The organism is Microcoleus sp. Pol1C5, assembly GCF_036701115.1.
Classification (GTDB): Bacteria; Cyanobacteriota; Cyanobacteriia; order Cyanobacteriales; family Microcoleaceae; genus Microcoleus.
The window spans coordinates 173,015-230,685 of the sequence record NZ_JAUBQE010000002.1 but is presented as its reverse complement, the minus strand read 5'-3'; the positions used below and the strand labels follow the sequence as shown (position 1 = coordinate 230,685).

The following is a 57,671-nucleotide window of genomic DNA, read 5'->3' as shown; positions in this document are numbered from 1 at the left end:
ATTGCTTGGATCACGCTAGACCAACAGGACATCATCTTGCAAAGCTCTGAAAAAGCATCGCTTCCACCCAGCAAAAACATTGCTCTCATATCCGCTCTCAACAATATACCGCTGATTATGGCAGTCTGGCAAGACAAAAACCCAGTCAGAACCTAGGGATTGAGAAAAAATTTGGCAGGAACACCCCAAAAAGCTCTATCTTAATAGTTATCACTTAGCTATTGGAGGACTCGATCGGTGTACTGCCGCTCTTATCACTTCAGCTATCTCGCAGCTATAAGTATTCTCTTATCGCCCGCACTCAGCTTGCTGGCAATTTCAGACGCCCGGGCTTATGGCCCAATTATAAATGCGAGGCGCGCCCAAGCGAGCGATCGCGCTCAGGCAACTGACCCCAAAACGCAAGCAGACGCACTCTTTGAAACAGGAGTAAAACAGCACCGCGAGGGTTTGTTTCGAGAAGCAATCGAGACTTTTGAGCAAGTTTTGGCAATCCGCAAGCAACTCGGCGACCAAGCCGGAATCGGAGAAACCCTCAATAATATGGGGGAAGTTTATGGCGAAATGGGTTTGAGGCCTAAAGCTTTGGAAGTTCTGCAGCAAGCTTTAGTCATTCACCGACAAATCAGCGGAGGGCGTCGTATCGCGCGCACTCTCAATCTCATCGGTTTCGTTAACCGGATTGGGGACAATTTTTCCGAAGCGATGAAACTGCACCAAGAAGCTTTGGAACTTGCCAAAACAACCGACGACCAAATTGAAATTGGAGAATCCCTCCACAACATCGCGGCCGTGTACGCAGAACAGGTAGATTACGCCAAGGCGATCGAATTTTACCAGCAAGCCAGAGCGATTCGCACCAAAGAGGGCGATCGGCGCGATTTAGGCCGTACCCTCAATAACATGGGCGGCGTCTACTACAACATCGGCGACTTTAATAGAGCGATGGAATTTTATCACCAAGCTTTAGCAATTCGCCGGGAAATAGGAGACCGGGCTGGCGTCGGCCGCCTCCTCAACAACATGGCACTTACCTCTCGCAAACTCGGCAAAGATACTCAAGCGCTGATCTATTTTCAGCAAGCAATACCGATGTTAGAATCTATCGGTGACAAGACAAGTATCGGACGCTTGCTCAACAATATGGGCGCAATTTATGAAAGTCTTGGTCAATATCCTCAAGCTCTAGAATCCTATGAGGGAGCTTTAAAAATTGCCCGCGAGGGCGGTGATAAAGCCGGAGAAACTAAAGCGATGGAGGGCATTAAGCGATTGTCTTCCGGTCAGCTTGTACCGCAATAATGACAGTTAAGCGGTTCCGAATCGGGCGTGAAGATTGGAAGCGATCGACTTTGGCGACGATTTGGCATTCATCTGCAAGTCTTTGTATAATTGGTTGCCAAAAATATATAACTAAAAAAGAGGAAAAAGGCTTCAGGGGCGCTATAATTTAATTAATATCGGGCGCGAAAGATAAAAAGAGTTTCTGTAGTAATTCGTCTGCCAGAGTGGCAACAAAATGATTAATCTAAGCTATGGATATCCGTACCGAAAATCCCGAAGATGTAGAAGTTGTTCGCAACATTAATATTGAGGCATTCGGGCGAGAAAATGAGGCTAACTTAGTCGAGCGATTGCGGGGAATTGCATCTACATTTTCCTTCGTTGCGGTACAATCCGATCGCATTGTCGGACACATTTTATTCAGTCCGGTTGTCGTCGAAGGAAAATGTTCTAGGAATTTGTCGATTCTGGGGTTGGCGCCAGTCGCAGTTCTTCCCGAATATCAGCGCCAAGGTATAGGAACGCTGTTGATCCAGCACGGTTTAGAAGAGTGCAGGCGATCGGGATTTCAGGCAGTGGTTGTGCTTGGTCATCCAGATTTCTATTCGCGTTTTGGGTTCATTCCTGCTAGTAGAAAGAGCTTGAAATGTGAATATGATGTGCCCGATGAAGCTTTTATGGTTTTGGAGTTAGAAAGTGGAGCTTTGGAGGATTGCAGCGGAACGGTGAAGTATCGATCGGAGTTTAGTATATGCGAGTGATCTCAAATCCGGGTGCATCGGATTGGCTGACGAAGAGCTCGCCAGTCAGAAAAATTATTAAACGAGCGCCCATATCTGAGTTACCTTGGTAGATCCGTTATCCGTATTTACTTATCTTTACATAGTTGGGTTTTTTTTACCTACCTATTGCAACTTTCTCTGCACCTTTGCTACTTTCTTTTTGACCCATAACGCGCTGTAAAATCGCCTCTACTTTCGCAGCAAATAGAGCATTTCCTCTCTGCCTCGGTCGCGGCATATCAATAGAACAGTCCATTGCAATCTGACCATTTTCTATTAAAATAACTCGGTCAGCTAGCACCACTGCTTCTTCTACGTCATGAGTGATCAGGAGCGCGGTAAATCCTTTTTCTTGCCATAAATTTTCTAACAATTGCTGCATCTCAATGCGAGTCAAAGCATCCAACGCGCCGAGGGGTTCATCAAGCAGCAGTAAATGAGGTTCGCAGGCAAGGGCTCTTGCTAAAGAAACTCTCTGCTTTTGACCGCCCGATAGTACCGCCGGCCAATCGTTGGCGCGATCGCCAAGCCCTACCGCGTGAAGGACTTGCATCGCTTTGTAGTGCGTGTTTTCTTTGGCGGTGAGTAGCCCTAATTTCACATTTGCCACCACTTTTTGCCAAGGTAGTAGCCGTGCATCCTGAAACATCATTGTCACTTTAGAGTTAAGTTTGCGGGACGGCTTTCCATCTAGAAAGACAGTTCCTTGAGTGGGAACTTCTAGTCCGGCGATTAAGCGCAGTAAGGTACTTTTGCCACATCCGCTGCGACCTACAATTGCTACAAATTCTCCGGGATTTATTTCTATGTTGATATCCCGCAAAATTTTAATATTTCCAAATGACTTCTGGAGTCCTACTAATTCTAGACCTATTCCTGAGAGTGGTGATTCCATTCTAAAAAACCTCCATATCGCGATCTATGCCACAGGCTCAAAACCTTTTTCGCTGTCAAAGGTGGCTGTTGAGCAAGTGCCAATTCGTCTCCTACTCACCGGTGCTGGTGAATAGCAGATTAGCATTTCTAAATTTAATCTACTGTAAATCAGTCAAATTATAGTAGATTGTGATTAAACAAGATTATTGCATAGGTATCTCCAAAAAGCAAGATAATTTTTCGCCCAACTTCTGCGACTTTGATAAATAATTTTTAAGAACAAGCAAACCCCCTTGCTGTAAAGGTTCTGTTTTTGAGTCCGGTGGGATTATGCTGTATTTGGGAGAAAAAATCTGACAGTTGATTCCCGCCGAGATTCGCGATCGCCCAAAATTTGTATAAGAGTTATCAAAATTTACATCTCAACTTACTTGCTTTTTAAAATTGACCGTGCTAGCTTACTAACTATAAACTACGGTAATTCTACGGAGTTACCGTAGTTATAAGCGATTCCGTAAATCGTTCATTTTTAAATGAGTCAAAAATAGGAGGACTATTAAATGCCTAATGTTGTTGCGATCGCAGGTAGCCCGTCTCATCCATCCCGGTCTTTTGCGGTGCTCGAATACGCCCGCCGCGCTGTCGAGAAAGAGGGACTAAGTACGGCATATATCAACGTCCGCGATCTCCCGCCAGAGGTATTAATTTACGGACAATTCGCGAACCCAGACTTAAAAGCAGTCAATGATTTAGTAGTAGAAGCCAAGGGCATAATCATCGCCACACCTGTTTACAAAGCAGCCTACACAGGCGTACTCAAAGCTTACTTAGATTTGCTACCGCAGAAGAGTTTAGCTGGTAAAGTTATTCTCCCCATAGCCACCGGAGGTACGCTGGGTCACTTATTAGCAATTAACTACGCCCTCAAACCAGTGTTATCCGAGCTGGGCGCTAGTCATATCTTGGCTGGTGTCTATGTTTTAGACACGCAGATCCAAAGTTATGACGAAACAAGCGTACAACTTGAAGAGGAAACAGAACAAAGATTGCGATCGCAATTGCAAGAGTTTGTTGGTGCCCTGCAAACTGGCAAACCCGAATTAGTTGGAAGTCTCTGATCGGAAAGTTACCAACAAGCAATATTATTGTTTATGCTCAAAAGACTGATTTCATTCCTTGCTCAATTATGGCGATCGCACCTTTCCCTAGCAGCGCTATTTCTATTGGGAATCAGCTTAAATTGGGCGATCGCCTCCTGCAATACTCCCACCCCTACGGGCTCTGCAAGCCCCGCCGCTTCCCCCGCAGCAGCTCAAGCTCAGGTAGTCCGCATCGGTCATCAGAAATTAGACCCCTTCACGCTAGTCAAAGCTAGAGGCGGCTTAGAGAAACGCTTGCAGCCTCTAGGTGTATCCGTTGAGTGGAAAGAATTTCAGTCAGGCCCCCCGATGCTGGAAGCACTAAACGCCGGCAGCATCGACATCGGGCGCACCGGGGACGCTCCTCCAGTCTTTGCCCAGGCTGCTAACGCACCCCTGCTTTACATTGGCGGAAGCGCCCCCAAAGACCGCAGTTCAGGTATTTTAGTTCCTGCTAATTCGGCAATTCAAACCCTTGCAGATTTGCGGGGTAAGAAAATAGCTTTTACAAAAGGTTCAAGCGCCAATTACCTGTTAGCAAAAGCACTGAAATCCGCAGGGATAAAATGGACTGAGATTGAGCCTGTCAACCTGACACCAGCCGATGCCAGAGCTGCCTTCCAACAAGGTAATGTAGATGCTTGGGTAATTTGGGACCCGTTTTATGCAGCAGCTCAAGCGCCAAGAGATGTTCGTGTTGTTAAAGATAGTAAAGGACTAGCAGCTAACCGAGATTTTTACTTAGCTAATCGCTCATTTGCTCAGTCTAATTTCAAAATTATTGAGGCAATTAGAGAAGAAACTCAAGCAGTAGCGGCTTGGGCGGATGCGAATCCCACAGAAGTAGTCAAGATTCTCGCTCCCATTCTGAAAATTGATGTTTCTATCTTAGATGTAGTGACGCGACGGCGGAGTTATGGATTTGAACCGATCCAAGCTGATATGGTTGCCGAGCAACAGGAAATTGCGGATACTTTTTTTGAACTCGGCTTAATTCCCAAGCAGCTAAAAGTTGAAGAAGTAGTTTGGAAACCAGGTAATTAAAAATTCCCGGTTGTGGGTAAGTGTTGGAGACAGAAGCAGCGATATATTTTCATATATCCGATGTCTTAAAAATAAATACATTCCTCTTCTATTTGATGCTGATAGTGTTCCTAAAATGCTGACTTCCGATCCTATAACAACGATCGCGATCGTCGGTGCTGGCTTTAGTGGTTGTCTCGTAGCGGTTCACCTGTTGAAAACAGCCAACCGACCCCTGCTGATCCAGCTGATCGATCGCAGTCACGAGATTGGCAGGGGAATTGCATACAGCACCGATGACACCAGCCATTTGCTGAATGTATCTGCAGGCAAGATGAGTGCCTTTTCCGACGATGCCGGCCATCTGCTGCGCTGGCTGGACTATAACCGCAGCGAATTGGCGGCATTCCTGCCCAATGACCTGGACGCCAGCAGTTTCATTCCCCGTCATATCTACGGGCTTTACATTCAGTCGATTCTGGAGGAAGCTGAAGCCGCGGCATCGAGTAAGGTTCGGCTCAAGCGCGTCATCGATGAAGTGGTGGCAGTGGAGCCACAAGCCTCATGTGCGATCGTCTCCCTGCGGAGCGGCCGTGCTTTCGTGGCAGACAAAATTGTGCTGGCAGTGGGAAACGCGCCAGCAGTTCCCACTGCATCGCAAACTAAAGACGATGACACCCCCTACCTCCGCCATGCCTGGTCAGCTTCGGCCTTGGCAGGGCTTGAGCTTGATGCGCCGGTGTTGCTGATTGGCACTGGACTGACAATGATGGATATGGCGGTGTCGCTCCACTCGCGCCACCATCAAGGCAAAATTTACGCCGTGTCTCGCCGGGGCTTGTTGCCGCTGACGCATCGATCGACCAAACCCTATCCCGCCTTTTTGACCCCAGACACCGCGCCCAAAACGATTCGGGGCTTGCTGCGGTGCATTCGGAGTGAGGTGCAGACGGCGGCCCAGCAGGGCTACGACTGGCGATCGGCGATCGATTCCCTGCGCCCCATCACCCAGCAACTGTGGCAACAACTCGGCCGCGTCGAGCAGCGACGGTTTTTGCGCCATGCCACCCCCTATTGGGATGTGCACCGGCATCGGATTGCCCCTGAAATGGGGGATGTTGTCCGGGCAATGCTGGAATCAGGGCAACTGACTGTTACCGCAGGCCGCATTCAGGACTATCAAGCAGCACCTGATGGGGTGGCTGTTACGGTTCGCGATCGCCAAACGCAAACGAATCGGGTCTTGCAGGTCAGCCGCGCGGTGAATTGCACAGGGGTAAAAATAGATTATCGCCAATTGCCCCAACCGCCGATCGCCAATTTGCGCGGCCGAGGGTTGATCCGCCCCAACGACATCGGTTTGGGATTGGATACTGCTGCTGATGGTGCCGTATTAGATGCTCGGGGCAAGCGCTCAAGTCTGCTCTATACTTTGGGTACCCCGCGCAGAGGTGATTTATGGGAAACGATTGCTGTCCCAGAACTGCGCGAGCAGGCACGGGCACTGGCTGCGACGCTGAACCAGGCCGTACTTGCCAACTAATAGAAGGGGTTTACCTCATGGCAAACAAGATCCTCAAATTGTAGATGCCATCTTGCAGCTAGCTGAATTAGCTACTGCCTTCGCTTGTCTGATTGTTTGCGAATCCTTAGATTTTACTGGTAAGAAAGCACAGTTAAGGAAGAAAAGTGCCAAGTATGCTCGGATGCTGTCTAGCTGGGCACCGAGTCGTTTTTATCAGCTTTTGGAGTCGATTTTATCCAATCGTGGCATTTCTTTATTTAGTCGCAATCGGTGCTTACACCAGTTTAATTGGACTGGTTAAATACGCTCGGATGTATGGACTATACTGGGATATTGCTGCTGAATTGGGCAATTGCCAGGAGAGGTATGAACTTCAGTGAGAGATTGTCGCGCCCCGTATCCGCCTACCTAGGGGTGAACCCTAGGAAGCACGTATGGGGCGCTTGGTATCAATTTAATATGTTTGTCGGTCGGTGCTCGGTAGTTAATCGCAGACACGATTACTACCCTTGTCTCTAACTGGGAGCCACTGGTTAAGGCTGATGTCGAGCAGCGATGTCGGGTATCTGCCAAGCGCAAGCTAAGCGTGGCGATCGAGCTCAAGTTACACCGCAGACTTAATACGTGGGCTCAAATTACCTGTGGGTAGGTTTGTCCAGGTTTTTAGAAGCAGTTTAAACAATAAAAGATAAGTTTAAGAATAAACAACTATGGTAAATTCTGTTAGAGCCTCAACGCAAGGACTAGAAATTGTCGATCGGCTGCGCAAGCAGAAAGGCTGGACAAAATACTCAGTGTCTTGGTACGACACTGCCCTGACTTCCGAAGCAACCTTAAGGCGGTTTTGGCGGCGAGTGCCTATTCAATCCGAGACATTTATCCAGATTTGTCAGGCTGTCGGAGCCCGCGAAGAAGATGTTGCCGAATCGGAAGAATTAATTGCTACAAAATGTCAAGATTGGGGGGAAGCACCCGATGTCCCCGTATTTTTTGGACGTGCTGAGGAACTTACCACACTAGAGCAATGGGTGCTCAAAGATCGCTGCAGGCTGGTGGCAATTTTGGGCATGGGCGGTATTGGTAAAACCCAACTATCGGTGAAGTTGGGAAGGGGTGGCATTGGCAAAACCGATCTGTCTTTGGAATTAGCAAAAGGGATTCAAGATGAATTTGACTATCTGATTTGGCGCTCTCTGCTGAATGCTCCACCAGTAACAGACATTCTGACAGACTTAATTAAACTCCTCTCTGACCAAAAAGAAACCGATTTACCGGACACTTTAAACGCTCAAATATCACTGCTGCTCCACTATTTTCGCGAGTCTCGCTGTTTGGTAATCCTGGACAATGCAGAGTCAATTCTACAAGGCGGGGAAGGGGCGGGGCAATATCGAGAAGGATATCAAGGATACGGTGAGTTGTTGAGGCGGGTTGGCGAAGTCCCCCATCAAAGCTGCTTGCTGCTCACCAGCCGGGAAAAACCCCACGAAATTGCGCTACTAGAAGGTAAAGCAAAACCAGTGCGATCGCTCAATTTAAGCGGTTTGAATGAGTCGGACGGACAGAGAATTTTTAATGAAATCGGTAATTTTTTGGGTTCGGATTCAGAATGGAAAGAAGTTGTTGAGTTTTATAATGGCAATCCCCTCGCTCTAGAACTGGCAGCCCGACATATTGAAGAAGTGTTTTTTGGCGATTTGTCGGAATTTTTAAGCCAGGGAAAACCTTTATTTAATGACTTGCGAGATTTATTAGATTGGCATTTTGAACGCTTATCGCATGACGAGAAAGAAATCGTTTATTGGCTGGCAATTAATCGCGAACAATCATCGCTGTCCGAACTGAGAGAAGATATTTTATCTCCTTTAGCTAAAGAGAAAATAACTTCGACTTTGCAATCTTTACAAAGATTGTTACCTTTGGAAAAGACCAAAGCAGCCTTCGGATTGCAGCCAGTCATCCTGGAATATGTAACAGAAGGATTAATTAACATAGCTTGTGCAGAAATTAGCGAAAAAAATATTGAAATACTTAACAGCCACTCTCTCATGAAGGCGTTAGCTAAAGACTACGTTAGAGAAAGTCAAAGCCGCCTGCTCCTGCAACCGATTCAAGATAGATTAATCAATAGTTTGGGCAATAAAATCGGTTTAGAAGCCCGATTGACTGAAATTATCTCGACTCTGCGAGAAAAGTTTCCGCAAAGAGCTGGATATGTAGCGGGAAACATACTGAATTTATCCCGCCAACTAGAGACGGATTTAAGGGGACAGGATTTTTCCCATCTCACCATTTGGCAAGCTTACCTCCAAGGATGGAATTTGCCAGAAGTGAATTTTGCTGGTACCGATTTAGCCAAATCTGTCTTTACTCAAGCTTTTGGAACTGTTTCTGCTGTGGCGTTTAGCCCCGATGGCAGGTTGCTAGCGGCGGGGATTGCCAATGGTGACATTCGCCTGTGGAGAGTCACAGATGGCGAACCGTTGTTGACCTGTCGGGGTCACAGTGATTGGCCCTGGGCGATCGCTTTCAGTCCCGACGGTCGAATTGTCGCCAGTGGCAGCCAAGACCAAACCGTTCGTCTGTGGGATGTCAGCACCGGTCAATGCGTTCTGGTGTTGCAAGGACATACCAGTTGGGTGAAGTCGGTTGCTTTCAACTGTGATGGTAGCCTCCTCGCCAGCGGTAGTAACGATCGCGCGATTCGCTTGTGGGATACCAACACAGGTCAATGCCTGAAAATTTTATCAGAACACAGCGATTGGGTGTGGTCAGTGGCCTGGAGTCCCGACGGCCGCACTCTCGCCAGCGGTAGCGGAGATGGGACGATTAAGTTGTGGGATGCAACAACAGGTTCGTGTTTGCAAACTATAAACGGACATAGCAATTCGGTCACAGCGATCGCCTTTAGCCCCGATGGCAATACCCTGGCTAGCGGTAGCTTCGACCAAACCGTGCGCTTGTGGAATGCCAACACAGGTCAATGCCTCAAGATTTTGCAAGGACACACCGAACAGGTGTGGTTAGTCGCCTTCAATCCCGACGGTCGCACCCTTGCTAGCAGTGGGGATGACGGTAACATCCGGTTGTGGGATGTTAATACCGGACAGGTTGTCAAGACAGTCAAGGAACGCACCAACCGCATTTGGTCGCTTGCCTTCAGTCCTGACGGTAATATCCTCGCCAGTAGTGGAGAAGACCAAACCATTAGGCTGCGGGATAGCAATACAGAGAGAACCATCAAGACGATATGGGGCTATTCCAGCGTGATGTGGTCGGTTGCCTTCAGCCCCAACGACAATATCGTTGGCATCGGGAACGATCGAGGCGTGCAGCTATGGGATATCGGTACAGCTAAATTCCTCAAAACTATCCAAGGATACATCGGCAAGACTAGAGCAGTTTCCTTCAGCGATCGCGACAGCATATTAGCCAGCGGTAGCGATGACGGGAACATCCGGTTGTGGGATCTCAAAACGGGTCAATGTCTCAAGACGTTGCAAGGTCATACTAACCGAGTCTGGTCGGTAGCCTTCAGCCCGGATGGCAATATCGCTGTCAGCACCAGTGAAGATAGAACTATACGCTTGTGGAGTGTTAGCACGGGTCAGTGTCAAAACACGCTCACAGGTCATAACAGTCGGGTTTGGTCGGCGGCGTTTAGTCCTCACGGTCAAATATTTGCTAGTGGCAGCGATGAGGAAGTCGTGCGCCTGTGGGACATCAAAACAGGTGAATGTATCAAGACTCTACAGGGACATACCAGCCGTGTTTGGTCAGTGGCGTTCAGTCCTAACGGTAATATCCTAGCTAGCGGAAGTGCCGATCGCACCGTTCGTTTCTGGAACGCTAGCACGGGGGAATGCCTTGCCACATTAGAAGGACATACAAACTCCGTGTGGTCGGTCGCATTCAGCCACAAGGGCAATCTGCTTGCCAGTGCGGGGACTGACCGCAGTGTTAGGCTGTGGGATGTAGAGACGGGTCAATGCCTGAAGGTTCTGGAAGGACACGCCGAAATTATCTGGTCGGTTGCCTTTAGTCCCGACGATCGAACCCTAGCCAGCAGTAGCAGCGATGAAACTATCAAGTTCTGGTCAGTGCAGACCAGTCAGTGCGTGAAGACGTTAAGCAGCGATCGGCCCTACGAACGCATGAATATCGCTGGCGTCACAGGAGTAACAGAGGCTCAGAAAGCCGTGCTTAAAGATTTAGGAGCCATTGAGGATTACACAGAAATTGTCACCTAAAATGTAGGGAAAAACTCAACTCAAATTCTACTGATTAGTAGTTTAATATTGATTAATGCCTTGGCAAAGAAACACAAAAAAAAACATGGAATTTGTAGATGTTTTGCTAGTTCATCCACCCTATCATCGCAGAGCAGGTAGCGGCATCATTCCCCCGATCGGTCTTGCTTACATTGCATCGTGTCTGGAAGCGCAAGGATTTTCCGTTGCGATCCTAGATTGTGCCTTAGACTGCGGCTCGCAAAGTCCTGTAGGCCTCGAAAAATTCCAACAGTATCTTAATAAAAAACTAGAGAATATTACCCCTTTAAAATGTGTGGGTGTTGGACCAACAACCACGCCGGCTCTTAAATCGATCTATGTTTTAGCCAAAGCACTAAAAAAACAATATCCGAAAATACCTATTGTGTATGGCGGCCCTTTTGCTTCTATGCCCAGCCAAACACCTATTTTCTTCGATCTGTTGGAGGCGACAGCGATAATCCGCGGTGACGGAGAAGAAGCTTTTCCTCTTCTAGTCAATGCTTTACACGCAGGCAATATGGGAATTTCGATACCAGGTGTGTCTTGGCATAGAGAGGAAGTTGCATCGATCGCATTGGTTGAAGATGTCGATCGAATCCCTTTTCCAGCAAGACATTTACTAGAAAATCATCGCTATCGCCCTTCTTTACGCAGAAACGTATTTGATGGCTCCATCACACCGATCTATTCCTCTCGCGGATGCCCCTATCACTGCAACTTTTGTGTTTCGCCTATGTTGCGCGGGAATCAAGTTGCGCGTCGCAGCTTAGATGGGCTCTTTGCTGAAATGAGAGAATGTGTTGAACGTTTTCAAATTACTGGATTTATTTTTTATGATGATTGTCTGTTTGTGAAATCTATAACATTAAATCAAGAAGTTCAGAAATTTTGTAATTTATTAATCGCAGAAGTAGGTGAGATTAAATGGGAGATGGATTTGAGATGTGATGCCGTTGCAGCCTTAGATTCTCAAAGCCTGCGCAGTCTGTATAACTCAGGTTGCCGTCAAATCAATATGGGAATTGAAAAAGGTTCCGATCGCCAACTCAAAAGTCTGAACAAGCATTTAACAACTGCGATCGTTATCGCAGCTTGTGAAAATGTCAAGAGTACAGTACCCGATATGCGGCTGGCAGGAACTTTTATTTTAGGAGGACCGGATGAGACAGCATCGGATATTGAAACAACTATGGCATTTGCCAAATACCTAAATTTAGATTTTGCTCATTTCTACCCTTTAGAAATCTACCCGGGAACGCCATTTTTCGATCGAGTTTGCGAGCGGGGAGAGCCACCTACTGCCTGGGCCGAGCGAATGCTTAAAGATAGTAAAAACTATTGGGGGGAAATTCTTTATGAAACCAAAGAGTTACCAAGCGAGCGCCTTTTGGAGCTGACGCATCAGGCTTACAATGAGTTCTATAACCGCACTGAATGGCTCGATCGTTTTGCTGCGACGACCAGCTTGGAAGTTCGTTATACGGCTAAAGCCGTGGTAGAAAGATGGTGTCAAGATCGATTTCATCTGTCTTTTGATGAAGCTCAAATCATTGCTGCTGCTGTTGAAAATTGAACCCCTTTAGACTGCAAGCTAATAGTTTGGGAAAGAAGATGGCTAGCGTGTTCTACCCGAAATACATTGGCGTAGAGGTTAGCAATAATCTGTTTGCCAGATTGTGTTACCTCTAAGTAGCGCAGGGCGGATTTAATATAGGGAGAGACAACGTTCCAGAAAAAAGCTGGGTAGTTCTTCCGCAAATCAGCAGGAGAGTGATAACCAAAAGCCTTGTTAGCACCAGTTTCTTCAAACTCGTAAAATAAGGCAGGAATTTTTTGTAAGTAGCGGGGATCGGCAAGTTGACCGATTAAATCGGCCGCTCTTACTAAACCAGGATAGTTGTTGGTATCTGAATGTTCTTCATCTGTTGGTACCGGGAAACGGGTTAGCTCAATATTGCGCTTCAAAGCTTCGCGATCGATCGGGTGAATATCGCTGAATCGTTCCTCAATAAAGAGTTTTCCTCGATCTACATGAAAGGGAGTTAAGGAGGCATCAGTCGAATCAAAAGGTAAATAGATAGTAGTGTCCCCTACACCTGTAGCATAGGCTCCTTCTGAAGGCCTGTCTTGCCGGCAAATTCCCCTAACGTAGCCTATATCGTGGCACAGCAAAGAGACGATCGCGTTCAACCAATCTTTACAGGAAACATTACCTTCAAGCATCTGCTTGCCTAGTAAAATTTCCTGCCCTGCCAGCGTTACTAAAACGGTATGTTCTACATTGTGATAGGGTGCGTCACTGTTGGCAATCATTTCCAAAGCCATATTGCCAGCCCAACCAAGGATCTCCATACAATCGGGGCTAAGACTGCCGTAAGTCTGGCGATAACCGTGTTGCAACCTTTCAATGCAAGTATTAACCATCGCTTCTGTAGGATTAAACATCTCGCTACCCCTTAGTAATTACTTAGATCGACTCATCAGTTGGGGAAAGCAACATTGGTTAACCATGCTTCCCACATCTCTAGAATGCAGGATGTATTTAGGCTGGATGGTTCAGTGCTTGGTTCAGTATTTGGTTCAGTGTTTAGTTCAGTGCGATCGGGGAGTGTTAAAAAACTTCCTGGCGCAATTGGGGAAAAACCTTTGCAACTTTGTTGAGGACATAATCGCCGTAAGTGCCGCGAAACTCGTGAACGCTGGCTTTGTCCCAACGTTCGTTTTTGTTATCATCGACGATCGCTCCCTTGATTTCGATCGGGTGGAGTTCAGCATTGAAATTGGGATCGAAGAAGAAGGGAAATGAGAGGCGAGATCGTGCTGACACATTCTTGACTCGATGGGGAGTAGAGCGATAAAGTCCACCTGTGAGGCGATCGAGCATATCGCCAATGTTACAAACAAAGGAGTTGGCGATCGGCGGCGCATCAATCCAGCCCGATCGTGTCTTTACTTGCAACCCACCTAAATCATCCTGCTTGAGAATCGTGAGCAAACCGTAATCGGTATGCTCTCCCACTCCCCAGGATTGCCCTTGCAGATTGCTTTGTGGTGGGTAGTTGAAGATGCGAAATAAAATCAGGGGATCTGTCGTATAGCGATCGCGGAAGTAAGATGCTTCTAAGTTCAAACTCAGGGCAATTCCAGCCATTACTGCGTGACCCAGTTGGGTCATGACTGCTAGATACTCCAGCACTGTTTCGCGAAACTGGGGAATCTGTGGAAACAGATTGGCTCCAAACATGGGAATACCTGCTTGAACAGCGGGATGGGTTTGATTCAATTCCGAGCCAAAATAAATTCCTTCTTTCAAATCTGGTTTACTATTCGTCAGTTCACCTCCAACCGGAAAGTAGCCGCGCCATGCCCGACCTCCCAGCGCCATCCGAATTTGCATTTTGGTTTCTAAATCTAGAGCAAAAAACTGACGGCTCAGTTGCTCCAAACGGTTTTGCAAGCCTTGGTCTACACCATGCTCGACAATGTAAAAAAAACCTGTGTCGCGGCAAGCTTGTCGGATTTGGTTTGCAACAGTATCTAGGCGATTACCCGATACCAACGAACTGATATCGATAACGGGAATCTGAGAAATCTCTACTGTCGATCGAGTTGTCATATAGCTAAAATCAGAAATTGCTCTAGATATACCCACTAATAACTCTGTATCGCAAGCTGTTAGTATCAGATTGGCATTGCAAATCATTCGAGTCATGGGTTCATAATTATCAATCGGTCTTCTCTCTCCTAAAGTCGAAGCTCGATAAAGTTCAATAACTGCATCAATATCCAAGTCATTTCTTAGCTGATATCCAATCATGATTTTGATGTTCAGCAGATAGTATAAAATTATACTTATCTCAGACATTCGACTTTGGATAAATTCTGGTTCGTGTAGCTAGAGCGATGCTTTCATTTCATCAATCATCGTCACTAGCTTATAGTCCCCATCCTCATAAAGCTGAGTGGTACGGACTCTGTGATTGCCATCAACGAGTGCAATCAATTCGTTATAGTACGTCTTCGTAGTTTGCAATGTGCGACTGCCCCGGTAGACAATGATATCGTCGGTCACTGCCCAAGCGATACCAGAAAATGCCGTCGCCTTCTCGCCACCTAATGTGTACACTTCGTCGGTGAGCGGAAACACCAGCACACCATCACGGAAATCACCGTAGTATTTAGCGACGACTTCTCTCGGTGTACCAATACGAACGGTATTCGTTTGAACATACTGCGCTCCCTCAATTTCGATTTCGACGCGCACTAGATGTTCATCGATCAACTCCCCTGCTTTGGTGACTCGCTTTGCGGTTCCTTCCCACCTGCCGCAGTTGTGCAAAAATGCCAGCGGTACTTTGTGAGCATCGTAGGTGATTGTGGGGATGGATTGTGCAGACTCAGGGAAGAGTGGATTTGTTTGGTCAGATCTAACCATGAGACACTCCTAGTTATTCAGATCGGCAAATTAAAAAACTTTTGCTAGTCCCAAGAACTAGCGTTCATGTTTTGTATGTAAATGGTACACCAGCGGGATACATTGAACTAGCGAACCATCAGGAAGGTAGTGCGGCACGCTTTTACTCAACGGAGATTGTTTACTTTGGTTTGAAACCGGACTACATTGGTCGAGGTTTAGGCAAGCATTTACTCAGCCACGGCATAGCCTGCGCTTGGAATAAAGGCACTCAATGCTTGTGGGTTCATACTTGCAATCTGGACGCTCCTCATTGAGGTGATTGTAATTTGAATTGTTCGTCCACCGGAATTTGATAGCCATTTGCCAGTCGGTTCGTAGCGTTTGCGGTTGCCACGATCGCCATCAGTTCCCCAAATATGGCATCATCCATTCCCTTGGCTCGCGCTGCGGCTGTATGAGATGAAATGCAGTATGGGCAACCATTTGTAACGCTGACAGCAATGTAGATTAACTCGCGGGTGAGGGGATCGAGTTCTCCCGGACCCGTCATCACCTCCTTCACATTCTGCCAGGTACGTTGCAGGGTAGGCGGATGGTTGGCGATCGCTTTCCAAAAGTTGTTGATGTACTCGGTTTTGCGTGTCGCGCGAATGTCGTCATAGACTGCCCGTACTTCCTCATTTGCGTCTTCGTATTCAATCAAATGGCTCATAGTTGCAATAATGGTGAGAGCGTGAAAAGCACTAATTCATAGTTGAGACAACCGCAAAGCATTCTGCATTTTTGCGATCGTTTATTACGATGACGCGATAGCTGGAACTGTTGCTCGACCGACTTCAGTTGCGCTGGGAACTTCAATCAATTGCCCTGTTTTCACATCGTAAATAAAGCCATAAATCGGAATGGTGGGTGGCACAAGGGGATGGTTGCGAATTCGTTTGACATCCACAAACACGCTTTCTGCCAAATCTTTGAAGGTTAACCAATCGACAAATTCACCTTCTGTCGAACCTGAACCCTGCCCTACATCTCGCCAACCATTTTCGTCGATTACAGCGGTTTCCAGGCTGTTTGTCAATAGTTCTCGGATGATGCTGTCGGTAAAGAGTTGCATTCCACAATCCGTATGGTGAATGACGAACCATTCACGAGTTCCCAATAGCTTGTAAGAGATTACGAGCGATCGAATTGCGTCATCGCTTGCCCGTCCTCCAGCATTACGAATGACATGGGCATCCCCTTCTGCCAGCCCAGCACATTTTGCTGGATCGAGGCGAGCGTCCATGCAGGTTAGAATGGCAAAGCGACGACCAGGAGGTAGGGGCAAATTGCTTTTGTTGCCAAAGGTCGCAGCATATTCCTGGTTAGCAGACAGCACTTCTTGCAGAATTTGACTCATGCTTGAATTTTCCCAAATTGTTGAATTATGATGGCAAGCAATGTTAAAATACTGTATCTCAGTAAGTAAACCGTATTTTACCACTATTACCGTTATTAAATTGTTCCTATAGATATCTTTTGCATCTTGAGGGCAGTGATGGCAGCCCACGACCATATTCTGCAAGCGATCGGCAAAACACCGTCGATTTGGGGTGTAGGTCAGTTAATGACTGTGACAACTTCAAATACTGAGAAGCCGAACTCTTCTATTTGATGTTGATATGGTTCCGACAATACTGATGATTTCTGATACTCCAACAACGATCGCGCGATCGTCGGTGCTGGCTTCAGTGGTTCTCTAGTAGCGACTCGCCTGTTAAAAACAGCTAACCGCGCCTTGCTAATCAAGCTGATTGAGCGCCATGGCATATTGGCAAGGGAGTTGCCCATACCACCACCAACAGTCGAGTTGGTCTTTTTAACCATCCATTGATCTTGAGTGTGCTTTGCTGTAAGATAAAATTCAGCTATACTACGGTAAACCAATCGAGTTATAGTATAAACTGCGTAAGTCCTAATTAAACCAGACATTTAGCAAGGAATTGAGGAGGCGAATCATGAGCAAGTGGCTTGCCATTGCCAGACGTAGGTTACTGCTATTTTTGATTTCTGGGGTGTTTCTAACGAACTGCCCCCTGCCTCCTGCCTTCTTTTGACGTTAATGAATGTTGGGTTATTGACTTGTTGATGGCATCTGATTAAGGAGATTTATAGTTATGAATTTGAGATTTTTGCGGGGAATCTGGAAAAGATCCCTCAAGCCCTCTGTTTTGGTAATAGTGGCGATCGCAACCTTTCTGGGAGTTTCACTATTCTCGATTTCACCGCTGACTGCAACCCCCAGTGCCAAAATTCAATTTGTTTCTCCCAATTGGGTAGCAGCCAACGCAAAAGATCCAAATTTGCGAATTTTGGATGTGCGAAATGCGCCTCTGGAGTATATTGGAGGCCATGTTCCAAACGCAGTACACATTGCAGATACTGCATTTCGTGGCCCCGACGGATTTTTGCCCGTGCAGTATTGGGATACCCAGAAATTAGCTTCGCTCTTTTCTCGATCGGGTGTTAGCAGTAACAGTCGCGTTCTCGTTTATTCCGATGCACGAGATATTTTGGGAGCGACAATGGTTGCCTATTTACTAGAGCGATCGGGAGTAAAAGATATTGCAGTCTTAGATGGGGGATATACAGGATACAAAGCCTCTGGGCAACCTGTTGTTAAGGAATATCCCAAATACAAATTTACACAGTTTGCGGTTCAAGATAATCCCTCACTTCGCGTTAACCTTCAACAGGTTGGAGAATTAATTGGTAAACCAGGTGTTGTTTTTATCGATCCTAGACCAGGTGATTTATTCCGAGGTGAGAAAGATATCTGGGTACGCAACGGGCACATTCCTGGTGCGAAAAATATTCCCTGGCCTGCGTTTACGGAAGCCGAAAACTCTCAGGAGGAGCTCAAAAACCCTCATCAGTTGAAGTCACTGGATGAGATTCGCAAAATCCTGGCGGACAAGAAGATTAAGCCTTCAGATGATGTGATTGTGTCATGCAGCACTGGGCGTGAAGCAACATTACAGTATGTTGTGCTAAAACATCTTTTGGGATATCCTAAAGTTCGGATCTACGACGGTTCTTGGACTGAGTACAGTACGTCTAATTTGCCAGTTGAAACTGGGCCGGAAAAAGTTTAGTTATTGGGTGCTAAGCAGTTCAACATTTAAAGGTGTAATGTATGAAAGTTTTGATTTCATCACTTGTTGTTTTTGCTACTGTGGCAGTAATATTTGGGTTGGATTTTGTACCGCTAAGTCAACCCGCTTTAGGCAGTTGCGATCCGCCCCCGGAACAACCGAAGAGCCCACCTAAAAAGTAGTAAAAATGAGTTCATCAGTTTCTGGTGAGCCGTTATGGGCTCCTTTTCGTCCCGATCGCTTGATAATTGCGATCGCCTTAGCACTTTTTACTGTTGGGGCAATTACACTCACTCGTTATGGTTGGCAGCAAAGCCTATTGTTCTTGATTGGTGGGTTGCTGGGGCTAACACTTTACCATTCTAGCTTTGGCTTTGCCAGTGCCTACCGCAAGTTACTTGTGCATAGAGACGCGCGGGGAGCGATCGCACAAATTATCATGCTGGCGATCGCTACCGTTCTGTTTGCGCCGACTCTGGCAGCCGGAACCGTATTTGGGCAGCAAGTGCGGGGTGCTGTTTCTCCTGTAGGCGTTCAAGGGGCGATCGGCGCCTTCGTGTTTGGGATTGGGATGCAGCTTGGGGGGGCCTGCGGTTGTGGTACTTTGTATACCGTTGGTTCTGGCAGTCTCACTCTGCTGGTGACGCTGGTGACATTTTGCATTGGGGCATTTGCAGCTAGCTTAACCCGACAGTTGTGGGTGAATTTGCCTGCTTTGCCGGCGATTTCTTTGGCAGATAATCTTGGCTGGTTTTGGGCAGTGGTTTTGCAACTAACAATTTTCGCTGCTTTGTTTGTTGCCCTCCAGCGCATTTTCCCTTCTGCAAAAGCTCTTTCTTCTCCTCCCCTAACTTCTTCCCCTCCGCTTTTCCCCTCTTCGCTAACTCAGCTAATTTACGGCCCTTGGTCGCTACTCACAGGTGCGATCGCGCTGTCACTCCTCAACTGGCTGACGCTGATCGTGTCTGGCCAACCCTGGCGGATTACCTGGGGCTTTGCGCTGTGGGCGGCCCAGATTGCATCGTTTTTGGGGTGGGACTCCACCAGCAGCCCATTTTGGAAGACTGCAAACGCTCAGGCTGCTCTCGCGAATGGCGTGTTTGCAGATGCCAGTTCGGTGATGAATGGTGGGATCGTTCTAGGATCGCTGCTGGCTGCAGGGTTAGCAGGGCGATGGGTTCCAACTTTTAGGCCTTCCAAACAGATTCTAGCGGCGGCGATATTAGGTGGCTTACTGATGGGCTACAGTGCATTTCTTGCCTACGGTTGCAATGTGAGTGGGTTCTTTGGGGCGATCGCGTCTACCAGTTTGCACGGCTGGCTGTGGATTGTGGCTGCACTCCTGGGAACTGCGATCGGGGTGCGGTTACGACCTTTGTTTCGGCTACCCAATTAGCGTAAGGGAACTTATAGAACCTATATGGTTTCCCTTCAACTACTGATCCTGATTACAGTTTTTTTAGCGACCAGCACGATCAGCGTGATTACAGGCAGCACCTCCTTAATTACGGTGCCTGTAATGTTGCAGATGGGCATTGCACCGCGCACGGCTTTAGCCACTAATATGCTGGCACTCACGTTTATGAGTATTGGTGCAACGTTACCGTTTCTGAAGCAACAGACGATTAATCTAAGACGCTTGCCTCTCTTGATTGGGCTGACTCTGATTGGCTCAATTCTAGGAGCAGGATTAGTCCTGGTAATACCGTCAAAGTCCTTACCGCAGATTGTTTCGGCTGCCATGATTGCGGTTGCTGTTTTCTCGATCGCGAATCATCGAGGTGGCGTTCTTCCGGCAGCCGATCGCCCATCACGGGCAGCCCAACTACTCGGTTATGTGGCAACGTTTGGGCTGGGTATCTATGGTGGTTTTTTCAGTGGCGGGTACGTCACCTTGCTAACGGCTGCCTATGTGGCGCTCTTTCGGATGACTTTTGTGGAAGCGATCGCTACAACCAAGCTGGTGAATATCTTTTCCTCGCTCGTTGCAACGGGGGTTTTCACAGCGGCTGGCATCGTTGATTATCGATTGGGCATCATCTTAGGTATTGCCATGTTTATTGGGGGCATCATCGGCTCACAGGTGGCTCTCAAACTTAGCAATCGCTGGTTACGTCGGATTTTTTTGGCGACTGTTGTAATCCTCGCCGTCAAAACCATGATGGGATAAAAAATTCCTAGTCTTCGCTCTCACGGTCGTGAGTTTCATAGACCTGTTGGCTAAAAAGCTCAAAATCCGACTCACAGGCAGTGAGCGCCTCCAAAGCCGTGGAGTAGCCAGGAGGTGCAATAGGAGAAAACATTCAGCATGGATCGTGTATTAGGACTGGAGATCATTGAAGTTGTGGAGCAGGCAGCGATCGCAACAGCAAAGGTTGCTGCCACAAAAACAGGTTTAGATGTGACAAGTCGCATTTTTGAAGTGATGGGGGCGCATGCTACCACCAGTAAATATGGTTTCGATCGCTACTGGCGTAATCTGAGAACGTTTACGCTACATGATTCTGTTGACTATAAAATTTACGAGCTGGGTAACTGGGTATTCAACGATCATCTCCCCAATCCCAGCTTTTATACGTAAAAAACACTAACTGAGCAGATCGTGAAGGACAGCATTTCTAGAGAAAATAAGAAAGAAAAAGGGGACACTCTCATTTTTCTTTCTTATTCCTGCTTTTTTATAGCTAAGCGGGCTGATAATTGGGATGCCAAGCCAGCCATTTCTTTTCTAACTTTCTGGCGATCGCATCTGCAAACTTACCCAACAAAGCATACATAATAATGCTCAACACCACAACATCAGTTTGCAAGAACTCGCGAGCATTCATTGCCATGTAACCAATACCAGAATCCGCAGCAATTGTTTCTGCGACAATCAGCGTCAGCCACATAATCCCCAAAGAATATCGCACGCCTACCAAAATTGAAGGCAAAGCCCCAGGCAGAATAACTTGCCACAAAAGAGATGTAGGACTCAAACCATAGACTTTTCCCATTTCAATCAATCCGGCATCGACGCTGCGGATGCCATGAAATGTATTGATATACATTGGGAAAAACACACCCAAAGCCACCAAAAATAACCGAGCTACATCGCCAATTCCAAACCATAAAATTACTAGGGGAATTAAGGCGAGGTGGGGAACATTACGAACCATTTGTACAGAAGTATCTAGCAGCTTTTCTGCGATTGGAGAAAGACCGTTGAGGAAACCAAGAGTTAAACCAATTCCTCCGCCGATGATGAAACCAACGACGGCACGCCAAGCACTAATTCCGATATGGTGAAACAGTTCCCCGGTAATTGCCAATCTAACTCCTGCACTTAAAACACCTGTTGGTGCGGGTAAAACTCTTGTCGAAAGCCAACCCACCTGCACTAAAAGTTGCCAGCTAACAATCAGCACAATCGGTACAATCCAGGGAATCACCTGCTGAAAATAGGGGTTTTTGAGCCATTTTTTGTTCATGATGCGCTCGTAGGAATAACTTGTTTTTGTTGGAGAAACTTATCGTTGGCAACAATTTCGCCAAAAGGACTAAACATTTGCGGTTGATTTGCAGGTGGTTGGTTCTTCAACGGCAAGCGGGGGAATAGCAATTCAGCGACTCGATACGCTTCTTCTAAGTGGGGATAACCGGAAAAAATGAAAGTTTCAATTCCCAATTCGCAATATTCCAACATTCGTGCAACAACGGTATCGGGATCTCCCACTAAGGCAGTACCGGCCCCGCCTCTTACTAACCCAATTCCAGCCCACAAATTGGGGCTAATTTCTAGAGCTTCGCGGTTGCCTGCGTGCAGTTCTGTCATCCGCTTTTGCCCTTCAGAGTCCATTCTGGCATAAGCTTTTTGGGCGGCTGCGATCGCATCTTCATCGACATATTTAATCAACCGATTTGCGTCCTCCCAAGCTTCGCTTTCAGTTTCGCGCACAATGACATGAAGGCGAATCCCAAACCGCACAGTTCTACCCTGTTCTGCTGCTAATTTTTTCACAGCTTCAATTTTTTTTGCCACTTGTTGTGGCGGTTCTCCCCAAGTCAGATAGACATCAATATGCTTAGCCGCAATTTGTTGTGCTATGGGCGATGAACCGCCAAACCACAAGGGAGGATGGGGAGTTTGTACAGGTGGGAAGAGAACTTTACCGCCGTTAATTTGGAGATATTCACCGCTAAAATCGACTTCTTTCTCTCGCACGTCATTGGAGTTACTACCTTCAAGCATCGCTCTCCAAACTGTCAAGAATTCATCCGTTAATTCATAACGAGCATCGTGACTGAGATGCACTCCATCTCCTGCTAATTCTACCGGATCGCCGCCTGTCACCACATTAATCAATAAGCGTCCGTTAGATAACCGGTCAAACGTTGCTGCCATCCGTGCTGCTACGCCAGGAGACATTAATCCCGGACGAATTGCAACTAAAAAACGCATTTTTTCCGTTACAGACATTAGAGATGAAGCTACTACCCATGCGTCTTCGCATGAGCGTCCAGTCGGCAGCAGAGCACCCGTAAATCCTAAATGGTCAACGGCTTGGGCGATTTGCTTTAAGTAGGAAAAACTGCAAGCTCTCCCTCCAATTCCTGAAGCTAAATAATGTCCGTCTCCGTGAGTCGGTATAAACCAAAATAATTCCATTTTCCTTGGTTTCCATCACTATTTATTGTTTAGTTACCTGAGCCACTTCGCTAATTTTTACCTGTTTGGGAAGCAGCTTCAAATCCACGAAAGTATCAGCAACTTTTTGCTGGTAAGTAACGACTTCCTCCGTAATTAGCTGCACACCGTAAGGCCGTCTCCGTGAGATTTCTTCTAAAGTTGGAACATCAATACCAAGCTCAGGAGACAGCAGTTTTGCCACTTCAGTTGGTTGAGCTGCAGCCCATTCATCTACTTTTTGAAGTTCCTCTAAAATTGCCTTAATTCGGTCTGGATATTGCTCGTTAAAAGGTTTGGCAGCTAGATAGAATTCCCGATTAGCTACAAGCCCTTCTCCATCCTTAAGAACGCGAGATTCTGTAGCTCGTTTCGCTACGGTAAAAAACGGGTCCCAAATTGCCCAAGCATCAGCACTACCTTGTTCAAAAGCTGCCCGCCCATCTGCTGGGGGCAGATAAATAGGCTGAATGTCGCTATATTTTAATCCGGCTGCTTTTAATGCTTCTACCACTAGGTATTGCACATTTGAACCCTTATTAAATACAACTTTTTTGCCTTTTAACTCAGCCACATCTTGAATGGGAGAATCTTTCGCTACTAAGATAGCTTCGCCTTTAGGATTAGGAGGTTCGTTAGCAACATATACCAATGGTGCGCCAGCGGCCTGTGCGAAAATAGGCGGCGCTTCTCCTGTATGGCCAAAGTCAATACTGCCTGCATTCAAAGCTTCTAGTAATTGAGGCCCGGCAGGAAATTGAAGCCACTGTACAGATGTGTTTTGGGAGGCCAGACGTTTCTCTAAACTTCCCCGTGATTTAAGGATACTTAGAGTTCCATATTTTTGATAGCCGATCCGAATTACATTGCTCTGTTGTGCGTTAGAACTGGCCACCGATGTGGCAGTAGAAGTTGGGGCAGTAGTTGAATTTGTTTGCTGAGTAGGAGCACAGGCTGAAACTGTCAAACTCAAACTGAAGCCAACTGCAAAAAGCAAAGCAAAGGTTTGGAGCGAACTATGCTTTAGTTTGCTCCAAAAATGTCTCAATCTAGCTGGAAATGGGATTTCTCTCAATGGGGTTAACACTGTCCCCTCCTAAATTTCAAGTATTGAAAACTAAGAAACGCAATATCCATGCAAAAGCTGAGCTAATCATTATTGACTAACAAAATACGATAAATCGATCGATCTGCCGTAGTTAATTCTAACAAGCTCCTATTATTCCACAGATGGCTTTAAAAATGCAAGCACATTCTGTAGATTTTTGTTAGTATTACTTCTCTACTTGCTTACTTGATTAATATTCGCGGGCAATATATCAGTTGCACCCGCAGGAGAAAAAGTAGCATCTAGAACTGCTGCTATCTGTATAAAAACCTGACGACCAAACTGTTGAGAACATCCATATCAATCAGGAAGGCATCATGGCCATGAGGAGAGTCCAGCCATTGTAGTTCTGCATTGGGAATCAGGGCTGCCAGTTCTTCCTGCTCAACGGGTGGATATAGGATGTCCGAATTAATAGCGACAATCAGGGCGGGCTGCTGAATACTGCTCAAAACCGTGTGATAATCCCGATCGGGACGGGTTAGATCGTGGCTGTCCATAGCATGGGTCAACGTGATGTAGGTATTGGCATCAAACCGTTCCACCAATTTTTTGCCCTGGTAACGCATATAATCCACGATCGCAAATGACTCAGTAACGCGATCGGACTTAACCTGTCGTCCGAAGCGAGCTGAAAAATTAGCCCAGGAACGATACGTACTCATGGCAATCATGCGGGCCACAGCCAGCCCCCGATCCGGTTGTTGTTTCGCGCTATAGTAACCATTCTGCCAGTTAGGGTCAGTATAAATAGCCTGCCGTTGGGTTTCGCCCAAGCCAATGCACCAAGCCGAGTGGCGACTGGGGGCGGCAATGACCGCGATCGCCCGGACTCGATCGGGATAAAGCAATGCCCACTCCAGCACTTGCATACCACCCAGAGAACCACCAATCGCTAATTGTAGCGATCGCACGCCCAAGGCTTCCAGTAAAACCCCTTGCAACCGCACCATATCCCGAATCGTAATCCCAGGAAAGGTTGGGCCATAAGCTGCCCCTGTTTTAGGATTGATGGAGGTCGGCCCAGTTGTTCCATAACAACTACCCAGTATATTGCTGCAAATAATAAAACTGCGATCGGGATCTAACGCCCGTCCCGGCCCTAAAAGGGGTTCCCACCAGATATCCACATCTGCCCAACCAGTTAGAGCATGACAAACCAGCACAGCATTATCTCCAGCCCCATTGAGCTGTCCCCAAGTCCGATAGGCCACCTGAACTCCAATCAAATCTTTACCAGACTCCAGCTCAAAGGGTTCTGGGAGCTGATAAAACTGGCTTTGGGGAGAAATGAAATGCTGATAATTCATCTGCTAAACCCCGGCAAAGGCCTGCTCAAAATCGCCTTTAATATCGTCGATGTGTTCTATTCCTACCGATACCCGAACTAAATCAGGGCTCACACCAGCCGATATCTGTTCCGTGTCTGTAAGTTGCTGGTGGGTTGTAGATGCGGGATGAATGACCAGTGTTTTAGCATCTCCCATATTCGCCAAATGGCTTGCCAGTTTCACCTGGTTGATAAAAGAGCGACCGGCATCAAGCCCCCCCTTGATACCGAAGTTCAGTACACCGCCAAAGCCATGTTGTAAATACTTTTTAGCCCGCTCGTGGTAGGGATGTTCTGGTAATCCCAGGTAGTTTACCCATTCCACCTTGGGATGTTGTTTGAGCCATTGGGCCAGTTCCAGGGCGTTATCTACATGACGTTGTACCCGTAGGGAAAGGGTTTCCAATCCCTGTAAAAACAAAAAGGCATTGAAGGGACTGAGAGTAGGGCCTAAATCCCGCAGTCCTTCGACTCTGGCACGAATAATGAAGGCAATATTGCCCCATGAGCCTTGAGGGCCAAAAACTTCTTGGAAATTGAGGCCGTGATAGCCCGGAGCTGGTTCTGTAAACACAGGAAACTTGCCATTTCCCCAGTCGAACTTGCCGGAATCGACGATGACACCGCCGATTGAGGTGCCATGTCCGCCAATCCATTTAGTTGCAGACTGCACCACGATATCAGCACCGTGTTCGATGGGACGGATGAGATAGCCTGCTGCACCAAAAGTATTGTCTACAATCAGGGGAATGCCATTTTCGTGAGCAATATGAGCTAGGGTGGCAAAATCTGGCACGTTAAATTGGGGATTACCGATCGTTTCAACATAGAGTGCCTTGGTGCGATCGTCGATCGCCTGCCGGAAATCCTCTGCTTCATCGCCATCCACAAATTTGACCTGAATCCCCAGCCGAGGAAACGTCACTTTGAACTGGTTGTAGGTGCCACCGTATAAATAGCTGGTGGAAACAATGTTATCTCCCGCTTGGGCAATATTGGCGATCGCCAAAAGCTGAGCTGCCTGACCGCTAGAGGTTGCCAGGGCCGCAACACCCCCCTCCAAGGCGGCAATTCGCTTTTCAAACACATCTGTTGTCGGATTCATGATCCGGGTGTAGATATTACCAAACTCTTGCAAGGCAAAGAGACGCGCCCCATGATCCGCGTCATTAAAGACATAGGAGGTTGTTTGATAAATAGGCACGGCACGGGCATTGGTTCCAGGAGCAGGTTCTTGCCCGGCATGAACTTGGAGCGTTTCAAAACGATAGGGTTCTGTCATTTGCTATAAAATACTTAAACTTTATCGATTTACCGTATTTTCTGGATTGCAAACAAAATTTTACAGATGCACCTCAAGTAAGTCAAGTTCAGAAATCACTTTTTAAGTTAATAGTGTTGTCGGTGGCAATCCCCCTGTGGTTGCCCCTCTGGTTGCTTCAGTTCCAACTTGAGGCGATCGCCTCAAGATTGACATTCTTTGGAATCTATGAGATATTACAAAATACGGTAAACCTACCGATTCACCGTACTATACAGAGTCTACCTCTGCTGTCAGTTGTGGCAGCTATAGGAAGGAAAGCTGTGTAACTAATTCGGCTGCAATTGGATAGATTGTTCTATTTCGTTGATTATGACTGAAGTAACTGTTTCAACACAAACCTCTCTGCGCCCAGTTAGCAAGGCTGGCTTAGAAAACCTGGCAATAACGGCGAAAGCCAACCCAAATACGATCAAGTCATTAAAAGTCAAAACAGTCTGTGAAGGGCAGTTTCGCAACTTGAACTATGTACGAGACTTACCAGAGCACGTCATTGATGAACCACCCGGCTTGCTGGGACAAGATACAGCCCCTAACCCCTCAGAAGCATTACTGGCAGCACTAGGGTCTTGCCTATCTGTGGGAATTCATGCCAATGCGATCGTGCGTGGAATTACTCTGACCAAGCTGGAACTAGAACTAGAAGGCGACATTAACATCACCGGTGTTTGGGGGATTGGCGATCTATCAGAAAAGCGCCTTGGCTTTACAGATATTCGTGTGAACGTCAATTTAGAAGGCGATGCCAGTCGCGAAGCCTTAGAAGCTTTAGTTGCTCACTCTAATAATTGGTCTCCTGTAGCCAACACACTCCGCAACCCTGTCAATTTAGCAGTATCCCTTGCTTAAACAGGCTTGCTTCGCAGTGGATATATCCTGCAAAAAACTGGGTTTCTGGTCTTAGTCCGCGCGAACCATGAAGAATTCTGGTTCAGAAACCCAGTTTCTAGAAAAGGTTTTTTGCCCTGCGTGCGTAAGTCCTAACTATTTCACCATTCTTGTAAAGAAGGTTGACCTATGCAGGTTGCTTCAACATTAGTTCCCAACAAAAATTTAGAAGAACCGATCGCCCTTAGCCCTTTGATTGCCGAATTAAAAGCCGCGATCGCTCAAGACCTTGTACCCAAAGTGCAAAGTATCGATCTAGAGGGTGTTTATCCCCGTGATTTTATGCAGCGTGTCGGTGCATTAGGAGGCTTTGGTCAAGCTGTTGCGCCAGAGTTTGGTGGAGCGGGTAACGGTTTAAAAGCAGCCATTCAAGTAATTGAAGCTATCTCTGAAGAATGCTTGTGTACGGGGTTTATGACTTGGTGTCAGATTGCCTGTGCTTGGTATATGCAGTGCAGCGACAATACCTATCTCAAGACAAATTTATTGCCCTGCATAGCAACAGGGCAAGTGCTTGGTGGTACAGGGTTATCAAACCCAATGAAACACTTTGCTGAGATTGAAAAAATTGCCCTCACCGCCGATCGAAAAACAGGTGGTTATGTACTGAATGGTATATTGCCTTGGGTTTCTAATATTGGTACAGGACAACCCTTTGGCATCGCCGCCAAACTTTCCGAGGGAAATGATTACTTAATGGCGATCGTCTCAGATCGGTTCGCTGGATTATCGCTTCGACAGAATTCCCACTTTATTGCTTTAGAAGGCAGTGGCACTTTTAGCTGTGTTTTCAACGAAGTATTTATTCCTGACGAACAGGTTTTAGCAGTACCGTGTGCAGACTATGTACAACGAATTCGTCCGGGTTTTATTCTGACACAAGTTGGTATGGGCTTAGGGTTGATCGCTGATTGTATCAACATGATTGAGGCAACTCATTCTCGTTTAGGTCATGTCAATTGCTTTCTCGACGATGGAGCAGAGGATCTGGCCGCTGAACTAGCGATCGCCCGTCTGAAAACCTACACCCTAGCCGATCGGTTGAGTCAGCCAGATGTAAGTATCACTCCTGATTTGCTCAAAGAGGTAATTCAGTTGCGGATTACCGGGTCTGAACTCTCATTGCGAGCTGCTAATGCTGCCATGCTCCATGTCGGTGCACGCGCCTATTTACAGGGTTCTAAACCAGCCAGACGACTGCGCGAGGCATACTTTGTGGCGATCGTTACACCAGCAATTAAACAACTCAAAAAGATGTTGCATCATCTAGAGCAACCGCTAATGGCTAATTACTAATGGCTAATTACTAATGGCTAATTAGTAATTACTAATTACTAATTACTAATTACTAATTACTAATTGGGGAAAATTTCTTCCGATTTTCCCCATCCCCTGTTCCCCTTTCCTCTAACGGATATGAGCAAGCCTTTTATTGCATCACTAACAAATGAAACTTGGCAAGATCGGGCGACTCCTCTGCTTTCAGTCCAAAATTTGCAGAAGCAGTACAAAACTCGCCAGGGGTATTTGACTGCATTCGATGGTATTGACTTACAGGTTCACTCTGGTGAAGTCGTTTGTTTGCTGGGTGCGAGTGGGTGTGGTAAGTCATCCCTGCTAGCAACGATCGCAGGTTTGCAGACAGCCGATCGCGGTGAAATATACCTGCACGGCATTCCAGTCCGTAAAAGTCATCCTCAAGTAGGCGTTGTGTTTCAAGATCCTTGCCTGTTGCCTTGGCTTACTGTCGCCCAAAATATTGCCTTTGGACTGAGGCTAAAACAGATGCGATCGCTAACAAAGCCAGAACTGCGATCGCGCATTGCAGTCGCGATCGCGCAGGTGGGACTACAGGGGTTTGAGCGCAGTTATCCACATCAGTTGTCGGGGGGGATGGCACAGCGCGCAGCACTAGCAAGAACACTGGCGCGTCGCCCCCAACTGCTGCTACTGGACGAACCCTTCAGCGCCCTAGATGCAATTACTCGGTTGGATATGCAAGCTTTGCTGTTGCAAATCATTACCCAACAACAAACAACAGTCTTGATGGTGACACACGATATTGACGAAGCGCTACTACTAGGCGATCGCGTCGTATTAATGGCGCGACATCCAGGGCGAATTTACCGAACTTGGGACATAACCCAAGCTAAACCCCGATTTCAGCAAGCCCATACCCTAAGTGAAACTCGATTCACCATCTTAGAGGCTTTATCCACCGTGATGGATACATCTGCCAATATTCCTCATGCTTTGATAGGAGACTAAATTATGACATTGCCTAATGTCTGTGCCTGCTGCGGTATGAGTCGGCGCGATTTTATGAAAATGACGGGTCTATTTTCTACTTCTCTAGGTTTAACTTTAGCAGCCAATGGTTGCCAATCAACCCCACCCCAAGCAGGGAATAGTCCTAGCCCCACTCGTAGCAAATCCAGCGCTGACCAACCAGTAAAGATTGGCTATCTACCGATTACTGATGCAGCCCCCTTGCTAATTGCCCACGCTAAAAAGCTTTATGAAGCAGAGGGCTTAACGGCTGAACCACCGCGCCTCTTTCGCTCTTGGGCGCAAGTGGTAGAAGCGTTTCTCGCCCGTCAGGTGAATGTAGTTCATGTGCTATCACCCATCACGGTATCGCTACGTTACGGGCGCAAATTTCCCGCCAAGGTTGTGGCTTGGAACCACGTTAACGGATCTGCGCTCACGGTTTTGCCTGAAGTAGAAACGGTGAGAGATTTGGGTGGGAAAACGATCGCTATTCCCTTCTGGTACTCCACCCATAACGTTGTGTTGCAACAAGTGCTGAAGAAGGAGGGTTTGATAGTTACCCGAAAACCAAAAGATGCAGAAGTAGCCGCCAATGAAGTGAATTTGGTCGTGCTTCCCCCGCCAGATATGGTGTCAGCACTGGCAAATAAGGCGATCGGGGGTTACATTGTGGCAGAACCTTTTAATGCGGCGGCTGAAAACCTGAAAACGGGTAAAATTCTCCGCTTTACGGGAGATGTCTGGAAGAATCATGCTTGCTGCGTTGTCTTTCTACATGAAGACGATCTTACCCAACGTCAAGAATGGACGCAGAGTGTGGTTAATGCAATTGTTAAAGCTCAGGCATGGATTCGAGACAATCGCGAAGAAACAGCCCAGATTTTATCAAAAGATGGTAGCGGCAAATATACACCCCATCCTTTACCTGCACTGAAACGTACGCTGACTTACTACGAAAAAGAGGTCTACGGCAAGCAGGGCGCTATTGTGCATCCTGACTGGGGCATTAATCGCATTGATTTCCAGCCCTATCCTTTTGCTTCTTATACAGAAGAATTGGTGCGGTTGTTGAAAGATACTCAGGTTGAGGGAGATATGGCTTTTTTGCAAGCGCTCGATCCGAAGGAGGTTGCCAAAGATTTGGTAGATGATTCCTTCGTTAAACAAGCGATACAACAGGTTGGTGGATTAAAGACTTTTGGTTTACAGGATAACTTCTCTCGCTCTGAGACGATCGCCATCTAAATTAACTCTATGACATCCACTCTTACTCCTCTCAAATCATCTTTCAAGTTTAAGTTTCCTCTACCTTTAGCAGGGCTTCTCGGTGGTTCCCTAATCTGGTGGCTTTTGACAACTCCACTTTGGCACAGCGATCCGACTGTAGCTGATTTTTCCCCAGAGCGAACTGTCGTCGCCCTAATACAGCTATTTGGCACAGGTGCGATCGTTCCCCATATCACAACGAGTTTGCGCCGGATGTTGGTGGGGTTATCGGTGGCGATCGCGATCGGGGTGCCCCTGGGGGTGGTATTGGGTTTGTCTCGCCCTTTAGAGCAAACTACTTCTGCTCTGTTCCAGTTTATTCGGATGATTTCCCCCTTGTCTTGGATGCCTCTGGCAGTTATGGTTTTAGGTATTGGCGATTTGCCTGTTTATTTCCTGCTGACGATCGCCGCGATCTGGCCGCTGGTATTAAACACAACTGCAGGCGTATTAGCCGTCAATCCACGATGGTTATTACTTTCCCAAAGTCTTTGTGCTACCCGTTGGGAAACAATTGCTGGGGTGATTGTTCCAGCGATTGTGCCGCACCTGTTAACGGGTGTACGCTTGGCAATTGGTATTATTTGGATAGTGCTGGTTCCTGCAGAAATGCTCGGTGTCAGTGCGGGCTTGGGGTATTACATTCTGGATACGCGCGATCGCCTGTCTTATTCAGAACTAATGGCTGTAATTTTAATTATTGGTGTCATTGGTTATGGTTTAGATAGTGCGCTAAGATTTGCTTATCAGCAATGGACTCATCAATCTTAATTCAGACTTAGGATACTCTCGCTGTTGAGATTTTGTGTATTAATGGTCAACCTCAAACGTACTCGTGAAGATGTACTGTCCGCTGTTTTAGATTTGATTCACCGGCAAGGGTTTCACTCAACTGGGTTGAAAGAGTTGCTAACCCATAGTGGTATTTCTTCTGGTAGTTTCTATAACTATTTTGCCTCGAAAGATGAGCTTGCCCATGCTCTAATTGATTGGAAGTGGAGCAAGCTAAAGTCTATACTATTTGGTGAAATTCAGAGTGATGCGATCGCCCAACTTTTTCAAATGATTGACCAGTTAGAAACCGTTCATCAAGCTGAAGAGCCTTGTGCTGGCTGTTTTCTTGGCAATTTGATTGTAGAGCTAGTGGAACATGACCCTACATTTCGTCAACATCTGATCCAGGTTTTTGATGACTGGCAGCAGGAAATAGCTAGTTTGCTGTTTGCTGGCCGCGCTCAACTTAAGCCAGAGATCGATCGTGAACGGCTAGCACAACAGCTTTTGAGTGCGATCGAGGGGGCATTATTGCTAGGACGCTTATACGATAACCCTGAGCGCTTACAATATTGCCTTGATGGGTGTCGTTATTTGTTGCAAGCATCCTTGCAAAATGAACTTGTGTCTGAATAATTGGGTCTTTCGTACTTACTGTACTAAATTGTATCAAAAAAATACCGAAAATCCTTGCAGGGCAAAAGTTTGGAGATTACCAAGTTTATCTGTATCTCACTCACCGGAAAATAGCTGTAGATCTGTCGCGATCGCAGGAGAAAAAGTAGCATCTAGCCCTGCTGCTATCTGCATAAAAATCTGAGAGACCGCCGAGTTAGGATCTGCAAGCGTGAGAGGTTTTCCTGTATCACCGCCCGCACAGATACGAGGATCTATAGGAATCTGAGCAAGGAGAGGTGATTGGAGTTCTTCTGCTAGCTGTTTACCGCCGCCACTACCAAAAATTTGCAGCGGTTCTGAATCGCGATCGCAAATTAAATAACTCATATTTTCAATAATGCCAAGAACCGGAACCCCGACTTGGCGAAACATATAAATATTGCGACGAACATCGGAAATAGATACTTGTTGGGGCGTAGTAACAAGTATCACTCCACAAATCGGACTTTCTTGCACAATCGTAATTTGAGCATCTCCAGTTCCTGGGGGTAAATCAATTAATAAATAATCTAATTCGCCCCATTCTACATCTTGAATAAACTGAGTAATAATTTTGTGAAGAACGGGACCGCGCCATGCTAAAGGTCGTTCTGGTTCGGCTAGTAAACCCACAGACATTAGTTTAATTTCCTGTGCTTCCAAGGGTAAAAATTTCTGACCTTGAGCAGTATTAACTGTCTCGATATCTGCTTGTCCTAAGCCTAACATTTGCGGAATATTCGGACCGTAAACATCAGCATCTAGTAAGCCTACTTTTGCCCCGTGTAATTTTAAAGCGGCGGCTAAATTGACGGCAGTTGTTGATTTTCCTACTCCCCCTTTACCGCTAGAAATAGCTAAAGTAGTTCGCACGTTGGCGATCGTGCAAATTTGAATATAAGTTTTTTTACACCAGGTTATAGGTGATAAAACAGATTCAATTTTTGCTTGTAAGTCTTGCTGATGCGAACCAATATAAAGGCGCAAATAAATGTAACCCTCAACAATTCGCAAATTTCGCACCATGCCCAAACTGATGATATCATTTTTGAGGGTGGGTTCGATGACTTGTTTGAGAGAGTTTACAACTTCTTGCTGTCGCAATTCTCCCAGCGGATCGATCTTTTCTGAGGGTAGATGTGAGTCACTTTTTGGTAAGGAAGAAGAATTAACCATTGGGGGAATTTTGCAGTAATTTTTGAATCTTCTGAATCGCTTTTTGAGAGAAAATAGCAACCTCTTTATCGGGATCGTCCAGAGATTGTTGCAGCGCATTCATCGCCGCAGGAGTGCTGAGATTGCCGAGCGCAATCGCGGCTTCTTTTCGCACATCTGAATATTCATCAGCTAAGGATCTAATTAAAGCAGGTAGCACTCGTTCATCTGGCATTTTTTGCAAAGCTTGTAACGCGAATTTGCGAACTTGCCAGTGTTCATCGCTTACCGCCGTTTCCAGCGCGGAAATCGCCGCAGAATCGGCATGAATTGCCAAAGATTTAGCTACATTTCTTCGCACTTGCCAGTCAGTATCGCTTTTGAGTGTTTGACACAAAATTGAGATAATTTCTGGCTCTGTTAAATGTCCTAAAGTTAAAGCCGTAGCACGGCGAACATTGACATCTGCATCAGATATTAAAGCCAAAGCTTGGGGGCATTTTTCCACCTGATTGAGATAACTGAGAGTGGTGACTGCTGCTGCTCTTAATTCAGGAACTTTTGATGCAAAGAAGGGTAAAATATCGGGTAAAGATTGAGCATCGTGAATCTTCCGCAACACAGTTAATATGTTGAGTTGGATATTAACATTGTCGCGGTTAAGTGCATCTAGTAGTTGCCTCAAGTCAGCGGGTGAGACTAATTCATTCAATGCCGATAATGCTTCTTGACGAATATCGAGCTCGGCGGAACCTAGACACTCGATTAAAGCGGGAATAGCTACAGGGTTGCCAATTTCCCAAAGAGCAGATATTGCAATTTTTTGAACGGCAATACTGTCATCAGACAAGGCAATAAGTAGGGCATTTGTAGCTTCCTCATCGCCCAAATATTGTAGATTTTTAACGGCAACAAGGCGATCGCTGAGATCTGGCGATCGCAACATTTCCAGCCATTGATTTAATTCGCTATCAGTCTCAGCATTCATGGTTTTATAATCCCTACAAACTAGAACAAATTTAGCGCAACAAGAAAGGTATTTTAACCGTAATTGCATTCGTCGGACATTCTTTTTCACAGGGTAAGCAAAACCAACATTCATCGTATTTCATGTAAGCTTTGCCTGTTTCTGGATTTTTGGCTAATACATCCAAAGGACAAACATCAATGCAGACATGGCATTTTTCCAAACACTTAGACTCATCTACAGTGACAGGAACATCAATTCGTTGTGTAATTAAAGCCATAGTTAGTTGTTATTGTTAATAGACCTTTCACGGGCGGGCAGGATGCCCGCCCCACAAGAACATTTACTTTTTGTGTAACAGGCCCGAAAGCCTGTTCAGGAGAATTGTGCAAGATGTAAGGTGAAAGAAATGTTCGCTCGCTATAATAACTCTAACGAGCGACAACATCATAATCCTCTTTATGCAAATCCACCTCCACAATATAAGGCTCAACTGGACGCTTAAACAATCTCATTTCTCCGGACTCTTCTTTTTTCAAATTAACATGGCAAAACCACTCTTCATTATTCTTGTCAGGGTAATCTAATCGATAATGATAAAGCCCCCAACGAGTCTCGCGGCGATACAAAGAAGCCCTCGCAGCCATCTCCGCACAATCGCGAATAAAGTGAACTTCCATGCAGCGCATTAACTCATGAGGATCGCGAGCGCCCATTTCCTCTAAGGTTTCGTGATAGCGGACAAAATTATTCAGCCCAATTTCAAGTTTATTCCCTACCTTCGGCGGCTGTAAATAATCATTCACCAAGCGCCGCAACTTATATTCTACTTGCGTGTGAGGAATTCCATTCGGCAGATTTAAAGGTGCATAAATTCGCGCTTTCTCTGCTTCCAGAAAATCAGTGTCCGGTTCGATACAATCTACATCTTTGATGTAATCAATGGCATTAGTTCCTGCTAACTTACCAAACACAAACGCGCCGATCATATAATTATGAGGAACGCTGGCCATATCTCCGGCTGCATAGAGTCCCGGCACAGTTGTTTCTGCCTTTTCATTCACCCATACACCAGAGGCACTGTGACCGCTGCATAGCCCTATTTCAGAAATGTGCATCTCCACGCCGTGAGAGCGATAATTTTCCCCTCTACCTTCGTGAAATCTGCCTCGACTCGGCCGCTCGTTTGACCAAAGAATTGACTCTATTTCAGCAATAGTATCTTCATCGAGATGAGTCATTTTTAATTGAATCGGGCCTTTGCCAGAGTTTAATTCCTTCCAGATTTCTAGCATCATTTGACCGCTCCAATAATCGCAACTAATGAAGCGATGACCTTCGGCATTAGCAGTATGAGCGCCAAAGGGGCCGGCAACATAAGCGCAAGCAGGGCCATTATAATCTTTAATTAACGGGTTGACTTGAAAGCACTCAATATTACTTAGTTCTGCTCCTGCGTGGTAAGCCATTGAATAGCCATCTCCGGCATTAGTCGGATTTTCATAGGTTCCATAAAGATAGCCAGAATCCGGTAGTCCTAAACGACCGCAAGCACCTGTAGAAAGAATGACAGCTTTGGCTTGAATTACTACAAAATCGCCATTTCGCACGTCAAAGCCAACAGCACCAGTAGCGCGTCCTTTTTGTACTAAGACGCGAGTTGCCATGACTCGATTGGTAACTTTAACTTTGTGGCGTTTCACCTGTCGAGTTAAAATTTGTTTGAGGTCTTTACCTTCGGGCATTGGTAACACATATTTGCCGACGCGGTGAACTTGTTTTAAGTCGTAGTTACCCTGAGCATCTTTCTGAAATTTCACTCCCCAACTTTCTAACTCTTGGATGACTTCATAGCCTAATTTTCCGGTTTGATAAACAGCTTTTTGGTTGAGGATACCGTCATTAGCAAGGGTAATTTCGCGGACGTACTGTTCGGGTGTAGAATGACCGGGAATGACGGCAGTGTTTACACCGTCCATTCCCATTGCGATCGCACCACTTCTGCGAATATTTGCCTTCTCTAAAATTAGCACTTCGCTGTCAGGATTTGCCTGTTTAGCTTTGATGCCAGCCATAGTGCCAGCCGTACCGCCACCGATGACTAAAATATCGGTTTTTAGCAATTGGGTTTGGATAGCGAGATCGGAAATAGTCATAGGAATTAAGATTGAGGACAGATTGCTTTGAATTAAGAAAAATTAGGCAGAGTTTGGATGAGAGTTTAAAACTAGGAAGGAGGTAAAGAAGAATCTGAATTCTCAACGATCGGCAAGCCAGCTTCTTTCCAACCTTTAAAACCCCCAACTAAAGATTGGACGTGAGTATACCCTAATTTTTGTAAACTTTCAGCCACTAGAGCAGAGCGATTCCCGCCGCCACAATAGCAAACAATTGGAGCTTCGCGATCGGGAATAATTTCCTCAATCTTTTGTTCAATGGTGCCTCGACTAAGGTGAATAGCCCCTTCAGCATGGGATTCTTTCCATTCACTCTCTTCACGAACATCTACCAAAATAGGGGGCTTTTCTGGCTCTAAAAGGTTAAGTTGCTCGATGGAAACTTCTTGGATTTTAGCCTTAGCTTCATCAGCTAGCTTTTGAAAGTTTTCAGAATGACTCATGATTTTTTTCAAAATTGGGTTAACAATTAGTTCATCGTTCGAGATTTGGTGTTCAAAAGCAGGCAGGATGCCTGCTCCACAAAGTTTATTGGAAAATTGTATTGAGATCCACCCACTTAATGACTCTACTTACTATCTTTCAACACGATTTCTTTAACTTTAACTGGCTTAGGAATAAGCTCCAATTTATGGAAAGTATCAGCAATTTGCTGCTGTCCGGCAATCTCTTCATCAGTCAGGGGAGAAACGCCATAGTTGCGTCGCTTTTCTGACACTTCCAACACGGAAGCTTCTATTCCTAATTGCGTCTCTAAAAACTTAGCAACTTCTACGGGATTGCCGGCAGCCCATCGATCTACCTTTTTGACTTCATCTAAAATGAGTTTCAAAATCTCAGGATGTTCGTCAACAAAACCCTTGCGGGCGAGATAGTAACCTCGATTAGCAGCAATACCTGTGGCATCTTTGATCAGTCGTGCCCCTGCGGTTTTTTCGGCTGATGCTAAATACGGGTCCCAAACCGCCCAAGCATCGACATTTCCGCCTTCAAAAGCGGCACGTGCCTCTGCGGGTTTGAGAAAAACTGGAGTGATGTCGCTGTATTGAAGTCCAGCCGCTTCTAAAGCTTTAACTATTAAATAATTGGTGTTAGATCCTTTAGCAAAAGCAACTTTTTTGCCTTTGAGATCGGCAACAGTTTGTATTGGTGAATCCTTGGGAACCACAATACCTTCAGACTGAGGATTGGATGTTTCGTAAGCAACATAAACTAATGGTGTTCCGGCAGCTTGGGCAAAAACTGGCGGCGCTTCTCCTGTGTAGCCGAAGTCAATACTACCTGCGTTCATTCCTTCTAATAATGGTGGCCCAGCCGGAAATTCTACAAATTTTACAGAAGATTTGGAGGCTGCTAAGGCTTTTTCTAAGTCGCCTTTGGTTTTAAGAGCGTTGAGAACGGTAGCTGACTTTTGGTAGCCGATGTTAACAGTGACGCTTTTTGTAGGTGCGGCACTGTTGGTCGCGGTGGTGGGTTTAGTGGCTGTGTTCGCTGTGCTAGCGCTGGAAGAACAAGCGGCTGCTCCCAAAGTCAAGCCGAGTCCAGTTGCAAACAGCAGGGAAACACTGCGACCTCTCTGAGAAAGGAAAATTTGGCGGTAGTAAGTCAAAATGCCTAAAGGCTGGGTTTCTGAGAACTTAATCCACATAAATATCAATAAGGAAGGGATTGAGAGTAACTTTACGGGTAGTATACCACTGCATCTTGATAAATTTACCGGAGTTAATAGTTATTCATTTCCGGATCTTAAGATTTTGGGGTGCGATCGCTCATAGTTACAGCACTTCAGTCCATCGGAAGCATCCCGATTTAGTAGGGTGCATCAGATGCAGCGATTGAACGAGATCGTTAGGGTTCGATCGTCTGACGCACCTTACTAATTGTGCAGTTGCGTAAATACTGTACAAATTCGGAATGCTCTCCGTCCATCAACCAAGTTTCTGGAGAAAAATGGAAGATAAAACATCCTTTTTGAAGGATGATTTTTACGTATAAAAGCTGGGATTGGGGAGCCGATCGTTGAGTACCCAGTTACCCAGATCGTGAATTTTATAGTCAACAGAATCATGTAGCGTAAACGTTCTGAGATTACGCCAGTAGCGATCGAAACCATATTTACTGGTGGTAGCACGCGCCCCCATTACTTCAAAAATGCGAGTTGTCACATCTAAACCTATTTTGGTGGCAGCAACCTTTGCCGTTGCGATCGCGATCGCGCATTTTCCACGTTCTTCTATTGTTAAATCCATCCCTTGTTCCCAAGCTGCTTGCAGAATGGCGGCGGCTCGATCCGTCAAACTGCTAACTGCTTGCAGATCGACCCACATCTCTCCGTAGTGTTTCAGAATGTAGGGATCTTCCGTCACACTAGGAGCAGTAGAAGTCAACCAGGGTCGTCCTTGGGTGCGGGTATAGTCTTTAGCAGCAGCAAATGCTCCTTCTGCAATACCCAGATAAATATGGGCAAGATTGATTTGCGTCAAGCAAGCTCGTAAAGTACGGAAAGGAAGATCGGCACGAGTGCGATCGCCAAACACTTCGGAGTCATAAACGCGCACTTGGTCGAAACTAATACTACCGCTATCGGTTTGACGTTGCCCCATATTATCCCAATCGTCATGGATTTGTATTCCCTCTCTTTGAGTGGGAATTACAATAATCGTGAGTTCGGAGGTATCTTGACGAACCGCAGTGATGGGTAAGATATCAGAATCTTTAGAACCAGAGCAAAAGCTTTTTATCCCGTTCAGTAAAAAGCCTGTACCATCAGGAGTTAAAGTGGCACGGCGATCGAGGGGATTGAGAGCATTGCACCAAAACCAATTGTTTGTCACCGTATCTTTGTAGAACTGCGCCTTGCGCTCCTCCGTGCCAAAAAGATGCGGGATAACAACCCCTAAATGGTGATAGGAGTAAACATGGGCTAGAGAACTATCAGTCTTTGCCAACTCGCGGGAAATTTGGAGTGCAGTAATCCACGTTTCGCCAATACCGCCATATTCTTTAGGAATAATCAAACTGAGCAAACCGCTAGAGCGAATGCGATCGCGTTCATACTTTGGCGTACCGCCAAGACGATCTCGTTCTATGGCAGTAGCAGCAAATTCTTGAGCAAGTGATTTCGCGATCGCGACATAATCTTGTTTGCTGTCTTGTTGTGTTGTGCTTTTCGAGTCTACAAGGGATATTTTCATATTGATGATACAAAATTGAGGGAAGTAATGAGGTACAAATGATTGAGGATTCCTATAGGTTGGTCAGTCCTTAAAACCCAAGTAAACAGAAATAGGTACATCTTCAACAAACTGACCTGAAGGTTCTGCACTGAGAATTGCTGCTTTAACTTCAGCCTCAAATACGGAAGTATCGCCATTAAAGTAATCACGACGGCAGTAAGCGGTGGAGTAGAGATAACCAATAAAATTATCAATCGTCCAGTGTTTTTGAAAGTCAATCTTATGGCGCTTAATCCGAACGAATGGCGATCGATCCAAAACTTCTAAATCAGACTTGTAGAGCAAAGGAACGCTGGTCGATCCCACACGCCGCTCTTCTCCTAGCCACCGTTTGATCGTAGCTAGCACATTTTGTGCCCAAACAGAGTCATTTGACCAAATATCTTTTTCAGTTTGAATAATCGCTATCCCCCTATTAGCGTTAGTGGTGCGATCGAGCAGATCGTAGCTACGCTGTAGTACCAGTTCTTGATCCATCCAATGAAAAGCACGACCAATGGTGACAAGGGAAAATGTACCAATTGCGGGGGAAATATTTTCTGCTAAATCTCTTACCCAAGTGATATTTGAAGCATGAGCCAGTTTAGCTTCTTGCTTGGCAACTTCGAGCATTTCTGTATCGGGATCGATACCCAAAACAGATTGAAATCGATCGTGTAAGGCGATCGCTACCAAGCCAATCCCACAGCCGAGATCGAGAAGCTTGCCTTGCCCGTCTAATTGAAATTCCTGTGAGATTAAATCGTAAAGAGCATTTGGGTAGCGCGGTCGATATTGCAAGTAATAAGAAATGGCTCCTTGAAAGAGCGTAGGATCGTAGTTTGGGAGTATTTTAGTAGTCATGATTGAAGTCAATTTTTGCTGAGCTAGGATTTAGGTTTTGAGATAAGCTGTTCGACATTTAAAAAACGATTATCGGGTCATCATATCAATTCCGGTTGTATCGGAATGATTAAACCACAGAGGGCACAGAGGACACAGAGAAAGAGAAGAGAGAAAGAATAATTCCGATGTCAACGGATTAGATATCAGCCCTTGGGTTTCGCTCAGGGCGAGAGATCGGAGCGGCATTTCCCTTGCCTATATTTAGATGTTGATTGCGATCTCAGCCTGGGGTTTAAACCTCTAAGGGAACAGTTTGCGTATTGGATAAATCCAAGGTACTCAATAATTTTTCTTTCCAATATTGCAAATCGCGATCGGTACGCCTGCGGGGACGGGGAAGATCGATATCTAGCTCAAGATGGATGCGTCCAGGGTTGCCACGCATGACGATCGCGCGATCGCTTAAAATCAGTGCTTCTTCAACATCATGGGTCACAAGAATCATGGTCTGGCGATCCGATTGCCAAATTTCTAACAGACGATCCTGTAGCTGCATTCTAGTAAAGGAATCGAGAGCACTAAAGGGTTCGTCTAGCAACAAAATAGAAGGATTAGTGACGAGGGCACGGGCGATCGCCACCCGTTGAGCCATTCCTCCTGATAATTGGCGTGGCAGCAAACGAGCAAAATCTTGTAATCCAACCTTAACTAGAGCATCACTTGCCCGTGCCTTGCGTTCATCCTTCGGTAAATGATGCAAACCAAACTGCACATTTTCCCAGACGGTTAACCAAGGCATCAGCCGAGGTTCTTGAAATATTACACCAATTTCTGGATGAGGTTTGTTAATCCGAATATCGTCAATTTGCACATCTCCATAAGTTGGCATATCTAATCCGGCAACGATCCGTAAAAGTGTACTTTTGCCGCAACCACTCGTACCAATTAAACTAACAATCTCGCTACGATTAACAGTTAAATTAATAGACTCTAATCCTACAAAACCATTTTTAAATCGCTTATGCAGTCCTTCGATGATTAGCATATATGTTTCCTCCTTGGCGCTTTGAATGAATGCTTGAAACTAATGCTTTGAACTAATGGTTGGAAGCGTGAACATCCTGCCAATGGAGTAGCCTATGTGATGCAAGGCCAATAATTGAGTCAGTCACTTTTCCGAAAATCGCAAACAAGAGAATGCTGGCGAGGGTGATTGCAGGTCGTCCAGTCGCTTGCCCGTCGATTAATAAGAAGCCTAAACCCTGACTGGCTCCCATCAATTCAGCCGCCACGACAAACATCCAGCCCAAACCCAAGCCACTTCGCAAACCGACAATGTAGGCAGGCAATGTCGCGGGCAAGAACACACGACTGATAAGCTGCCAATCATTAAGTCTATAAATTTTGCCAACCTCAACCAATTTGCGATCGACATTGTGAATGCCGCTCATCAGATTTAAGTAAACGGGGAAGAAGACTCCAACGGCAATCAGAGCAATTTTGGAAGGCTCATGAATTCCCATCCAGAGGATAAATAGTGGCACCCATGCCAGCGAAGGAATGTTACGAAGTGATTGCAAAAGCGGGTCTAGTAAATCGTGAATTAGGGAAGAATAGCCTGTTAATCCTCCTAGAAGAGTGGCAAAAAATGTACCAATTAGGAAGCCAACAAAGACGCGATAGAGGGTAATGCCGATGTGCTGCCATAGTTCCCCTGCTGCACCGAGTTGCCAAACTGTGGTAAGAATAGTTGAGGGAGCAGGTAACAAGTTAGGAGCAACCAAGCCAAACCTAGACAGACTTTCCCACAATATTAAGAGAAAGACTGGCAAGAGCAAGCCTTTTGCTCTGCCCAGACGACTGAGGAATTGCCAATTATTACCTGTTTGTGCGCTTGGTATTGCGATCGCAAGTCTTTGTTCCATAACTTAGTGTTTGCTGTTTTGCATAGATAGCTTTGGCTCGGAATTAAAATTTAAAAATGCAAAATTAAAAATGATGAATTTATTTTTCAATTTTCAACTTTTAAATTTTAATTTTCGGATATGCGTTGGTGAGTTGGTGTATATCCACAGCAGATTTTTTTTACTTATGATTTGGCAACCTTTGCCACATACTGCGGATCGATTAAATTGTTAACTACTGTAATGACATCAACGGAATTATCGATAACGCCGCTTTTTTTCAAGACATCCCCAGCAGCACTAATAACGGCTTTTTGTTCGTCACCAATCGATGAGTTTGATATATCAGTTCGCTCCTCTAATTGTTTAGTTGCTACCGCTTCTGTCAGCTTCGATGCTTTAATCACCACTTGCTTTAGTTCACTAGGATTTGCGATCGCCCATTTCCGTGCCTTCTCATAGGCGGTTAGCACTTGACTAACTTGTTCAGGATATTGTTTGGCAAATGCCTCGCGGACATTCAAAAAGCCTTGACTAATTAGTTTGGGCTCGCGGAAGAAGAGTTTCGAGCCTTTTTCTACTTCTGTCTGTGCCATAAATGGATCGAGACCAGCCCAGGCATCGACATCGCCTTTCTCAAGGGCAGCTTTACCGTCAGCGTGCGGCAAAGGTACAATTTCTACATCTTTGGTAGTCAAACCGACTTGATCCAAGGCACGCAACAAGAAAATAAACGGATCTGTTCCGCGCGTTGCTGCAACTTTCTTGCCTTTTAGATCGGCGACCTTTTGAATGGAAGAATTCGCCGTAGTTACTAATGCTGTCCATTCGGGCTTCGAGTAAACGTAAATAGACTTGATGGGATTGCCATTGGCTTTGGCAATCAGTGCGGAAGCACCTGAAGTCGAGCCAAAGTCAATGCTGCTGCCATTGAGAAACTCTAATGCCTTGTTACTACCTTGACTGAGCACCCATTCCACTTTGATATTGGTTTTGGCTAAGTCTTCCTCCAGCCAGCCTTTCTCTTTCAACACAAGACTGACAGGATTGTAGTAGGCATAATCTAAACGTACTACCGTAGGAACTGCGATAGGAGATGAGCCTGGCGATGCTGCTGTAGTGCCAGTTCCAGGAGAGGCAGAATTAGTACAGGCATTGACTAATAGCGCTAGAAACAGCCCAGAAATAAAAAATAGCAGCAACCTACGTCTGGCAATGGCAAACCACTTGCTCATGATTCGTCTCCTCAATTCCTTGCTAAATGTCTCGTTTAATTAGGACTTACGCATTTTATACTATAAGTCGATTGGTTTACCGTAGTATAGCTGAATTTTATCTTACAGCAAGGCACACTCAAGATCAATGGTTAAAAAGACTAACTCGACTGTTGGTGGTGCTATAGGCAACTCCCTTGCCAATATGGCGATCGCGCTCAATTAGCTTGATTAGCAGGGGGCGGTTAGCTGTTTTTAACCGGGACTTACCCCGTGTGCGGGGTAAGTTCCGTCTGAAACCATTGCGAGGTGAGACTTGCCCGGAGCGTCCAAGTCTTTTACATGACTACAATCTCTTACAACCCTTATGTGGCGGAGTTTCTGCTTAAATTAATCAGAGAACAATACTCTGGGCCTAAATATTAAGAAAATCTTAAATAAATGACTACGGTTTGTCGGCTTTGACCCATCGCTATTAGTCCACTTCCGGCAACGAATTAGTGCCGAGTTAGTTAATAAAGTCAATGAAAGAATGGTCAAAAAAATCTGGTAAACTACCCCAAGCCCGCCCGAAAAAAAAAGGATTCGGTCGCCAAAAATGAGTCACTCAATCAAGGAAAATTAATCATAGATGCGACCTGCGCTCCAGCCGACATTAGCTATCCGACGGACTTAGGACTATTAAACCGAGCCCTAGCTCATACCTAAAAAATTATTGACATCCTCTATCAATCTCTCAAAGGACAAATCAAGAAAAAACCCAGAACCTACCGAAACCTCGCGAGAAAAGACTACTTAGCAGTAGCTAAACAACGACGACCCACCCGAAATAAAAAAATCACTGCCCTGAAAAAACAACTGCAATATATTAAAAGAAACGCTTCTCATATTGAACAGCTAGTTGAATCAGGTGCTACCCTACAAAGTCTGAGCAAAAAACAATATAAAACCTTGCTAGTTCTAACAGGAGTTTATCGCCAACAGTGCTGGTTATTGAAAAATAATAAACAGAGTATAATAGAAAATACAATAGTAAGTTTAAGTCAACCGCACATCCGTCCAATTGTGAGAGGTAAAGCAGGAAAACCCGTAGAGTTTGGAGCCAAACTGTCAGCTAGTTGCTTTGAGGGATATGTATTTTTAGACCGAGTAAGTTGGAATAACTTTAACGAATCAGGAGACTTAAAAGCACAAGTAGAAGCCTATGATGTCTTCACAGGATACTATCGGTGAATCAGTCCACGCAGATCGCATTTATCGAAGCGCGAGAAAACCGAGCATGGTGTAAAGAAAGAGGAATTAGAATCAGTGGGCCTCCGTTAGGAAGACCACCAGCAACTCTTAGTAAAGAAACAAAAAAGCAAGTCTGAGAAGATGAGAGGATTGGTCAGGCAATTGAGGGTAAATTTGGGACTTGCGAAAAAGAAGATTTAGCTTGAATCGAGTAATGGCTAAACTTGATAATACTTCTGGTACAGCCATTGCTATTATTTTTTTAGTAATGAACCTTTCTACCTGGTTAAGACGGGTTTTTTGTGTGTTTTTATGTCACAAACCGAAAATCACATTTGTTTAAAGGTCAGTCATTATCAAAAGCTATAAGTGGGCAAGTTATAGAAAACAAAAACTTATGTTTCGCCGAGCTTGAATCATCCATTAATTGCGATTGCTCCGCCGGCTGCAGGCATCGCGATTTTTTTTAACTTATTCAGCAAACCCTATTTAAACGCCCCCTTTTCCCTTCTCCCCTTTTGCACCTTGCAAAGCAAAAATCGGAGTCAGAGCAGATTTCCCCTTCAGAGAAACAGCTCCCAAAGCCTCGCAAAAGAAGTTTAGCTCGATCGACTCATAAACCCTTTCAGCAATCAAAATTTGGTTTTCCCCCGCCTTGCTCATCAACCGAGCCGCCGTATTCACCGTATCGCCGAGGATATTAAACTCCCTGCGCCCTCGCGGTTCCCCAACCTCAGCAGCAAACACCGGCCCCCGGGACAGCCCTATTTGACAGCTTACTTTTACTTCTTCGCCCGCGATAATTACCAGAGGCAAACCTGCAATCATATCTCGGATCGCAATCGCCGCACTAGCCGCGCGGCTGGCGTCATCCGTGTGAGCGTCGGGGACGCCAAAATAAATCAGCATATCCGAACCGTCTAAATGCGCCGTTACTTTTTGCAAAACGCCCCCTTTAGCTGACACTACAGCATCGATCGACGCAAACACCCGAGAAAAACCCACTACCAGATTGACTTCTTCCTCCGGCGAAGCTTTCTCCACAGACTCCGGTAAACCAATCAAGTTGACAAACATCACCGTCGGTTCTGGAAAATCCGGCGGGATTTTGCGCCTGTCTGCATTTTCCACCAGCAGTCTCAGGATAGTTTTGGGAATATAACTAGCAAGGGGTTCAAGCCGATTCACAGCTTCCCCGATTTCTTTTACCAAACCCGAAACGCTGCGATCGAGCAATACCGAACTCGGCATCCGCCGCCCAGTCAAAGTGATATCATACTCTCCGAGTCGATCGTCCGTGAAATCGTCCGCCACCAAAAAATAACCAGGTTCTCCGGGTTCAAAACGAAATTGCTCTCCCAAAGACTCTCTAGCAGTTTCAGTCACACACACCCGCCCTACAGTCCCAGAACCCTCAGCTTGCTTGGCTTGCTGGACTGAATGCCCCAGCAGTACGTGGGCCATCCGCAGCGGGGTACCGATGTCAGCACTAATATAGCGGCCGCAGTGGATGCCCACCCGCATCCTCAAAGACAAAACACCCCGCGCCGTTTCAATATTGGCAAATTCAGCCATTGCCCGCTGCATCCGCAAACCCGCCCGCACCGCCCTGGCTGTATCCTCTTGGTAAACCCCTGATAGAAACTGCACCAGCATCGCATCTCCGGTAAACTCCAGCAAATCCCCGCCTGATTTGCTGACAATTTCAATCATCGAGGCAAAATAGTCGTTAATCACGCCCAGCAGACTTTCAGCTCCCTTGCGCCCTTGGCTCGCATTCGCTTCCAACAGCGAGGTAAACCCTGCCAAATCCGTGAACAGCAAGGTGCCTGTTTGCCATTGGTAGCGAACCTCGCCCGGGTTGGGCGGAGATTCGGACACGGGTCGGGGCACGTAGTCGTGGAGGATGTAGCGCAGAGTTCGCAGGTGATCGAAAACCCCCATTAGCGTTGCGGGGGAAGGATCTACCCATGCAGCAGCGTACAGTTGAGCCGAAAGGAGCGATCGCAGTCGCAGTTCGATCGCAGCTAAGGGAGGATTGTAGGTTAATCTATTAATAATTTCCACCTAAGTTTATTCTTAAAAAATAAGGTAAGTTCGATCGCTCTAGAGGCAACACCAATAGCTCGACTTAATACCATTATGATAAGTTTCCAGTGAACCCATACCAACCAAACCCAGAACCGACGATAGAAACTTCCGAAAGTCACAGTTTGCTAGCTCCCGATTTGATCCGAGCTGCTCGATCCGCCTATGGTATGTATCTAAAAGTGCATTCCGAGCAGATGCAGCGTCCGGCCGGTGTAGTTGTCAGTCAAGGAAGCGATCGAGGTCAGGTAATTTTTGCTTCGCAGCCCGTTTTGTTGCCCGGTGAACGTTTTGTTACTTTTGACGAAATTGAATCTCAAATGTATTAATTAGTAATTGGTCATTAATCATTGGTAACTAATATTATGCCCGCTCTTACGATCGCAATAAAATAGGTTTCTAGTGCATACCTAAGTTTTCAGGATTTTATGAAAACTTGCATTCTTGACTATTAACACCTTTTATGATGGGTAACTAACCGGACACGCTCTAAAAAACTAACAACTAACAAGTGACACATAACCACAGCCAACAATGAACAGTCAACAGACAAATTAATGGAAATTATCTTTAATTGCCTTGTCACGGCGATCGTCTTTATTGTCGGATCTGCTATTGGCAGTTTTCTAAATGTGGTAGTCTATCGGTTGCCTGCGGGTTTGTCGGTGATCCACCCTCCTTCTCGCTGTCCCAAATGTTTAAATCAACTTAGAACTTACGAAAATATACCTGTTTTCGGTTGGCTGTGGCTGCGGGGACGCTGCAATCACTGCCGCAGTCGGATTTCTGCCCGCTATCCGCTGGTGGAAGCAGCTACGGGCTTGCTGTTTTTACTCATCTTTTGGCGGTTTGGCGTAACAGTCCAAACTCTTGGTTTTTGGGCTTTGTTTAGCTGGCTGTTGGCTTTGTCTTTGATTGATTGCGATACAATGACTTTGCCTAATTCTTTAACTCGATCGGGTTTGGTGCTCGGATTGGTTTTCCAGGTGGCAAAAGGTTGGTGGCCGACTTTTAGTTTGATCGACTCGGTACAGTATCTGGTACTCGATGGGATCGCGGGAGCAGTTGTCGGGTTGTGGCTGTTTGACGCGATTGGACTCGCCGGGACGATCGGACTGGGGCAGAATGCTATGGGCGCCGGAGATACCAAATTGGCCGCCTTGATGGGAGCTTGGCTGGGCTGGAAATACTTGCTGCTAGCCGGATTCATCGCCTGTTTCGCCGGGGCTTTTGTTGGTGGCGGGGCGATCGCCCTCGGCTTGCTAGATCGGCGTCAGCCCATGCCTTTCGGCCCGTTTCTGGCTCTCGGTGCAGCAATTACTGCTCTGTGGGGCGAAGCGATCTTATCTACTTACTTGCAGTTGTTTTTCCCGAATTTTAGTTTCTGATCGGCAGGTGGTCAGGCGCGATCGAGCATAATATTGTCTCAAAAATTGGTAAAATTGTTCCGTGTCTTGGATTACACTTACAACTACTAGCTTTCGTTGGGAAGCGGAATTAATGCAGCAGCTCCTAGCTGCTCATGAAATCCCGGCCCGGATTGTAGACTTGGGCATAGCATCTTATTTCGGGGCTGGAAGTGCTACAGCCCTGCAAGTTCTTCCAGAACACCAGCGAACAGCATCGCTCCTCATCAGTCCAGTTGAAGATGAGCCAGAATCTGGTGATTAGTCATTAGTCATTAGTCATTAGTCACTGAACAACTAGCAATTGACAACTAGCAACTAACAACTAACAATTACTAATTACCAATTACCAATTCCCAATTACCAATTACCAATTACCAATTACCAAGTTTTAATGTCTCTATTTGATTGGTTTGCAAATCGACGAAAATCAGTACCGAACTCCCAAGAACGGCCGGAACGAGAAATTGCGGACGGACTTTGGAATAAATGCGAAGCTTGCGATGCCCTGAGTTATACCAAAGACCTGCGAGCAAATCAAATGGTTTGCTTGGAATGCGGGCATCATATCAGAGTTTACAGTGACGATCGCATCGAGCAGTTGATCGATCCCAATACGTGGGTGCCCCTTAACGAAGGACTGCACGCCACCGATCCCCTGAAATTTCGCGATCGCAAAAAATATAGCGATCGACTCCGAGAATTTCAAGAAAAAACAGGCCACCTAGACGCCGTAGAAACAGGCATCGGCAAACTCGAAAATTTGCCCGTCGCCCTCGGAGTCATGGAATTTCAGTTCATCGGCGGCAGCATGGGATCAGTTGTCGGAGAAAAGCTAACTCGCCTCATCGAACACGCCACGCGGGAACGCTTGTCTGTGATCATTGTCTGCGCTTCCGGTGGTGCAAGAATGCAAGAAGGAATGCTCAGCTTGATGCAAATGGCTAAAATTTCCGGGGCTCTGGAACGCCACCGGGAAGCGAGACTGCTTTACATCCCGATTCTGACCCACCCGACCACCGGCGGCGTCACCGCCAGTTTTGCCATGCTGGGAGACATTATAATTGCAGAGCCAAAAGCTACTGTGGCCTTTACGGGCGGCCGGGTAATCGAGCAAACTCTGCGGGAAAAGCTGCCGGAAAATTATCAAACTTCCGAATACTCCTTCGCCCACGGTTTTGTAGACTTGATTGTACCTCGGACTCAATTAAAGAAAACTCTCGGTCAGCTCATCAGCCTCCACCAGCCCCAGCCTTTCTTTGCTGACTCGGAATTCCCCGCCCTCAATGGCAGCGACAACCACGCTTTGCCCCCGCAGACTCACGCTTTCAAACTTTCTCCCTAAGCTGCAGCGCCGGATGATTGTCTGTGGGTGAGTGCGGGGCACAGAGGGAAATTTCTGAGGAATTGCTCAAAACCCGGCTTCTACCACAAATATTGAGTTTAGTAACGAGACGTTCACGCAGACACCGGGTTTTGAGCCCCGCGCCCGCAATTCCTATTGGTAATAACGACGCAGCAGTGGGATGATATTGATCGGAAGTTGATTGGCCCTGAAATTTGGCTGGGCAAAAATGCCTAGTCGCAGTTAGCGGTTAGTTAGCTTGCGATAGATCAAACAACATCTCCGAACAAACTAACAGAACAAGCTAACAGCGCTCTCTAAAATTGTCCGGCTTTCAGTTAATAGCCGTCAACTCAATTTTGACCTGTCAGCGACCTAAAAATTATGGGTTTTGCAGACCTGTCCATCGCAGAAATAGCAGAGGACTTCAACGTCCCTGTTGAAGACGTGATCCGCTTGTGCGACGAGTTAGAAATTTCCTACAAGCACCCTCAAACCCGTTTGGCTTTGGAGGATGTTAAGGCAATTATGTCCACTCTCGAAAAAAGGCGCGATTCAAAACTTGTTGCAGATTAGATCGCAAAATTCCTCTACCTTTAAAGGTATGGCTGCACAAACTTTCGCCAGTTGTTGCAGAAAAAGGGAATTTTGAACAGAAATCTGTTTGCCAGCTATGCTCTCTTAGCGTTCAATAATTTGCCGGATTTTTTTAAGGAGAACCATGCTTAAAAGATATTTCATTGCTCTGACCGCTGTATTCTTGAGCTTTCAGTTATTTGTCAGCAGTGCGATGGCTGTCGAACTGAGTCCTGAACTTCGCACTGTGACTTTGAATGACAAGGGTGCGCCGGTGGTGCTGAGCCTCAAACAAGTTCAGCAAGGCAAACGCTTGTTCAACTCGGCTTGCTCTCAATGTCACGCTGCGGGCATGACAAAAACTGACCCCAACGTGAATTTGAGCCCGGAAACTCTGGCTTTGGCCAACCCGCCCCGGAATAATATTGAGTCGCTGGTGGACTTTATGAAAAATCCCACCACTTATGACGGGTTTGAGGAAATTTCGGAAGTGCATCCGAGTATGAAGAGCGCGGATATTTTCGCTGAGATGAGAAATCTCTCGGATGACGATTTGTACGCGATTGCCGGTCATATTCTGTTGCAGCCGAAAATTGTCTCCAAGCAGTGGGCTGGTGGCAAAGGCGCTCGCTAATCGATTTTAGATTTTAGATTTTAGATTTTGGATTTTGGATTGGGAGAGGGCTGAAGTTCGGCAAGAATTGCTGGCTGGTCGTTTTTCGCTCTAAAATCTGAAATCTAAAATTTACCTCCTGCTCATTGATTATCGCGAAAGGTTGTAGTCCCTCATGCTGCGTCGTGGTGCTTTTGTCTGCTTTCTGTTGGGGATGTTAATTATTTGGCCGATCGTGCTGTTGGCTCCTCAACCTGTTTTGGCTGCTGCCGATTCTTACGTGAATAGGTATTTACAAGCCAGCGAACCTGTGGCTCTGGAGTTGGACTCTGAGGGACATACTCGCTTGTTTTCGGCTCAGGATTTGTCTGCGGGTAAGGTATTGTTCGAGCAAAATTGCCTCAATTGTCACGTCGGAGGAGCTAATTTGCCCGATCCGACGATATCTCTGTCTTTGGCTGACCTCAAGGGGGCAACGCCTCCCCGCAACAACATCAATAGTCTGGTGGCGTATCTGAGAGAACCGATGACTTATGACGGTACTGAGGAGACTTTTTGGTGCCGCCAAGTGCCGGAAAGCTGGATGCCACAGGCTGAGATTGAAAATTTAGCGGCTTTTGTGATCCGGGCTGCTCAGAAAGCTCCGGGCTGGGGCGTGGAGAATTTTGAGAGTTGAACTGCCACTGCCAAAAAGTGGTAAATTACTCGGAAGAAGGCGATACGACTGCGCGATCGCGCCTGTTTTAACAGGTAAAATATCTAAAGAATCACCATTTGCGTGTCCATTAGAGGAGAACTGCGTTGAAAAGACTCTTATCGATCGCCCTGTTAGCGATCGCAATTTTTACCGTCGGCTTTGGCCGCCCTGCTTTGGCAGGAGATGCCGCTAACGGAGCTAAAATCTTTAGCTCGAACTGTGCTGCTTGTCACATCGGTGGCGGCAACGTGGTTATGGCCATGAAAACCTTGAAAAAGGAAGCTCTTGAGAAGTACGGTATGAATTCTCTGGAAGCTATTACCACTCAGGTAACTAAGGGCAAAAATGCTATGCCTGCTTTCGGCGCCAAGTTGAAGCCCGAACAAATTGAGGATGTAGCAACCTACGTGCTCTCCCAATCTGAGAAAGACTGGAAAGGCTAAACTACCCCTTTGAAGTCGGGCAGCCTGGGCGGGTTTGATTTAATTTAAAACTTGTCCTCCCGATCGCACCCTCTCTCACCCTTTGGCGAATAAACATCGGTTTGCAGCGATCTTAACCTATTTGGGAAAGCGCGCCAGAAATCCGATTTTTATTAGCTCAAGGGCGAGGGAGGGTAATTTTATTTTAGATTTTAGATTGAAGATTGAAGATTTTAGATTGAAGATTTTAGATTGAAGATTGCTAAATGCTGATTTAGTAGAAATTGTCAAGCATTTTATGTTAAGATTTATTGTGGCTGCGCTTCCTAAATTAAAAGTGTGTGCTAGGATATAACCCCTTATTAGCAAAGCTTTGAAATCGAGATTAAAGTCGATCTGCAAAGTGGAATCTACACCTGCCATGAACGTAAAAACATCAGCAAAAGTTAAAACTCAAGTTAAAACTCTCGGAGACGCTGCATCTGGGGCGATTGAGAAATATTTCCGCAAAAGTGTAGCGCACGAGGCTGAAGTTATCAAAGACAAAGACGCGGAAGAACTTCATCAAATGCGCGTGGGATTGAGACGTTTGCGATCGGCTGTGACTGGTTTTGCTCCGGTTTTAGATTGGCCAAAAGAGGCTTCTGAACGTAAAATTGGTAAGGTGGGGCGGATTCTGGGAACTCTCAGGGATTTGGATGTGATGCTCGAAAGTCTCCAAAACCGCTATTACCAGAATTTGCCGACTGACGAACAGGAAGTTTTGGATAAGGCTTTGTTGAATTTGCTCAAACAGCGCCAACGGGCTTTGAAAGGGGTGCGGGCGATTTTAGAGCACAAAAGCTACGAATCGCTGAAGGAGTCGATCGAGGATTGGCTGGAAAAACCGAAGTTTCAGGCGATCGAACATTTGCCAATTGCTGAGGTTTTGCCAGATTTACTGTTACCTCAAGTCAGTGAGTTTTTCCTGCATCCGGCTTGGCTGTTGGGCACGGAATATGAGGATGGCAAAGTTAAAGTTGTTGATGATTTAAATGCTGAGGCTGTCGAAGAGAAGTTAGCAGCCGAGGGAACTATTCTGCACGATTTGCGGAAGCAAGCTAAGCGAGTTCGCTATTTGATGAATCTGTTTGGGGATTTTTACAGCGAGAGTTACGAGGTTTATGTCGAAGATGTGAAAGCTGTTCAGGAATGTTTGGGCGATATTCAAGACAGTGAAGTTTTAGGCGAATTTTTGACAGATTTTGTCGATCGCGATCTGAAAAAAGAGTTGCCCAAGTTGGCTGGTTTGTTGGCCGAAAATCGCTATGCAGCTTGGCAAAAATGGCAGCTTTTGCAGCGCAGGTATTTGAGTTCGGAAATCCGCCAAGGTTTTCGATCTGCTTTAATTCATCCTGTGGTTGAAGATGCTGCTAAGCTCAATTAGCCGTAACTATAACGCGCAGATCCCCGATTTATAAAAAAAGTCGGGGATTTAAGGTGCGATCGCGCCTTGGGAAGGAAAAGGGCGATCGTTTTTGAGTATGACATAAAATAAAGGGCGATCGCGTTTTTTACCATAGCACATCACGACTGCAACCACTTCATAAACTTATTCGTTGCAGTACCAATAGACTCTCCGACTTGTTTCTTCAACCGCCACCGCCCAAACGCTTTTTCGTACTCTTCCCCTTCAGTTTGATAAACATTCCAAGCATTTAGCGACAATCCCAGTCCCCACGTTAGTAAAATGAACAGCGACCAAGAAAGTTCGTGCGATCCAGCTAGATTAAACAAAACTAGAAAAGTATTGATAATTGCGTACTTGGTCACATTTTTCTGCAATTTGCCGCGACGGTAACGATTAAAAGCTAGTTTCTCTTGAACTTCTCCTCTATTTGCTAACCATTGCTGTTCCGCCGCTACAATATCCTGTTCGGAAATGCCCAATTCCGCTGCAATCTCGAAAAGCTGGACTCTGGATAATTCCCCTTCATCTTGTCGGCGTGCGATCGCAAGCTGTAAAATACCCTGAGCATCCTCTGAACCGTAAATGTGATTTATTTGACTTTCATTTGTCGCCATAACAAGTTTCCTATAATTTCTGACATCCTTTCTATGATAGATAAGGCGGACTTAAACAGCAGGTAGTGACATTGGCGGATTTCAACACCCGGACATTTGAGTGAGGGAGACTCTTGACTATGGGAGGGGAAATCGAAGAACCGATATATTACCTCAAATTGCAACTAATTAATTTCCCGAACTTTGACTAAGTTTGCTATCTCGTTTCAACATAAATTGATAAAATATCCCAAACAAAATCACCGCAATCATTCCCACGACTAAAGAACCTTCACCCTCATGCCAATATTTAAACAAATCTAGGCGATTAGATGCAACTAACAATGCCATTCCCGCTACTCGAAAAACATTAATAATAAAACCAAAAATAACAGCGGCACCTATTACCAAAGCCTTATTTTGTTTAGTAGGAAACATCAACAAACAAACAACAGCTAAACCTAATAAGTAATTCATGGCCTCTATACCCGAACAACCCCCATTTACCAACACCCTTCCTGTCGGTAAAGCAACATAATTACCATCACGTGTTACATTAAAACCGATATACCACAAAGAATAATGAGCAAATTTAGCAGTAAGTGAGGTAACAAAATCCACTAAAGGTAACGTAAGGACACTGGGGGTGCCATGAAAAAATAGTATTACCAATTCACGCCAGTATAGTTTTAAGTTATGAAAACCTACCGCAAGTAGGCTCAAACCTAAACCAGACAAAAAAGGTGCAAGTCTTAAAAAAGGATCGAATTTACTGGAAACCACAGCACTTTTAAATAAAATAAAAGCTATTAATAGCGTCCCTGCTACTCTCGACAATAGGTCACTTTTTATGTCACTCTGTTTCAGAATATCCTGGTTATCCCAAAGCAGGGAACCCACAGCGCACCAAAAAACTATACTCATCCAAAAATGAGCAATATCGTCCAGTTTCCACAGGAGTGTCATATTCAGAGTTACTAAAGCTGTGGCGATAATGATGAGCCAAAAAAGTTTTCTCTTGAACATTTTAGATATTAGTTATTAGTTGATTGATGAGAGCCATACTTCGGACAGTTTGTGATTGTCAACCGTAGAATAAAGGTTTCCCGTCGATGCGGCAGTCGAAGTACCAACGAAAAATCCAGGGTTTCAGACTCGGAACTAAAAACAGTCCAGACTATTGTTAGATCATATCATAAAAATAGTAGGGGATGTAAACAACTCATTAGCTTGAACTCCTCCTAGGGAAAGGACTCGGAAGATTTTAAGAGGGCTGTAAATCTTTTAGATTAGGTTAGTAGACATTCAGGAATTTGATGGGTAGTGAAACTCAGATGCAACCCATAGCTCAGCATTAGGACACCTATGGAAAAGACGGCTACTCGAAATGATTGTTTGGGTGCCTAGCACTGGCTTACTCAGGCGGTGTAAGCAAAAACTAACAAGGAAGTGAATCAACAATAATTAAAAATAAGTAGTCTTAATGAGGCTTGGGTTTCTTGAGAGTAGACGCAATTGGTACAGCGCATGGTGTGACACTGAGGTTTGAGTAAATAAGGCTGAGCGAGTTAGATATTGAGCAATGCTCCATGGTGATTATCTCCTTTTAAAGAATCTCAGTGCCTTTATAGCAATCCTCGCATTATTTGTAAATTTCTTACTTCCGAGCAAGCGGGTTCGGGGCGGGTTGGGGTGGGGTAAAAAAATTACGACTCCTGCAAGGGTTGCTATATATAGGAAATGCTTCAGAAACAGCCTTACGGTAGTTCTTAAATGTGCTGTCTAGGGGCGATTTGAGGGGAGCATCTCAATGAAAGCAGACAAGCTAGAAATTGGAGTTGGCAGATCGGTGGAAAGAGGAAGAAGGAAGGAGCCGGAAGAAGTGTTTTTACAAATATGAGATGCTCCCTTGAGATAGGCTTCCAAGTCCGAGGTTTTCACAGTGGCGCGCTATCAGAGACTAAGAAACCTGGTTTCTTGGTGAAACCAGGTTTTTAGCTCGAACATAAAATAATCAGTTTGGCATCAAGCCAGAATCGAAAACCAGTTCAAATGAGTGCCTATTCAGCTTTTTGAGCCTGAGCGCGTTGCTTTTTGAACATAGTACCAAACCCAACAGCGGCTCCAGCAGCCAGCATTGTTAAAGGTTCAGGAGTAGCTTCAGTGTTGCTAGTGCTGCTGATGTAAGAATCGCTATACTCAGCTTTAGAACCAATACCCTGGACGTGCAACCCTACTTTTAAGGCACCGCTATTCAAAGCGGAAACTACGTTAGCATAATTTCCAGTAAAGCTCAATCCCAACATTTCGCCACCTTGGACAGCCAATTTATTACCAGGATTATCCCTTGAGAAGGCATAGTCTGTGGTGAAGCCAGTACCACCTTGAGGTAGCTGATCGTCACTAGCACCACCACTAAAGGATACGTTACCAACGTTATTAACGTTAGTAGCCACGACGTTAGACAGAAAGTTATTATCATCAAACAGAACTTTACTGATAAACATATCAGCGGAGTTCTTATTTCCATCGTTGAAGATGTTAAAAAGAACTGATGTACCCTGGTCAATTACGTCAAATCTAAAGTTGCTTTGATAGGCATCTCCATACGTATCGCCACCAGCGATATTACTAAAGCTAAAGCCGATGGCAGAGGCAGGTGCTGCGGCTACTGCACTAACAGCGGCGACACCGGCAACAGCTAAAATAGATTTGACTAAGTTTAATTGGAATTTCATGGTTGACACCTTTATTTTTAAGTTGACTGGAAGCAGGTTTTTTTCCTTCACATATTCAATGTAAATGGAAGCACGAGTTAATGCAAGTAGTTTTGATAAAGATTCGATGAAGATTCAGAATAGGGTGAGGGGATTGAGACAAAATGCCTAAATTGATGAGTTCCAGCTAGCTATTTTCTATGGCGTACATCAAAAAATAGGGGTGCTGCCACCCGGATTTTATTCCTGACTTTTCTCTATTTCAAAAAGCTATAACCCACCTTCCTAAACTGGGTTTTCACACAGCATAATTACTGA

Annotated in this window: 56 protein-coding genes and 1 pseudogene (1 of these 57 cut by a window edge); 31 read left to right on the top strand and 26 right to left on the bottom strand. The window is 45.8% G+C overall.

Translation table 11 applies throughout. The features are described from left to right. From QUA23_RS02050 to QUA23_RS02040, 3 genes are all read left to right on the top strand, one after another. Window positions 1–156: the 3' portion of a hypothetical protein gene (locus QUA23_RS02050; protein ID WP_333075745.1), read on the top strand. 108 nt of this gene lie to the left of the window's left edge; 156 of the gene's 264 nt are visible here — the last part of the coding sequence; the start codon falls outside the window, past its left edge; it ends in the stop codon at window positions 154–156. Window positions 157–237: 81 nt separating this feature from the next. Next, complete coding sequence (locus QUA23_RS02045; RefSeq protein WP_333075744.1) at window positions 238–1,302, top strand: tetratricopeptide repeat protein; 1,065 nt, start codon at window positions 238–240, stop codon at window positions 1,300–1,302. Window positions 1,303–1,535: 233 nt separating this feature from the next. After that, window positions 1,536–2,045, top strand: a complete 510-nt coding sequence (locus QUA23_RS02040; RefSeq protein ID WP_333075743.1) for an N-acetyltransferase — start codon at window positions 1,536–1,538, stop codon at window positions 2,043–2,045. A 136-nt stretch (window positions 2,046–2,181) separates the two neighbouring features. On the opposite strand, the gene QUA23_RS02035 is transcribed toward QUA23_RS02040, so the two are convergent. Next, a complete protein-coding gene (locus tag QUA23_RS02035; RefSeq protein WP_333075740.1) occupies window positions 2,182–2,961 on the bottom strand; it encodes an ATP-binding cassette domain-containing protein in 780 nt (259 codons plus the stop codon). 541 nt (window positions 2,962–3,502) lie between these two features. On the opposite strand from QUA23_RS02035, the gene ssuE reads away from it, so the two are divergent. The 6 genes from ssuE to QUA23_RS02005 all read left to right on the top strand — a co-directional run bounded on the left by ssuE (window position 3,503) and on the right by QUA23_RS02005 (window position 12,476). Continuing rightward, entirely contained in the window at window positions 3,503–4,060 is a 558-nt protein-coding gene (gene ssuE, locus QUA23_RS02030; RefSeq protein WP_333075738.1) for an NADPH-dependent FMN reductase, read from the top strand. A 33-nt stretch (window positions 4,061–4,093) separates the two neighbouring features. Continuing rightward, window positions 4,094–5,125, top strand: coding sequence for a sulfonate ABC transporter substrate-binding protein (locus QUA23_RS02025; protein ID WP_333075737.1), 1,032 nt, complete (start codon window positions 4,094–4,096; stop codon window positions 5,123–5,125). Window positions 5,126–5,240: 115 nt separating this feature from the next. After that, window positions 5,241–6,647, top strand: coding sequence for an FAD/NAD(P)-binding protein (locus tag QUA23_RS02020; RefSeq protein ID WP_333075736.1), 1,407 nt, complete (start codon window positions 5,241–5,243; stop codon window positions 6,645–6,647). Continuing rightward, the gene (locus QUA23_RS02015) at window positions 6,637–6,930 is read left to right on the top strand and encodes a hypothetical protein (RefSeq protein ID WP_333075735.1); all 294 of its coding nucleotides are present in this window, start codon (window positions 6,637–6,639) and stop codon (window positions 6,928–6,930) included. Before QUA23_RS02020 ends, QUA23_RS02015 begins: the two co-directional genes overlap by 11 nt. A gap of 409 nt (window positions 6,931–7,339) precedes the next feature. Beyond that, the gene (locus QUA23_RS02010) at window positions 7,340–10,879 is read left to right on the top strand and encodes a WD40 domain-containing protein (protein WP_333075734.1); all 3,540 of its coding nucleotides are present in this window, start codon (window positions 7,340–7,342) and stop codon (window positions 10,877–10,879) included. Window positions 10,880–10,964: 85 nt separating this feature from the next. Beyond that, window positions 10,965–12,476, top strand: coding sequence for a B12-binding domain-containing radical SAM protein (locus tag QUA23_RS02005; protein WP_333075732.1), 1,512 nt, complete (start codon window positions 10,965–10,967; stop codon window positions 12,474–12,476). Here QUA23_RS02005 and QUA23_RS02000 read toward each other — a convergent pair. The 3 genes from QUA23_RS02000 to QUA23_RS01990 all read right to left on the bottom strand — a co-directional run bounded on the left by QUA23_RS02000 (window position 12,446) and on the right by QUA23_RS01990 (window position 15,338). Continuing rightward, on the bottom strand, window positions 12,446–13,348 hold the full coding sequence (locus tag QUA23_RS02000) for an Npun_R2479 family HD domain-containing metalloprotein (protein ID WP_333075731.1): 903 nt from the start codon (window positions 13,346–13,348) through the stop codon (window positions 12,446–12,448). The genes QUA23_RS02005 and QUA23_RS02000 overlap by 31 nt on opposite strands. A 166-nt stretch (window positions 13,349–13,514) precedes the next feature. Continuing rightward, window positions 13,515–14,768 (bottom strand): 2-oxoglutarate and iron-dependent oxygenase domain-containing protein, encoded by a 1,254-nt coding sequence (locus QUA23_RS01995; protein WP_333075730.1) that lies wholly within the window; start codon window positions 14,766–14,768, stop codon window positions 13,515–13,517. A gap of 30 nt (window positions 14,769–14,798) precedes the next feature. Then, window positions 14,799–15,338 (bottom strand): hypothetical protein, encoded by a 540-nt coding sequence (locus tag QUA23_RS01990; protein ID WP_333075729.1) that lies wholly within the window; start codon window positions 15,336–15,338, stop codon window positions 14,799–14,801. A gap of 41 nt (window positions 15,339–15,379) precedes the next feature. Between QUA23_RS01990 and QUA23_RS01985 the strand changes: the two genes are divergently transcribed. Then, on the top strand, window positions 15,380–15,634 hold the full coding sequence (locus QUA23_RS01985) for a GNAT family N-acetyltransferase (RefSeq protein WP_333075727.1): 255 nt from the start codon (window positions 15,380–15,382) through the stop codon (window positions 15,632–15,634). Here the strand turns inward: QUA23_RS01985 and QUA23_RS01980 are convergent. Both QUA23_RS01980 and QUA23_RS01975 read right to left on the bottom strand, forming a co-directional pair. Next, window positions 15,628–16,032, bottom strand: a complete 405-nt coding sequence (locus QUA23_RS01980) for a carboxymuconolactone decarboxylase family protein (protein WP_333075726.1) — start codon at window positions 16,030–16,032, stop codon at window positions 15,628–15,630. The two genes, QUA23_RS01985 and QUA23_RS01980, sit on opposite strands and share 7 nt — an antisense overlap. 84 nt (window positions 16,033–16,116) lie before the next feature. Continuing rightward, a complete protein-coding gene (locus tag QUA23_RS01975) occupies window positions 16,117–16,719 on the bottom strand; it encodes a carbonic anhydrase (RefSeq protein ID WP_333075725.1) in 603 nt (200 codons plus the stop codon). 312 nt (window positions 16,720–17,031) lie between these two features. Between QUA23_RS01975 and QUA23_RS01970 the strand changes: the two genes are divergently transcribed. The 5 genes from QUA23_RS01970 (at window position 17,032) to QUA23_RS01950 (ending at window position 21,035) form a co-directional block, all read left to right on the top strand. Next, window positions 17,032–17,193: an FAD/NAD(P)-binding protein gene (locus QUA23_RS01970; protein ID WP_333075767.1), complete on the top strand. Its 162-nt coding sequence runs from the start codon at window positions 17,032–17,034 to the stop codon at window positions 17,191–17,193. A 283-nt stretch (window positions 17,194–17,476) separates the two neighbouring features. Further along, window positions 17,477–18,454, top strand: a complete 978-nt coding sequence (locus tag QUA23_RS01965) for a sulfurtransferase (RefSeq protein ID WP_333075723.1) — start codon at window positions 17,477–17,479, stop codon at window positions 18,452–18,454. Between the two features lie 187 nt (window positions 18,455–18,641). Further along, window positions 18,642–19,850 (top strand): YeeE/YedE family protein, encoded by a 1,209-nt coding sequence (locus QUA23_RS01960; RefSeq protein ID WP_333075722.1) that lies wholly within the window; start codon window positions 18,642–18,644, stop codon window positions 19,848–19,850. A gap of 24 nt (window positions 19,851–19,874) precedes the next feature. Further along, on the top strand, window positions 19,875–20,624 hold the full coding sequence (locus QUA23_RS01955) for a sulfite exporter TauE/SafE family protein (RefSeq protein WP_333035546.1): 750 nt from the start codon (window positions 19,875–19,877) through the stop codon (window positions 20,622–20,624). Window positions 20,625–20,762: 138 nt separating this feature from the next. Further along, window positions 20,763–21,035, top strand: a complete 273-nt coding sequence (locus QUA23_RS01950; protein WP_333075720.1) for an acyl-CoA dehydrogenase family protein — start codon at window positions 20,763–20,765, stop codon at window positions 21,033–21,035. A gap of 103 nt (window positions 21,036–21,138) precedes the next feature. Here the strand turns inward: QUA23_RS01950 and ssuC are convergent, their stop codons facing one another. The 5 genes from ssuC to QUA23_RS01925 form a co-directional block, all read right to left on the bottom strand. Then, on the bottom strand, window positions 21,139–21,924 hold the full coding sequence (ssuC, locus tag QUA23_RS01945; RefSeq protein WP_333035550.1) for an aliphatic sulfonate ABC transporter permease SsuC: 786 nt from the start codon (window positions 21,922–21,924) through the stop codon (window positions 21,139–21,141). Further along, a complete protein-coding gene (gene ssuD, locus QUA23_RS01940) occupies window positions 21,921–23,102 on the bottom strand; it encodes an FMNH2-dependent alkanesulfonate monooxygenase (protein WP_333075719.1) in 1,182 nt (393 codons plus the stop codon). The genes ssuC and ssuD overlap by 4 nt, the downstream gene beginning before the upstream one ends. A 22-nt stretch (window positions 23,103–23,124) precedes the next feature. Next, a complete protein-coding gene (locus QUA23_RS01935) occupies window positions 23,125–24,207 on the bottom strand; it encodes a sulfonate ABC transporter substrate-binding protein (RefSeq protein WP_333110282.1) in 1,083 nt (360 codons plus the stop codon). A gap of 275 nt (window positions 24,208–24,482) precedes the next feature. Further along, window positions 24,483–25,538 carry a homoserine O-acetyltransferase MetX gene (gene metX, locus QUA23_RS01930; protein WP_333075717.1) on the bottom strand — a complete coding sequence of 352 codons (1,056 nt, stop codon included), beginning with the start codon at window positions 25,536–25,538 and terminating at the stop codon, window positions 24,483–24,485. A gap of 3 nt (window positions 25,539–25,541) precedes the next feature. Then, complete coding sequence (locus QUA23_RS01925) at window positions 25,542–26,840, bottom strand: O-acetylhomoserine aminocarboxypropyltransferase/cysteine synthase (RefSeq protein WP_333075715.1); 1,299 nt, start codon at window positions 26,838–26,840, stop codon at window positions 25,542–25,544. 351 nt (window positions 26,841–27,191) lie between these two features. On the opposite strand from QUA23_RS01925, the gene QUA23_RS01920 reads away from it, so the two are divergent. The 6 genes from QUA23_RS01920 to QUA23_RS01895 all read left to right on the top strand — a co-directional run bounded on the left by QUA23_RS01920 (window position 27,192) and on the right by QUA23_RS01895 (window position 32,714). Further along, window positions 27,192–27,728 (top strand): OsmC family protein, encoded by a 537-nt coding sequence (locus QUA23_RS01920; RefSeq protein WP_333075713.1) that lies wholly within the window; start codon window positions 27,192–27,194, stop codon window positions 27,726–27,728. A gap of 168 nt (window positions 27,729–27,896) precedes the next feature. Further along, on the top strand, window positions 27,897–29,063 hold the full coding sequence (locus tag QUA23_RS01915; protein WP_333075712.1) for an acyl-CoA dehydrogenase family protein: 1,167 nt from the start codon (window positions 27,897–27,899) through the stop codon (window positions 29,061–29,063). A 120-nt stretch (window positions 29,064–29,183) separates the two neighbouring features. Then, window positions 29,184–30,035, top strand: coding sequence for an ABC transporter ATP-binding protein (locus QUA23_RS01910; RefSeq protein ID WP_333075711.1), 852 nt, complete (start codon window positions 29,184–29,186; stop codon window positions 30,033–30,035). Between the two features lie 3 nt (window positions 30,036–30,038). Then, complete coding sequence (locus QUA23_RS01905; RefSeq protein WP_333075709.1) at window positions 30,039–31,283, top strand: ABC transporter substrate-binding protein; 1,245 nt, start codon at window positions 30,039–30,041, stop codon at window positions 31,281–31,283. A 9-nt stretch (window positions 31,284–31,292) separates the two neighbouring features. Then, window positions 31,293–32,075 carry an ABC transporter permease gene (locus tag QUA23_RS01900; protein WP_333075707.1) on the top strand — a complete coding sequence of 261 codons (783 nt, stop codon included), beginning with the start codon at window positions 31,293–31,295 and terminating at the stop codon, window positions 32,073–32,075. Between the two features lie 42 nt (window positions 32,076–32,117). After that, window positions 32,118–32,714 (top strand): TetR/AcrR family transcriptional regulator, encoded by a 597-nt coding sequence (locus tag QUA23_RS01895; protein WP_333075705.1) that lies wholly within the window; start codon window positions 32,118–32,120, stop codon window positions 32,712–32,714. Window positions 32,715–32,810: 96 nt separating this feature from the next. Here QUA23_RS01895 and QUA23_RS01890 read toward each other — a convergent pair whose 3' ends face one another. The 11 genes from QUA23_RS01890 to QUA23_RS01840 all read right to left on the bottom strand — a co-directional run bounded on the left by QUA23_RS01890 (window position 32,811) and on the right by QUA23_RS01840 (window position 44,234). Further along, window positions 32,811–33,911, bottom strand: coding sequence for an Mrp/NBP35 family ATP-binding protein (locus QUA23_RS01890; RefSeq protein WP_333075704.1), 1,101 nt, complete (start codon window positions 33,909–33,911; stop codon window positions 32,811–32,813). Then, window positions 33,904–34,878, bottom strand: coding sequence for a HEAT repeat domain-containing protein (locus QUA23_RS01885; protein ID WP_333075703.1), 975 nt, complete (start codon window positions 34,876–34,878; stop codon window positions 33,904–33,906). The genes QUA23_RS01890 and QUA23_RS01885 overlap by 8 nt, the downstream gene beginning before the upstream one ends. Window positions 34,879–34,909: 31 nt before the next feature. Next, a complete protein-coding gene (locus QUA23_RS01880; RefSeq protein ID WP_172190211.1) occupies window positions 34,910–35,137 on the bottom strand; it encodes a 4Fe-4S dicluster domain-containing protein in 228 nt (75 codons plus the stop codon). Window positions 35,138–35,288: 151 nt separating this feature from the next. Beyond that, window positions 35,289–37,013, bottom strand: a complete 1,725-nt coding sequence (locus QUA23_RS01875) for a fumarate reductase/succinate dehydrogenase flavoprotein subunit (RefSeq protein WP_333075701.1) — start codon at window positions 37,011–37,013, stop codon at window positions 35,289–35,291. 71 nt (window positions 37,014–37,084) lie between these two features. Further along, window positions 37,085–37,477: a rhodanese-like domain-containing protein gene (locus QUA23_RS01870; RefSeq protein ID WP_333075700.1), complete on the bottom strand. Its 393-nt coding sequence runs from the start codon at window positions 37,475–37,477 to the stop codon at window positions 37,085–37,087. 125 nt (window positions 37,478–37,602) lie between these two features. Continuing rightward, on the bottom strand, window positions 37,603–38,682 hold the full coding sequence (locus tag QUA23_RS01865; RefSeq protein WP_333075699.1) for a sulfonate ABC transporter substrate-binding protein: 1,080 nt from the start codon (window positions 38,680–38,682) through the stop codon (window positions 37,603–37,605). 337 nt (window positions 38,683–39,019) lie between these two features. After that, complete coding sequence (locus QUA23_RS01860; protein WP_333075697.1) at window positions 39,020–40,228, bottom strand: acyl-CoA dehydrogenase family protein; 1,209 nt, start codon at window positions 40,226–40,228, stop codon at window positions 39,020–39,022. Window positions 40,229–40,291: 63 nt separating this feature from the next. Further along, window positions 40,292–41,113, bottom strand: coding sequence for a class I SAM-dependent methyltransferase (locus tag QUA23_RS01855; RefSeq protein WP_333075696.1), 822 nt, complete (start codon window positions 41,111–41,113; stop codon window positions 40,292–40,294). Window positions 41,114–41,387: 274 nt separating this feature from the next. Beyond that, window positions 41,388–42,140, bottom strand: a complete 753-nt coding sequence (locus QUA23_RS01850; protein WP_333075694.1) for an ABC transporter ATP-binding protein — start codon at window positions 42,138–42,140, stop codon at window positions 41,388–41,390. Window positions 42,141–42,192: 52 nt separating this feature from the next. Then, window positions 42,193–43,020 carry an ABC transporter permease gene (locus QUA23_RS01845; protein ID WP_333075692.1) on the bottom strand — a complete coding sequence of 276 codons (828 nt, stop codon included), beginning with the start codon at window positions 43,018–43,020 and terminating at the stop codon, window positions 42,193–42,195. A gap of 164 nt (window positions 43,021–43,184) precedes the next feature. Next, on the bottom strand, window positions 43,185–44,234 hold the full coding sequence (locus tag QUA23_RS01840) for an aliphatic sulfonate ABC transporter substrate-binding protein (RefSeq protein ID WP_333075691.1): 1,050 nt from the start codon (window positions 44,232–44,234) through the stop codon (window positions 43,185–43,187). Window positions 44,235–44,822: 588 nt separating this feature from the next. Here QUA23_RS01840 and QUA23_RS01835 point away from each other — a divergent pair. Continuing rightward, a pseudogene (locus QUA23_RS01835) lies at window positions 44,823–45,861 on the top strand (IS5 family transposase); the annotation flags it as partial. Window positions 45,862–45,935: 74 nt separating this feature from the next. Here the strand turns inward: QUA23_RS01835 and QUA23_RS01830 are convergent. Next, window positions 45,936–47,513, bottom strand: a complete 1,578-nt coding sequence (locus QUA23_RS01830) for an adenylate/guanylate cyclase domain-containing protein (RefSeq protein WP_333075690.1) — start codon at window positions 47,511–47,513, stop codon at window positions 45,936–45,938. Between the two features lie 89 nt (window positions 47,514–47,602). Between QUA23_RS01830 and QUA23_RS01825 the strand changes: the two genes are divergently transcribed. The 9 genes from QUA23_RS01825 to QUA23_RS01785 all read left to right on the top strand — a co-directional run bounded on the left by QUA23_RS01825 (window position 47,603) and on the right by QUA23_RS01785 (window position 54,019). After that, on the top strand, window positions 47,603–47,863 hold the full coding sequence (locus tag QUA23_RS01825) for a hypothetical protein (protein WP_006633439.1): 261 nt from the start codon (window positions 47,603–47,605) through the stop codon (window positions 47,861–47,863). 228 nt (window positions 47,864–48,091) lie between these two features. Further along, complete coding sequence (locus tag QUA23_RS01820) at window positions 48,092–48,922, top strand: prepilin peptidase (RefSeq protein ID WP_333075688.1); 831 nt, start codon at window positions 48,092–48,094, stop codon at window positions 48,920–48,922. Between the two features lie 61 nt (window positions 48,923–48,983). After that, entirely contained in the window at window positions 48,984–49,205 is a 222-nt protein-coding gene (locus QUA23_RS01815) for a hypothetical protein (RefSeq protein WP_333035572.1), read from the top strand. A 129-nt stretch (window positions 49,206–49,334) separates the two neighbouring features. Beyond that, complete coding sequence (gene accD / locus QUA23_RS01810) at window positions 49,335–50,285, top strand: acetyl-CoA carboxylase, carboxyltransferase subunit beta (protein ID WP_333075686.1); 951 nt, start codon at window positions 49,335–49,337, stop codon at window positions 50,283–50,285. 384 nt (window positions 50,286–50,669) lie between these two features. Next, window positions 50,670–50,861, top strand: a complete 192-nt coding sequence (locus tag QUA23_RS01805) for a translation initiation factor IF-2 (RefSeq protein WP_333075685.1) — start codon at window positions 50,670–50,672, stop codon at window positions 50,859–50,861. Between the two features lie 145 nt (window positions 50,862–51,006). Further along, the gene (psbV, locus tag QUA23_RS01800; protein WP_333075683.1) at window positions 51,007–51,495 is read left to right on the top strand and encodes a photosystem II cytochrome c-550; all 489 of its coding nucleotides are present in this window, start codon (window positions 51,007–51,009) and stop codon (window positions 51,493–51,495) included. A gap of 154 nt (window positions 51,496–51,649) precedes the next feature. Further along, on the top strand, window positions 51,650–52,150 hold the full coding sequence (gene psbV2 / locus QUA23_RS01795) for a photosystem II cytochrome PsbV2 (protein ID WP_333075681.1): 501 nt from the start codon (window positions 51,650–51,652) through the stop codon (window positions 52,148–52,150). A gap of 125 nt (window positions 52,151–52,275) precedes the next feature. Then, entirely contained in the window at window positions 52,276–52,614 is a 339-nt protein-coding gene (gene petJ / locus QUA23_RS01790) for a cytochrome c6 PetJ (RefSeq protein ID WP_333068405.1), read from the top strand. 400 nt (window positions 52,615–53,014) lie between these two features. After that, window positions 53,015–54,019, top strand: a complete 1,005-nt coding sequence (locus QUA23_RS01785; protein WP_333075679.1) for a CHAD domain-containing protein — start codon at window positions 53,015–53,017, stop codon at window positions 54,017–54,019. 140 nt (window positions 54,020–54,159) lie between these two features. Here the strand turns inward: QUA23_RS01785 and QUA23_RS01780 are convergent, their stop codons facing one another. From QUA23_RS01780 to QUA23_RS01770, 3 genes are all read right to left on the bottom strand, one after another. Beyond that, window positions 54,160–54,657 carry a 2TM domain-containing protein gene (locus tag QUA23_RS01780; RefSeq protein ID WP_333075677.1) on the bottom strand — a complete coding sequence of 166 codons (498 nt, stop codon included), beginning with the start codon at window positions 54,655–54,657 and terminating at the stop codon, window positions 54,160–54,162. A gap of 168 nt (window positions 54,658–54,825) precedes the next feature. Further along, window positions 54,826–55,662: a cyanoexosortase A gene (gene crtA, locus QUA23_RS01775; RefSeq protein ID WP_333075675.1), complete on the bottom strand. Its 837-nt coding sequence runs from the start codon at window positions 55,660–55,662 to the stop codon at window positions 54,826–54,828. Between the two features lie 1,034 nt (window positions 55,663–56,696). Continuing rightward, window positions 56,697–57,425, bottom strand: coding sequence for a PEP-CTERM sorting domain-containing protein (locus QUA23_RS01770; RefSeq protein WP_333075673.1), 729 nt, complete (start codon window positions 57,423–57,425; stop codon window positions 56,697–56,699). Window positions 57,426–57,671: the final 246 nt, after the last annotated feature.

Excerpts from the sequence above, each read along its gene's own strand:
- QUA23_RS02040 (WP_333075743.1), top strand. The coding sequence starts at position 1,536 with ATGGATATCCGTACCGAAAATCCCGAAGATGTAGAAGTTGTTCGCAAC.
- QUA23_RS02035 (WP_333075740.1), bottom strand. The coding sequence starts at position 2,961 with ATGGAATCACCACTCTCAGGAATAGGTCTAGAATTAGTAGGACTCCAG.
- ssuE (WP_333075738.1), top strand. The coding sequence starts at position 3,503 with ATGCCTAATGTTGTTGCGATCGCAGGTAGCCCGTCTCATCCATCCCGG.
- QUA23_RS02025 (WP_333075737.1), top strand. The coding sequence starts at position 4,094 with ATGCTCAAAAGACTGATTTCATTCCTTGCTCAATTATGGCGATCGCAC.
- QUA23_RS02020 (WP_333075736.1), top strand. The coding sequence starts at position 5,241 with ATGCTGACTTCCGATCCTATAACAACGATCGCGATCGTCGGTGCTGGC.
- QUA23_RS02010 (WP_333075734.1), top strand. The coding sequence starts at position 7,340 with ATGGTAAATTCTGTTAGAGCCTCAACGCAAGGACTAGAAATTGTCGAT.
- QUA23_RS02005 (WP_333075732.1), top strand. The coding sequence starts at position 10,965 with ATGGAATTTGTAGATGTTTTGCTAGTTCATCCACCCTATCATCGCAGA.
- QUA23_RS02000 (WP_333075731.1), bottom strand. The coding sequence starts at position 13,348 with ATGTTTAATCCTACAGAAGCGATGGTTAATACTTGCATTGAAAGGTTG.
- QUA23_RS01995 (WP_333075730.1), bottom strand. The coding sequence starts at position 14,768 with ATGTCTGAGATAAGTATAATTTTATACTATCTGCTGAACATCAAAATC.
- QUA23_RS01990 (WP_333075729.1), bottom strand. The coding sequence starts at position 15,338 with ATGGTTAGATCTGACCAAACAAATCCACTCTTCCCTGAGTCTGCACAA.
- QUA23_RS01980 (WP_333075726.1), bottom strand. The coding sequence starts at position 16,032 with ATGAGCCATTTGATTGAATACGAAGACGCAAATGAGGAAGTACGGGCA.
- QUA23_RS01975 (WP_333075725.1), bottom strand. The coding sequence starts at position 16,719 with ATGAGTCAAATTCTGCAAGAAGTGCTGTCTGCTAACCAGGAATATGCT.
- QUA23_RS01965 (WP_333075723.1), top strand. The coding sequence starts at position 17,477 with ATGAATTTGAGATTTTTGCGGGGAATCTGGAAAAGATCCCTCAAGCCC.
- QUA23_RS01960 (WP_333075722.1), top strand. The coding sequence starts at position 18,642 with ATGAGTTCATCAGTTTCTGGTGAGCCGTTATGGGCTCCTTTTCGTCCC.
- QUA23_RS01955 (WP_333035546.1), top strand. The coding sequence starts at position 19,875 with ATGGTTTCCCTTCAACTACTGATCCTGATTACAGTTTTTTTAGCGACC.
- QUA23_RS01950 (WP_333075720.1), top strand. The coding sequence starts at position 20,763 with ATGGATCGTGTATTAGGACTGGAGATCATTGAAGTTGTGGAGCAGGCA.
- ssuC (WP_333035550.1), bottom strand. The coding sequence starts at position 21,924 with ATGAACAAAAAATGGCTCAAAAACCCCTATTTTCAGCAGGTGATTCCC.
- ssuD (WP_333075719.1), bottom strand. The coding sequence starts at position 23,102 with ATGGAATTATTTTGGTTTATACCGACTCACGGAGACGGACATTATTTA.
- metX (WP_333075717.1), bottom strand. The coding sequence starts at position 25,538 with ATGAATTATCAGCATTTCATTTCTCCCCAAAGCCAGTTTTATCAGCTC.
- QUA23_RS01925 (WP_333075715.1), bottom strand. The coding sequence starts at position 26,840 with ATGACAGAACCCTATCGTTTTGAAACGCTCCAAGTTCATGCCGGGCAA.
- QUA23_RS01920 (WP_333075713.1), top strand. The coding sequence starts at position 27,192 with ATGACTGAAGTAACTGTTTCAACACAAACCTCTCTGCGCCCAGTTAGC.
- QUA23_RS01915 (WP_333075712.1), top strand. The coding sequence starts at position 27,897 with ATGCAGGTTGCTTCAACATTAGTTCCCAACAAAAATTTAGAAGAACCG.
- QUA23_RS01910 (WP_333075711.1), top strand. The coding sequence starts at position 29,184 with ATGAGCAAGCCTTTTATTGCATCACTAACAAATGAAACTTGGCAAGAT.
- QUA23_RS01905 (WP_333075709.1), top strand. The coding sequence starts at position 30,039 with ATGACATTGCCTAATGTCTGTGCCTGCTGCGGTATGAGTCGGCGCGAT.
- QUA23_RS01900 (WP_333075707.1), top strand. The coding sequence starts at position 31,293 with ATGACATCCACTCTTACTCCTCTCAAATCATCTTTCAAGTTTAAGTTT.
- QUA23_RS01895 (WP_333075705.1), top strand. The coding sequence starts at position 32,118 with ATGGTCAACCTCAAACGTACTCGTGAAGATGTACTGTCCGCTGTTTTA.
- QUA23_RS01890 (WP_333075704.1), bottom strand. The coding sequence starts at position 33,911 with ATGGTTAATTCTTCTTCCTTACCAAAAAGTGACTCACATCTACCCTCA.
- QUA23_RS01885 (WP_333075703.1), bottom strand. The coding sequence starts at position 34,878 with ATGAATGCTGAGACTGATAGCGAATTAAATCAATGGCTGGAAATGTTG.
- QUA23_RS01880 (WP_172190211.1), bottom strand. The coding sequence starts at position 35,137 with ATGGCTTTAATTACACAACGAATTGATGTTCCTGTCACTGTAGATGAG.
- QUA23_RS01875 (WP_333075701.1), bottom strand. The coding sequence starts at position 37,013 with ATGACTATTTCCGATCTCGCTATCCAAACCCAATTGCTAAAAACCGAT.
- QUA23_RS01870 (WP_333075700.1), bottom strand. The coding sequence starts at position 37,477 with ATGAGTCATTCTGAAAACTTTCAAAAGCTAGCTGATGAAGCTAAGGCT.
- QUA23_RS01865 (WP_333075699.1), bottom strand. The coding sequence starts at position 38,682 with ATGTGGATTAAGTTCTCAGAAACCCAGCCTTTAGGCATTTTGACTTAC.
- QUA23_RS01860 (WP_333075697.1), bottom strand. The coding sequence starts at position 40,228 with ATGAAAATATCCCTTGTAGACTCGAAAAGCACAACACAACAAGACAGC.
- QUA23_RS01855 (WP_333075696.1), bottom strand. The coding sequence starts at position 41,113 with ATGACTACTAAAATACTCCCAAACTACGATCCTACGCTCTTTCAAGGA.
- QUA23_RS01850 (WP_333075694.1), bottom strand. The coding sequence starts at position 42,140 with ATGCTAATCATCGAAGGACTGCATAAGCGATTTAAAAATGGTTTTGTA.
- QUA23_RS01845 (WP_333075692.1), bottom strand. The coding sequence starts at position 43,020 with ATGGAACAAAGACTTGCGATCGCAATACCAAGCGCACAAACAGGTAAT.
- QUA23_RS01840 (WP_333075691.1), bottom strand. The coding sequence starts at position 44,234 with ATGAGCAAGTGGTTTGCCATTGCCAGACGTAGGTTGCTGCTATTTTTT.
- QUA23_RS01820 (WP_333075688.1), top strand. The coding sequence starts at position 48,092 with ATGGAAATTATCTTTAATTGCCTTGTCACGGCGATCGTCTTTATTGTC.
- accD (WP_333075686.1), top strand. The coding sequence starts at position 49,335 with ATGTCTCTATTTGATTGGTTTGCAAATCGACGAAAATCAGTACCGAAC.
- QUA23_RS01805 (WP_333075685.1), top strand. The coding sequence starts at position 50,670 with ATGGGTTTTGCAGACCTGTCCATCGCAGAAATAGCAGAGGACTTCAAC.
- psbV (WP_333075683.1), top strand. The coding sequence starts at position 51,007 with ATGCTTAAAAGATATTTCATTGCTCTGACCGCTGTATTCTTGAGCTTT.
- psbV2 (WP_333075681.1), top strand. The coding sequence starts at position 51,650 with ATGCTGCGTCGTGGTGCTTTTGTCTGCTTTCTGTTGGGGATGTTAATT.
- QUA23_RS01785 (WP_333075679.1), top strand. The coding sequence starts at position 53,015 with ATGAACGTAAAAACATCAGCAAAAGTTAAAACTCAAGTTAAAACTCTC.
- QUA23_RS01780 (WP_333075677.1), bottom strand. The coding sequence starts at position 54,657 with ATGGCGACAAATGAAAGTCAAATAAATCACATTTACGGTTCAGAGGAT.
- crtA (WP_333075675.1), bottom strand. The coding sequence starts at position 55,662 with ATGTTCAAGAGAAAACTTTTTTGGCTCATCATTATCGCCACAGCTTTA.